Below are 40,720 nucleotides of genomic sequence, written 5' to 3' on the forward strand. Positions count from 1 at the left end.
CGGCTGCCCATCACCAACGGCTGGCGCGAGCAGGCGTAGGACGGGGAAGGGCCCCGGCCCCCCACCGGGATCGGCCGGGGCCCCTGCGGCCCCGGCGGGCCCCCCGGGGGCGGCCCCGGCCCCTGCGCATGCCCATGCCCCCTGCCCGCGCCCAAAAGTGCGGGGGTGCGGAGTGCCTGGGCGGGAAGACGGTCACCCGTGGCTTTCTGCCCGTCGGGCAGCCAGGAGGAGGAGCAGGAATGTTGGTGAAGGGCCTGAAGGGTTTCCGGGGATTCATACTGCGCGGGAACGTGGTCGACCTGGCGGTCGGCATCGTGATCGGAGCGGCATTCACCGCCGTGGTCAACGGCTTCGTGAAGGCGTTCCTCACCCCGCTGGTCGGCTTGGCCGCCGGCGTACGGGGCAATTTCACCGCCCGGACCTTCAAGGTCGCGGGGACGGACTTCCCCTACGGCGGCTTCATCGACGCGGCCATCAGCTTCACCCTGGTCGCCGCCGCCCTGTACTTCCTCGTGGTGCTCCCCGTGAACAAGCTCCACGAACGGTTCGCGCCCCACCAGGACGTCCAGGCCGACAAGAAGGACTGCCCCGCCTGCCTGAGCCCCATCCCCGTCCGCGCACGACGCTGCGCGCACTGCACGGAGGAGCTCACCCCCGGCCCGGAAGCGCCCCAGTACCCCCATGAAGCGGCCGCCCCTGCGCGCGAGCGGGCGTAAGGCCGGTTGTTGCGGCCCGCTCAGGGGGCCGTCGGCAGCACGGGCGGTCCGGCTGGGCCGAGGTCCGCTCCACAGGGCTGACCGACGATCAGGGTCGCACCCCTGCCGGCTGCTCCGCCGGTACCCGGCGCGTCGGCACACCCGTCCCCGGCTGTTCGGCGACGTGGCTGCACGTGCTGCCGCCGCGGATCATCGGGATGCCCATCCGGCGCAGGAGGTCGCGGGCGGGGCGCGCGGCCGGCGTGCTGCGCCATGTCAGTCCCGGATGGCGGGAGCGGAGGTGGGACAGGGCCCTGGTGCCCAGGCCGGCGGAGCGGAAGCGGTCCTCGATCTCGACGCTGGTGATCACGGCTTCGGCGCAGCCACGGCAGATCCGGTAGCGGACCTGCCCCACGACCTTGCGGATGTGCACGAGGAGCAGGCACGACTCGTCGTTCCCGGTTGCGCGCGGATGGTGGGAGGACAGGAAGTCGATGTCGCGGTAGGCGAGGATCTTCCGGCGCAGGCGATCGGCGAGACGTACCCGGCGCGCGTGTCTGCTTCCCTCGGGCCGCGGGGGCCGCTCGGATGCCGCGGGGGCAGCGGTGGTGGGGGTGCTCGCGGGACGCGCGTGTTGTCCGGGCATGGACCTCGTGTGCCCGGCCGACGGCCCGTCATGCCGCCCGTTCTGATGTGCGGTTGCGTACCGCTGCGCGCCGCCCCGCGTCCTCGGCGCGGCAGGTCCGACGGGACGCGCTACGGGTACAGGGGCGCGATGTTCTTCCAGTACCGGTCCAGTTCGGCGTCGGTGTCCCCGAAGCCGGGGTCGTCCCCCGGTTCGAGCAGGGCCGCGTGCAGTTCGGCGACGCGCAGGTGTCCGGCGCGTACGGGGTCCGGAGCGGGAGCCGTACGCCGCCAGGGTGCACGGGCCGCGCTGGCGCCGTGTCCGGAGCGGCGGCGCGCCCGGGTGGTCCACCAGCGGGCTGCGAGAACGGCGGCAACGGTTGCCGCCGTGCCGGCCAGAGCGTGCGCTGAGGGGTGGGCGGGCACCGCTGCCTCCAGGAAGAGCCGGGGTCACAACTCGGGCCGGGCGGTGCCGGCCCCTGAGGGCCGGCACCGTCGCGTTCTAGCCGGGCCAGGTGCCCGTCACCCGTCGGGTGGCCACGGCACCCGAGCGGTCGACGGTGGCCTTCACCACGGCGAAGATCGCTCCCTGGATGGCCGCGGCGAGCAGGATCTGCCGCCAGGGCCGGTCCTCGTCCGTGGCGTTGGGGGCGTCGCCTTCACCCTCGACGACCTTCCAGGCCTGCTTGAACGCGGCGCCCGCGATCATGCCGCTGACGGCGCCGAGGACCAGGCCGACGGGCTTGTAGGCGATCTTGGCGGCCTTCACCGGCGGTGCCCCCGGCCACGGCGGATCAGCAGGAAGACGACCAGGACGGCCGCGGCAGCGACGAGCGGCTTGCGGTTGGCCCGGGCGAGTACCGCCGCCTGTCCGGCCTTGTCGCGGACCGACTCCGGGGTGTTCTCCGCGGCGTACTGCCCGGCCTGGGAAGCGGCCTCCTTCACCTGCGCCGCCGCCTGGGCCGTCTTCTCCAGGACGGGATCGGGCGTCTTGTCCTTCACCAGCTGGGCGGCCTGCCCGGCCTTCTCCCGGATCTGGTCGCTGACCAGCGAGGCCTTCTCGGCGGCCTGTTCCCTCACCGCGGCCGCCTTGTCCTTCGCCTGGGCCTTGACGTCCGTCTTGGCCGCCAGTGCCTCGACGGTCTGGCCGAGCTCTTCGCGGGTGCGCTCGACCTGGTCGCGCAGCTCCCCGGTGGAGGGGGGCTGAGGCGTCGGGGTACCGAGGGTCTCGTGGGCGTCGTGGGCGTCGTGGGGGTCGTTGGTCATCGCTGTGCCTTCTCCTTGATCTCGGCCAGGTCGGCCTTGAGGCTGTCGATGGTCTGCTCGGGCGCGGGAGTACCGGCCTTGGCGACCTGCTTCTTTCCGGAACGCGCCAGGACCGCGGAGCCGACGGCCAGTACCGCCGTCATGATGAGGGCAGAGGCCCATACCGGCAGGAGCAACGCGAGAGCGGCGACGCAGGTTGCTGCGAACGCCTGGGCTGCCAGGATGCCCGTGAGACCCGCGGCGCCGTACAGCCCGCCGCCCTTCCCGTAGCGCCTTCCCTTGTCGGCCATCTCCGCCCGCGCCAGCTGCATCTCCTCGCGGACCAGCTCGGAGATCTGGCGAGAAGCGCGCGAGACGAGTTCGCTCACCGAGCCGTCTGCGTCGGAGGCCTGTGGCGCGGGTGTGCTCATGAAGAGATCCACCTTCCGGATCGAGATGCGCGTGTCTCCCTCGGCGCGCTGCTACCCCGCAATCGCGCCGCCACCCGCCCGACGTGGCACGGTCCGCGCGCCTTGTCGTGGAGCTCGCACTCCACGGACACCGACCGGTCCGAGGCACTGCCGACCACGCCCTGTCCCCGGTGCGGAACAGCGTGCCGGTGTCGGGGAGTTCCAGGACCCGGGCCGGGATTAAGGGAGGGAAGGGGGATGCTCGCGGCCGGGCCGGCCCGCTACCCGTGGTCTTCGGCGCGTGGAGCCGCGGTGGTGGCGCTGTCCTGGGCTTCTTGTGCGCGTCGGGTGATGAGGCGGCGGAAGCCGTCCAGGGCGTACCGCTCTCCGGTGGCGGATCCGCGGCCGCGGATGCCGGCGACATCGGCCATCAGCTGCTGGGGCTGGGGCTGCCAGCCCACGACCATGACCCGCAGTCCCAGGCACTGCGCCCGCCGGTGCAGGTCGAGAAGGTGAAGGAGCCCCGCCGGGTCCATGGAGGCGACGCCGTGGAGGTCGACCATGAGGGTCCGGTCCTCGGCGGTGACGCGGTCGAGAGCCCGCTGGAGGACGGTGTCCGCATCATGGTCGAGGTGCCCGTCCGCGCTGAGCAGCACCGAGGTGCCGCAGGTCTGGATGTCCAGGGTGATCAAATGGGTTCTCCTCCGGCCGCCCACGGGCTTCCGGCGCCCGAGGGGTGCCCCATCCTGGCCTACCCGTCCGGCAGACAGGTGCCCGGCACGCGAGACCCCGACGACCTCCGTGTCCGAGCAGGGCGGGTCAACCCGGCAGGACGGGGACGTCGCGCCCGCCGCCGCAAGAGCGCCGGTCGCCTCGACGGACGACCTCACCGCGACCAGTGGCAGACGCCGGAACAGCGGAGCACCGACCCCTCGGGGGTGTCGTCCTCGGGACGCGACGCGGCGCTCCCGCCGGATACCGACGGGGCAGCAGGTCGTCATGTACGCCCGTATGTGTAGTTTCGTGCGGTTTCTTCCGGGGAAGCGAATGCCCATGGGTGACTACGACACTTCGATCATCGTGGCCGTCTCTCCGGCCAGGCTCTTCAGCTACCTCGCCGACGTGCAGAACCTTCCTGCCTACATGCCGCACCTGACGTCCGCCAAGCCCCACGGCGGCGACCGGGTCACCGTCACCGCTCACATCGAACCGCCCGGCCAACCCGAGCAGGACGTCAAGAGCGAGGCCTGGATCCACGTACGCGAAGAGGGCACCTCCCTGGAATGGGGCGCACCGGGACCGCACGACTACCGCGGCCGGCTCCACGTCGCCGCGGGGGACGACGCGAACCACTCCCGGCTCTCCGTGGAGCTGCACACCGAGCGCATCGAAGGCGAGCAGGTCATCGACGGCCTCGAAGAAGCACTGGATGGCATCAAATCCGCCGTCGAGGCAGCGGAAGCCGGGCGGTAGCCCGCTGCGCCGACCGGCATCCCGCCCGTTTCAGCGTCAGGAAGCCACCCGATCCGCGCGCGGGCGAGACGCCCCGTTGGCGGCGGCCCCCACCGCGCGGGAGCGGCTCCGGCCGCTGCATCCTTCGAAATGCTTCCAAGATCTCGGCATCGGCGGCCTCCGAACTGGTGTCACCAGGAAAGCGGAGGGGAATATTCCCTGCAGGCCAGGGTCGTGCGCACGGTGCCCCGCCGCGCCGTCCGGCCCGTGCGCTCGCGGGCAGCCGCTGGAAGCCGCCCCCGAGCAGGCCCGACGGGCGAGGAGAAGGACCATGACCGGGAGAATGACCGTGTACCACGTCTCGCCGTCCGGCGACCGGGCGGCCGCCGCGGGCGTGAAGTGGCAGGTCGAGGGCAGAGAAGGCCGTCGGCTGCTGCACGAACCGCACCGCACCCAGAAGGGCGCGATCGACGCAGCCCGCCGACACGCCAAGGAGCACGAGCCCGCGCAGATCATCGTCCACGCCCGCGACGGTCACGTCCGCACCGCGTACACCTACGGAGAGGCCCCTGCGACATCCCCCGACGAGCGCGGGCGCAAAGCAGGGGAACCCGGAGGCCTCCACTGAAGCCTCCCCCGCGGCCCTTCCCCACCCGACGCCCACGACGGAGCGCACCGCTCCGCGTCGGCGGCCTGCCGGCGGGCGCACCGTTCAGGAAGCGGGGCGCAGAGAGCGCAGACGGTCGGCGACGTCGAAGACGTTCAGGCGCAGGGCGCGGATGTCGTTGATGAGGTCGCGCCAGGGGTCGAAGGCGTCGTCCACGGTCTCGCCGGAGGCACGGACGTAGGCGATGGCGACGCCGTATCCGAAGTACTCGTTGCGAGCCGGCAGGGGGCGGAGGAGGACGATCTGCTCCAGGAGCGCTGCTGCCCGCCAGTACGCGTCCGGCTCGCTGGCGGCCAGAGCGGGGGTGTTCACGCGGTGGCGGGCGACGGCGGCGACCAGGCCCGAGTAGTCCTGGATCTCCAGGTCTTTGCCGAGGAGTTCTTCCTGCCGGTCCAGTAGCCACCGGATGTCGATGTGCAGTTCCAAGGGTCAGGCCGCCCGGCGCGCGCTCGCGGGAAGACCGCCGTACTCGGCGTCGAAGGCGTCGGCGATGCCCGGCCGGCCGACGGCTTCGCGGAAAGCGGCGGTGGCGCGGCCGAGGGCGAGCTGGTTCTCCTCCTCGATGGCGAGTTCGGCCAGGTACGCACGGACGCTCTTGCCGTGAGCGGCCGCGAGGACGGCGAGGCGGTCCCGGGTTTCGGAGTCGATCTTCACGGTCGTATCTGCCATGCCTCGAGTATGCACCCGTGAATACCTTTTTGAATACCCGGTGACGCCCGGGATCCGGACAGCACGGCGCGTGCCGTCGGCGGGCGGGGGGCTCGGCTCGGCCGAGCAGGGTCTTCAGCACTCCGACGCTCCGGCGCTCCGGCGCTCCGGCCGGAATGATCTGCCTATCATCAGGGCGCATTCATGCCGCCGGAGCCCTTAGGGAGCCAAGTCGGCGGCTGCACAGGCAACATGAGGGGGAAACAGAACCATGTGGCACGAAGGAAAGCGCCGAATATCCGTCGGCGTCGCGGCGTGCGCCGCCGCCCTGGTCGTGGGCGGGGTCCAGTTCCAGGCCAGCGCGTACGGCGCCGAGGTCACGGCAGCAGCGACGGCGACGCCCACCGCGAAGGCGCCCGCGCCCGTCGCCGCGTTCCACGAGGGGGACCACGGGTCCTCCCACAGCGACGGCAACGTCTTCGTGGACGGTGTCATGACGCTCGACGGTCCCCCGGCCGCGGAGCGGACGGAGAAGTCCGAGAACACCGCACCGGTCGATCCCGCCCCGCAGCCGCCCTCGGGCGAGGGGTGGAAGTCCGGTGGGCCCGGCAAGTGGGTGGCCACCGGCTACACGGTCAAGTTCTACGACCAGAAGTCCGCGGACTGGCTGGGCGGTTACGTCAAGGCGTCGGCCGCCGACCTCCAGCGGATCACCAACCTCCCGGTGAAGGTCGACACCGAGCCGGTCGGCTGGGACTACGTCCGCCCCAAGGGCGAGGTCGTCCTCGGCCTCCTGCACCGCCCGTGCAAGGTGCCCCCCGCCGGCAGCAACGAGCCGTGGACGATCGTCCGGGACGGCAGCGGCACACCGGGCTGGAGCTGCGGTTTCTACAGCTCCTCCCTGCCCGAGACCGCCACCAGCGGCCACGCCTACATCAACGACGAGTTCTTCACCGCCGACGGCAAGGCCACGGCCGGCATGACCGAGGCGGGCCTGCGCAACCACATCGCCCACGAACTCGGCCACACCTTCGGCTTCACCCACGCCGACCGCAGTGCGACGCGCGGCGACTGCGTCACGGGCACCGACGCCGGCCAGTCCCCGGTGATGTGCTCCGTCGTGACCGCGTACACGGACAAGCGCGCCGGGACGTACGTGCAGCAGTTCGACGCCCAGGGCATGCGGGTGCTCGCGGCCAACACGGGCCTGAAGCCGCCGCCGCAGGGCCGGGTCGGCGGCGTGGGCGGTACGTGCCTGGACGCCAAGAGCGGCAAGTCCGCCAACGGCACCGCGCTCCAGCTCTGGACGTGCAACGGCAGTGCCGCGCAGTCCTGGGTGCTCGGCGCCGACGGCACCTTCCGCGCGTTCGGCAAGTGCCTGGACAACGCAGGCAACGAGAACGTCAACGGCAACAAGGTCCAGCTCTACGACTGCAACGGCACCGCCGCCCAGAAGTGGTCCGTGAACGCCAAGGGCCAGATCGTGCACGTCGCCTCCGGCAAGGTCCTGGACGCCGCGAACGGCTCCTCGGCCAAGGGCACGGTCGTCCAGCTCTACACCGCCAACACGGGCAAGGGACAGCTCTGGACGGTCCCGAAGTAGCTCAGCCCGCAGGGAGGAAGCGCGCGGCCCCGGCCTGCCGGACCGGCACGAGGTGTCGCGCGTCTCCCCCGCCGGCCGTTTGCCGCACACCGACGGGGAACACGGGCCGTGAGGTGATCGATGGTGCCCAGACGGGGCGGGTGGGACGAGGTACGGCTGAAGGTCCGAGCGGCCGGTGCCGAAAGGGCCGGTTTCGTGCGGCGGGCCGCCAGGGGGCCGGGAGCCGAGCGGGACGATCTGGTCCTCGGGGCGAAGTCCGTGGTGGCGGCGATGGTCGCCTGGGTACTGGCGCGCTACCTGTTGCCGCCGACCGTGTCGACGTTCGCGCCGTTCACCGCCCTGGTGGCCCTGCAGGCGACGGTGTACCGGTCGGTGCGCGGCTGCGTCCAGTACCTGCTGGCCATGGCGGTGGGAGCCGCGCTCGCCGCGTCGCTGGCCGCGGTGGCGGGGATCCACGGCTGGACGTTCGGCCTGCTCACCCTGCTCGCGCTCTGGCTCGGCAGGATCCGGCGGTTCGGGGACCAGGGGACGCAGGTCGCCATCATCGGCTTCTTCGCGTTCTCCTCCGGGCAGGGGCGCATCGACTACATCGGGCACCTCGCCGCATCGGTCGTCATCGGCGCGCTGTGCGGGCTCGCCGCCCATCTCGTCCTCGCGCCCGCCCGCCACGTCCGTCACCGGCAGCAAGACGTCGCCGACCTCTACACCAGGATGAGCCGGCGCCTCACCGGCCTGGCCGAGATCTTCGGGGAAGACGACCCCGACGGCGAGCGGGTCCGGCAGTGGGGACGGGACTGGCGCAAGCTCGCAGCAGCCTGCGACCGCGTCGAGCGCACCATCGGGACCGAGATCGAGAACAGCCGACTCCACCCCCGCCCCGGCATCGCCAGCGCGGACTCCGCCCTGCCGCGGGCCCGCGACGCCCTCACCGTCGCCCAGCGCACCCTGGACCACCTCCGCTCCCTGACGCGCTCGCTCGACTACGCCCTGGACAGCGGAGAGATCAAGAACCTGCCGGACTCCTTCAGGACCGGCTTCGGCAGTCTGCTGCGCTCGACGGCCACAGCGATGCAGGAGATCGGCCAGACCTCCGGCACCGATTCCGGTCGCCTCTCGGACCTGCTCGACGACGCCGCAGCGAAGCTCGGCGCCGTGCAGCGGCAGCAACAGGAGGCCGCCGAAGCCTCACCGGAGGCGCGCTCGCTGCACGGCTCCCTCCTCACGGACGCCGGCCGCCTCCTCGCCGACCTCCGCTCGAGCCGCCAGCTCCTCGCCCCGAAAACCGTGCCGCATCCGGCGGCGTACGGGCCCTGACAGCGGCGTCCGTACGCACCGGTCCGCGCCCGCGGGGCCCGAGGCAGTGCCCTCTCCCGTTTCGGGCTGCGGCCGATGGCGGCGGATCACAGGTCGAGCATGGCCGTCCGCAAGCCGGTCAGGATGCGGGTCAGGAGACGCGAGACCTGCATCTGACTGATCCCGAGTTCGGCGCCGATCTCGGACTGCGACAGCTCCCGCCCGAACCGGAGGTACAGGATTTCGCGGTCCCGTTCGGGGAGGCGCTCCAGCAGGGGACCGAGGGCGTGGAGGTTCTCGAAGAGATCGATGGCCCGGGTGGTCTCCTCCGAGATCGGCTGACGGCCCAGGGCCTGCGCCGTGACGTTGTCCTCCTCCCCCGGCGCGGGCGGTTCGAGGGTCTCGGTCGAATAGCCGTTGGCCGCGACGAGCCCTTCGATCACCTCGTCCTCCTCCAGGTTCAGGTGGCCGGCCAACTCCCTGACCGTGGGGGCGCGGCCCAGCGTGGCGGCCATCGTGTCGCGCGCCTTCGCGAGCTCGACGCGCAGCTCCTGGAGCCGGCGGGGGACGCGGACCGCCCAGGTGGTGTCCCGGAAGTGCCGCTTCATCTCCCCGGTGATGTAGGGCAGGGCCAGAGAGGAGAACTCGACGCCGCGCTCGGGGTCGAACCGGTCGATCGCCTTGATCAGGCCGATGGTCCCGGCCTGGACGACGTCCTCCAGCTCCGTACCGGCGCCCGCGGGGGTTCCGGTCCTGCTGCGGAACGCCCTGCTGGCGAACTGGACCAGGGTCATGTTCATCTCGATGAGCGTGTTGCGGACGTACTGGTACTGCGGCGTGCCTTCGGAGAGGCCCGCCAGCCGCGCCAGAAACACCTTCGAGAGCTCTTTCGCCTCGAGCGGCGACACGCGCTGGGGGTTCTCGATGACCGGCAATGCGGCGTCGCCGTCCCGAAACCCCTGGTGGGATCCGCTCCCGAGCGGTGTGTACCGGGCGGGGGGTCCGGCTGCTGTGGTGGCCGTGGCGGCACAACCGGGCACGGTGGTTCCCTTCCTTCGGCTGCATGGCTGGAAACCAGAGCCTTCCCCCGCAGACCGGCCGGCGGCCGGGCCGCCCGCCCCCTCGTGCCGGGACTTCCGGGCCCGCGACGACGGACCAGCGGCCCTTGCGCCCGCCCTCGGAAGCGGTCCCGGCGGCCGCGGGCACCGGGCGGTGGGGCTCGCGACGGCAGGCCGAGGGCGCAGGGGCGCGCCCTGAGCACGGCTCTGCGTTCCGCCCGCGCCGCCCGGCTCCACCGCAGGACACGCAGTCCGCCCGCGCCGCACGCGCGGGCCGGGGCGCGGTGGTCGCGTTACGTTGTCGGCATGACGACGGAACCTGGCTCCCGACCGACGGACTCCGACGACGTGCGCGCGGCGCGGCTGGCCATCGAGGCATTCCTCGCGCGTACCGCCGGGGCGGACAGCGGGAGCACCGCCCGCCCGGCAGGTCGGGGATCCGGGACCGGGCAGCAGGATCGGCACACGACCGGGCGTGTCGCGGACCGGGTGGCGGAGCAGGTCGCCCGCGAGGCCTGGGACGCCGTGCAGGACGCCACCCCGCCGGCGCCGGACCCGGAGGCCGACAGCGGCCCGGCGCAGGCGCACCGCCCCTCCCCCGAGCTCGCCGAGAGGCACCGCCGGGCCGTCTCCATCGCACGCGGACTCCTGGAGCTCGGCTACCCCCTCGACGAGGTACTGCGACCCGGCCCGGACATGGCAGCCGGTTAGGCCGGTCCGGCGCGGCTACGGGGTGAAGCAGCTCGTGTCCCGGGACGGCAGGACGCCGTCGATCAGGTAACGGTTCACGGCACGGTCGACGCACGTGTTCCGCGGGGCGAAAAGTCCCGCGTAGACGGTGTGGTGGAAGGCACCGCGGAGCGTGACCAGCCGGGATCCTGCGAGGGCCCGGTGCGCATGCCGTTGGCCCTCGTAGGTGGCCGCCGGATCGCCGTCCGCGCCGACCATCAGGACCGGCACGTCATTGCGGACCCGGGTGGGCGGCTCGGCCGGAGCGGCCGGCCAGAACGAGCAGGGAGTGAGGTTGTAGATCAAGGAGCCGAACACGGGCTCGTCCGCTCGGTGGGCCCGGATGGCGCGATAGTAGGTCTCGGGGTCGCGGGAGGCCTCCCGATCCGCGCACAGTACCGCCGTCTGCACGGCGGCGGTTCCGCCGGCGTCAGGGGAGTTCAGGCCGGTCAGGACTGCTTCGAGAAGAGGCGTCGGGGAGACGTCGAGGCCGCGTGCGGCGTCGACGAGCACACGCACCATCGCGGCGAAGTCGCCGTACGTCGTCTCGTCGTCCCCGGCCGAGACGCTCCACAGCACCTGGGGCAGCGTCCGGCTGTCCACCTGATGGCCGCCGACCCGCAGCGGGCCCCGGTCGACGGTCGACCCGATGCCGCGTACCGAGGCCAGCACGTCCGCAGCCGTGGCGCCCAGCCGGTACCGGTCGTGCCGGCGGGCCGCCCAGACCGCCCAGTTCTCCAGGGCGGCGGCCATGGCCGGCCCCTGGGTGTTCGTCAGGTCGGGCCCGAAGCGGTCGGGGTCCAGAGCGCTGTCGAGGACTGCGCGGTCCACACGGCGGGGGAACATCTGGAGGTACACCTGTCCCAGATAGGAGCCGTACGAGGAGCCGACGTAGGACAGCCGCTGTTCTCCGAGCAGGGCCCGCACCGTGTCCATGTCCCGTGCCGTGTTCCGGGTGGAGGCGTGCGGCAGTACCTCGCGGTGGCGGGCGCAGTTCGAGGCCAGGTCCCGGGAGAGCGCCGCACTGCGCTCGAACCCCTCCCGGTCCGGCCCGGCGGCACCGGGGCCGGGCAGGGACCACTGGCAGTCCAGGGGGGTGCTCCGCCCGACGAAGCGGGGGTCCATCCCGATCACGTCGTAGCGGGCACCGACCGTGGGCTCGGCCTGCCGGAACTTGAGCGCGAGGTACAGGGCGGGCACGCCGGGGCCGCCGGGGTTGTAGAACAGAACCCCCCGCCGCTGTCCCGGTCCGGTGGCCTTCAGCCGTGACAGCGCCACTTTGACGGTGGGGCCGCCCGGACGGTCGTAGTCCAGCGGCACCGTGACCTCGGCGCACTGGGCGCCGGCCTCGTCCAGTTCCGCGCCTTCCACGTCCGCCGACGAAGTCTGGCAGCGCTGCCATGTGACGCTCTGGCGCAGTAAGGAGGCGGGCGCGACCTCCCCCGACAGGCCGCCCACCCCGCTACCGGCAGCGGGTTGCGCCCCCAGCACGGCGAGGCTCGCCCACGCCACCAGTCCGGCCCCGACCCTGGCCCCCACACGTCCACGCACCCTGGACTCCCCTCCTCCGCCGCCCACCACGGCGTGCCGCGGCACGCCGTCGAAGCTATGCGGGGGCCGGGTGCGAAAGCGTCATCCTGTGGTCTGATCACCGCGCCGGCCGCCGCCGAGTCCCCTTGCGTACGCTCCGCCGCGAATGACGAGCCGTCAGGTCTACGCCGCGATGCGGCAGGTCCGGCGCTCCGACCTGCCCGACACCGCCTCGGCGCCCCGGCGCCCCCGGCTGCCACACCTGAGCTCAGGGAGTCGCGGGCATGGCGGTGCGGGGGCCGTGCCAGTCCAGGCACAGCACGGTCGCGTCGTCTCTCGGCGGCAGGCCGTCGTAGGCGTCGGTGACCGCACCGACCAGAGCGCGCACGACCTCACGGGGATGCTCGCCCGCGGTGTTGTGGAGGAGGCCGGGCAGGCCGACCGTTTCGGCCTCCCGGTCCTGCATGCCGTCGGTGTGGAGGAGGAGGCGGTCGCCGGGCTGGAGGTCGAGGTCCTGGACCTGATAGATGCCCTGGTGGTGGCCGAAGCCGAAGGGCATGTCCACGGCCAGGGCGAGTTCGGTGACCGTGCCGTCGCGCAGTCGCAGCGGCTTGGGGTGGCCGGCGTTGACGAGACGGGCGCCGCTTCCGTCGAGGGCGATGCGCAGCATTTGCCCGGTGACGAAGGTGCGGTGGCCGTGGTCGAGGAGGGCCTGGTGGCTCTGGCGGGCCTGTTCGGCGAGGTCTTCTCCGGCTCGGCGGGCGCCGCGGGACGCGTTGACCAGGAGGGTCGCCATCAGCGAGGCGTGGACGTCGTGGCCCATGGCGTCGGTAATGGACAGGTGCAGGGTGTCGTGGTCGAGGCTGTAGTCGTAGGTGTCGCCGGCGATGGTGGCCGCCGGGACCAGCGCTCCGGCGAGGGTGAACTGCGGGGCTTCGCACGCGGCGGCGGACGGCAGGAGCTGGCGCTGGATCTCGGCGGCGACGCTGACGGTGGTGGTGCGGTTGCCCCAGTGGTAGAGGTCGGTGAACCGGCGGTCGGTGACGATGATGTACGCCAGCGCGTGCGCGGCGTCCTCCACCTGCACGAGGACGTCGTCGGTGACGTCGGTGAGGAACAGCTCCAGGACACCGATGGTGTCGCCGCGGTTCGTCACCGGGGCCAGGACCCGCTGCCCGTCATCGCCGGTAGGAGCCCGCACCAGGTGCTGCGTGCGCAGGACCTCGTCGTAGATGCTGCTGTCGACGAGGGGGATCCGCTCGGCGCGATCGTCCGGATGCGCGCCCTCCGTGTCGTGGACGCGCAGCATGCGCCGGCCCACGATGTCGATGAACAGGAACGATACGTATCGGGCACCGAACCGGTCCCGCAGGTTCCGCGCGACGATGTTGAGGGAGTCCACCGGCGCAGCCGCCTCCGCCGCGGCCAGCACATCAGCCAGCCCGAACCGATCGTCCGCCACCGCAGCCTCCACAAGATCCACACCTCACGAGCCGACCCCGCAAGTGTCCCAGTCCTCCCCGGGCCGGACTGAGCCCCGTGCGACTCCTCCACGGGACGCGACGCAGACAGCGCTGGCGCAGGCGACCCGCCGCGGGGCCCGTTCGTCCAGGGGTCCAGCAGTACCCTTTCCGCTGCCCGCAGGACCACGGGCGCGCCGTACGGCGGAGGGCCGCCACCCGCGCGGGGTGACGTCCCTCAGACCTGTCGGCCCGTCTACGGGCTGTGCTGCGGACCCGGGGGCTGCGGTCATGACCATGAGCCGCTGGTCGGGGTCGGTGGCGCGGGAGAGGATCTCCCCGTCGAGCGGGAGGTCTGAGGGTCAGGCGGACACCAGGAGCGAGGTGACCGTGTTGATGGTCAGCGACGACGTGGGTGCGCCCGGTGCGGCGGCCAGACCGAGGGTCGGGAACCGGGTGAAGAGGGCTGAGAGAGCGGTGCGGAGCTGGAGACGGGCCAGCGGGGCGCCCAGGCAGAAGTGCGGGCCGCGGCCGAAGGCAAGGTGGGGGCCGACGCCGCCCCTGAGGCGGAAGACGCCGCCGCCCTCGCGGGAGGGGTCACGGTTCGCCGCCGAGTAGCAGAGCAGCAGCGCGTCTCCCCCTCTGATGTGCTGTCCGCCCAAGGTCACGTCCTGGCGGGGGAAGGCGAAGGGCAGGGCGAAGACGCCGGCGTCATAGCGCAGGGCTTCTTCGACCACCTCGTCCCAGGCTACCGTCCCCTCCAGGGCGCGGTCCCGCTCGTGCGGGTGCTCCAGCAGAGCGCGCACCGCGTTGACGAGGGCGGCCACCGTCGTGTCGAAGCCGGCCGCGAGGAAGAGCCAGAGGGTGTCCCGGGCCTCTTGGCGGCTGAGTCCGTCGCCGGTGTCGGCCGGCTCCTTGAGCGCTGCGACCAGTCCGTCCTCCTCCCCGGGCGCGGGCGGGCGTTCCAGAAGGTGGTCGAGGTAGGCGCGGATCTCGGCGCTCAGCTGCTGTGACTCCTGGGGGGTGAGGGCCGCGCGGGACAGTGCGCGGAAGACCAGGGAGGTGGCCCGGGGCCGTTCCTCTTCTGGGACGGCGAGCAGCGAGCACAGGACGTCGAGGGCGAGCGGCAGGGCGAACTCCGCGCGCAGGTCGACCGGCCGGCCGGCCGGGTCGATTCCGTCGAGGAGCCGTGCGACGGCGTCGGTCACCTTGGGGACGAGCATCTTGACGCGGCGCGGCGCGAACGCGCCGGCCGCCACCCGTCGCAGCCGGCTGTGGTCCGCACCGTCCGCCGTCAGCATCCACTGCCGGCTGAGGTGGTCGGTCATCGGCCAGTCCGCGGGGATCTCGCCGTCCCGCAGCGCCCGCCAGTGCCGCGGGGAGCGGGCGTAGAGGGGCTGGGTGAGGACCGCCTCCAGTTCGGCGTAGCCGACGATCGCCCAGCAGTCCACTCCGCCGGGCCAGCGGGCCGGGACGACGCTGCCGTGGGCGTGCAGGAGGCCCGCCTGTTCCCGGAGGTCCATGTGCGGGTCGAGGGTGATGCGTTCCAGCCCGATGGGATGCCTCCGACAAGGGTGAGGGTGAGGGTGAGGGTGAGGGTGAGGTGTGCGCGGGGGGATGGCGGGGGTCAGGGGATCAGGACCGCTTTGACGACCTCGCCGCTCGACACGTCCCGTTCCGCTTGCTCGATCTCGTCGAGGCGGTAGCGGCGGATCAGCCGGTCGAAGGGGAAGCGGCCCTGCTGCCACAGGGCGATCAGGTGCGGTACGAACAGCTGGGGTACGGCGTCGCCCTCGATGATGCCCTTGATCGTGCGGCCGGCCGCGATGAGCAGCGGGTCCACGGTCAGGTCGCCCTGCTGGACGCCGACCAGGCCGCACGATCCGTGGCTGTGCAGCGAGCGGACGAGCGCGGTGATGACCGGTGGCAGGCCGGTCGTGTCCACGGCGTGGTCGGCGCCGCCGCCGGTGATCTCCCCGATCTCCTCGGCGAGGGTGTGGGAGTGTCCGTCGAGGGTGTGGGTCGCACCGAGTTCCTCGGCCAGCTTGCGCCGGGCGGGCAGGACGTCGACGGCGACGATGACGGTGGCGCCGACGGTGCGGGCGGCCATCACCGCCGCCAGGCCGACCGCGCCGACCCCGGCCACCACGACGCTGGAGCCGGCGCGTACGCCGAGGGAGTTGATGACGGTGCCCGCCCCGGTCTGGAAGCCGCAGCCGAGCGGCCCCAGGAGCTCCAGCGGCAGTTCCCGGGACACCGGGACGAGGGCGCGTACGGGGACCACGGCGTGCGTGGCGAAGGAGGACTGCCCGAACCAGTGCGCGGACACCTCCCCGCCCCGGCCGTCGCGGGCCACGCCCGTACCGTCCGCGCGCCGGCCGGTGAGATTGCGGGAGAAGAAGGTCGTGCAGGCGGCCGGACGGGCGGCCAGGCAGGCTCGGCAGGCGCCGCAGGAGTCGAAGGACATGACCACGTGATCGCCCGCGGACACCGGGTGGGCTCCCGGACCGGTCGCCAGGACGGTGCCGGCCCCCTCGTGGCCGGCGATGAGCGGCAGGGCGACGCCGAGCCGGTCGGTGCGCGGCAGGAGGTCGGTGTGACAGAAGCCGGTTCCCGCGACCTGGACCAGGGCCTCGCCGGGGCCGGGCCCGTCCAGCGTCACGTCCTCGACGCGGAAGGGCATCGTACGGGAGCGCAGCACCGCGGCCCGGGCCGGTACCGGCTGCCTGCGGGCGGCCGTCACAGCTTGGCCCTCGTGCCATCCCGGAAGTCGTCCGCCCACACGTCTCCGTACAGCCAGTTCCCGGGGGCGTCCGGGTCCGGACTGGTGTAGAACTCGCGGTGCGCGCGCAGGACGTCTGCCATCGGCAGGCCGGCGTCTTCGTCCCGCAGGCCCATGTGGGCGGCTGCGAGGCGGATGTTGGCGTCGGGGGTGCCCATGCCGCGCTGGAACGCGGCGAACTCCGGGAGTCGCACGATGCCGTCGTCGTCGCGGTCCACGGCCGCCCACACGGATTCGCCCACGGGCCTGAAGTACCTGTCGTAGTCGGCCATTCCGCCGGCCAGGGCCTTGGCCATGGCCTCGCGCCATTCGTCGGGGGTGACCTGGTGGTCGGGAGCCCAGCCGGTGACGGAGGTCATGTGGTCGCAGAAGGCCTGGGAGGCGGCGTGCACGGCGCGGGCTTTCGGGCTGCCGAGCGGTTCGTGGACGTAGATGAGGATGCGGGTGAAGAGGATCGACACGTCGGCGAGTTCGATCAGGGCGTCCTGGTCGCGGTCGGCGTGCGCGAAGCACACGTCGACCTTCCGCTCGATCAGCCGGGAGGCGAGGTCATGAGGAGTGGGCATGAAGGTTTCTTTCCGGGGAGGGCGAGAAGCCGGGCAGCGGGGCGGGGACCGGTCGGCGGGTCAGAGCCGAGGGGGCGGTGAGCGCGCTCACCAGGGGGACGAGGGTGTGCCGGTCCGCGAGAGTCCAGTCCCTGCTGCGGGCGAGCGCGCGCAGGGCGTCCTCCGGCTCGAAGGCGACCGGATGTCCGACTGCCCCGAGCAGTACCCGGTCGGAGGCGCTGTTGCCGACGGCCAGGGCTGCGCGCGGGTCGGCGCCGAGCCGGCCGGCCAGTGCCCGCAGCAGCTCGGCCTTGGCCTCGGGGACGGCCGGCAAGGTCAGGAACCGCCGCGTGTAGGCGCCGTCGGCGCCGGTCGCGAGGCGCATGCCGACGCCGTGGGCGATGCCCAGCTCTGCGGCCAGCCGGTCGACCATCTCCTGGGGGCTGCCGGACAGCAGTACCACCGTGAAGCCGTTGCGCCGCAGGTTCTCCACCAGAGGGACGGTGGACTCCAGCAGCCGGTGGCGCACCCGACGCCAGGCCGCGTGGGACGCGCGTACGGCGTCGTCGTGCCGTACGCCTTCCACGGCGCGGGCGTACGCGTCGCTCGCGCGGCCGGTCGTGTCGCGGAACCGGGCGCCCGCGTCGCGGTGCTCGCTCATGGTCGCGCGCACGTGCCGGACGGCGTCGGTGCCGACCAGGCCGGACGAGGACAGTTCGTCGAGGAGGGAGAAGCCGAGGGTCCCCTCGTAGAGGGTGCCGTCGACATCGAGTGCCGCTAAGTTCATGGAACCTTCCGGTGGCCCGCCCCCGCGAGGTGAGGCGCTGGGTCCTGCCGGGGGCGGGGGCACGTCAGGGCCGGCGGGCGGGGGCTCGGCCCGGGCGCCCGCCGGCACCTGTCGTCAGCTCATCAGGCGGTCTGGAAGTCGGCGCCGAAGAGCCAGTTGCCGTTCGTGTCGATGTCGGTGCTGGTGTAGAAGTCGCGGAACGCGATCGTCAGCTCGTCCACGGACAGCGAACCGTCGCCGTCGAGGTCGAGCTTCTCGAAGCCGATGCGGGCGTTCTCCGGGCTGGTACCGAAGGCGAGCTGGACGGCGCTGAACTCCCTCGCCGTGACCTGGCCGTCGTCGTCGCGGTCGCAGAGCTTCCAGATGGCCGTCGCCACGGGGCGGCTGGCCGCGTCGAACGAGGACGTCGAGCCGACGAGCCGGCGCATTCCGACCCGGTACTCCTGCGGGTCGATCTTGCCGTCCTTGTTCGTGTCGAGCTCCGAGACCATCCCCTGCCACCAGTTCTGACAGACGCGCAGCATCTCGGCGGCCTTCGGGGAATCGAAGGGCTCGTCCACGGCTGCGATCACCCGGGCGGCGAAGGTGAGGATGTCGGCGGCGTCCACCACGCCGTCCTTGTTCTGGTCCGCGTGCCCGAAGCACATGTCGAACTTTCGGTCGAGAAGAGGGCTCTGCGGGGCGATCGTCATATCGAATGTCCTCTGCATCACGAACCGCGCCGTCCTTGCTGACGGCTACTGGATCAAGGTCTGGCGAAGTGAGCGTAGGGACCAGACGGGCCCGCCAAACTGCCTGGACCAGGGCATTCATTCCAATGAGTGAGATGGATATCATCGGGCAAAGGGTCAGCGGACAACCGTGATTCTGACCGGATTTAGACCACTGCCGATGCGGCATCCCGATCACCGACGTGATGCCCCAAGGGCCCTGACAAGACCCGTCGCCCTGCCACACGACATCGGCCCCATAGGTGCTGACTGATTCCCACCAGCCGCACCACCGGCCACATGCGCCCCACTCGCACACGAATTCCACACAAGCGCCGTCACCGCCCGCAACCGACCGCAGCAGCGGCCGACAGACAGACACCTGAGGGAGCGTAAATTCCGACCCTAGGACGACAGGGCTGTGTCAGACCCGAGTTGGAAGCACTTCGGCAATTGCGTATGGCCACCTCGCGCGCCACGAGACGGGGTTCCGTTCGTTGGCTGCGTACCGAGCGTGTGGTCCAGCCGGTAGCTCTGGTTTCGGTCCACGCTCCCCTGCACGCCGCCAGTCGCACAGGAACCGAGACCCGGTGTTCGAGCTGGTCAGCGCCTTGAAGTACCGTGCGCTGACTTCAGGGGAGAAGGAACTGATGACTATCGCACGAGCTCGGAGTTGGGCAGCAGCTGGAGTGCTACTTGTTGGGGTCGCCGGATGCGGACTGAACTCGGCAAAGACGACCGGGGGCGGGACGGAGCCGAAGATCATGGCTCATGAGGCGGCTCTCAACGCCGCCCAGCGCCAGCAGGTCGAGCGGTACTGGATGGGCCAGGGAATCGCCGGGATGGCGATGGCCGACCGGTCCGATGACTTCGTGCAGCCGGAATGGGCCAAGGGCGGTGTCATTGCCCGCAGCGTCGGCCGGATCTATGTCACGGGCGGGCAGGACGCAGCCTGCACGGCAACGGTCGTGGGCACGAACACGGTCGTGACCGCTGCCCATTGCGTGCGCACCAGCCTGCCCGGAGGATCCTCGCAGACCGCGACATGGGACAAGAACCTGTACTTCGTTCCCGGCTACCGGGACGGACAGAGCCCCCACGGCGGATTCACCGTACGCAGGGTGCACATGGCCGAGGACTGGCAAGCCGACGGCAACGACGTCGCGATGCTGGAGATGAACCCCGCTGCAGATGGAAGGAGCGTCTCGGCGGTGGTCGGAGCCCAGAAGATCGCCTTCGGTGCGAAACCAGTAAGCCCGACCCACCAGTTCGGGTACCCCTACACGAGCCGGGTGCTCCATTGCGAAGGCCCCGGCACGCAGCCGGGGGACGCGCCACAATTCTTCCGGATTCCCTGCCTCATGGGCGTCGGATCCAGTGGGGGCCCGTACATCGTCGACCTCGATCCGGCGGGCATGGGGACCGTGGTCGCCGTGAACGTCAGCAGCGACGCCGCCTATAGCTACGGCACTGCCCTCGGGCCCGTCGCCAGCAGGCTCTTCGCCCAGTCCGAACGCCCCTGAAAGCAAGACTCGACCGACGACCTCGGACGCTGGCCGGCACGGCTGACACGGCAAGCCCGCAAATGGGCGCATCTCTCCGCCGAACAGCAGCACCGGCTTACGGCGTTCGCGTGACGCCCGCTCAGACGATGCCTCCCGCCACCACCGGCGCTGGTACGGCGAACGGATCGGGCAAGGCGCAGCAGGCGTTCGAGCGGGGCGTGGAGGCGCTCGCGCAGTACGTCGCGCGGGAGGGCAGCCTCCCGGCGCGCCCCGTGGTCTAGGTACCGCCCGACGGCGCCGAGCACCGCACGGGGATCTGGTACGGGAATCAGCAGGCCCGCCGCGACCGGCTCGACGCCGAGCAGCGCGCAGCACTCACCGAACGCAGCGTCGAATGGGTGTAGGGCTGGGGGGCGCGCCTCGTCATACCGATCGGTGCTCAAGTGCACAGGGAGTCCGTCGCGAACGGCAGTGCCCGATCGGCATCCCTGCCAGCGCCACAGCCACTGCCCGGATCACGATCGACCAGCGACAGTCGCGACTCCGGTACTGCCACCACGACCCGCCCGGGCGGCTGGCACATCCGCGCAGATCGTCACCGCGAGCCCGTGGCCGCCCCGAACCGACGTCCGCTCGCGCCCGGCGGCCTCACCTTCTCAGACCCGGGCCGCCATATCTGAGCGATACCACCACGGCTTGCGCCGCGTCCAGGACCAGCTCACCACCTGGCCCCACCGCCCGGTGTGCCGACGCCTCCACCTGGACCGTGGTCGTGGCCGGCCCGGCTCACGCCTCGGATACCGTGTTCCTCTACGGGGTGCCACAACGGATGTGACGCCCGCCACAGAAGGTAGCCAGCGTATGAGTTCAAAGCGCAGCAAGACTCCAGCCCTGCCCGTACTTGACGACGCATACCGACTCTCGTCGGTCAAGGACGCAGAAGAGTCCACCCGTGACTTGGCCGCGCGGCTGGCCACCACCGAGCTGCGCCGCGCTTCCCACCCGGGCCGGGTCACCTGGGACCCCACCGATCCGGCCGAGCCCGTACCGGCCCCGCCGAGCGTGGTCGACGGTGACGGGGACCTGTGGCTGCGGGACCGGGGCACTGGCACCTGGACCATGCCCGAGTTCAACCCGAAGGAGTTCCCGGCCCGCTGTGGCGAGGTTCTGACGTGGAACCAGCTTGCCGGCGAGTTCGGCCCGCTGACCGCACTGGCCGACGACCGCCGCATCGGCGGCGGCCGGCGCTGACCGCGCGGCCTTCCGGGATGACAGCGCTCCTGAAGCGCCCGTTACGGGTAGCCGGGCGCTCCAGCTGACCACCGAGCTCGACGATGGCGGCGATCAGGTGAGCGTGGTGGGTGGCGTGCGACGGCCCCGAGCAGCGTGGGGCGGGCCTTGCGCCGCCCGATGCCTTGTCCGCCTCGTCGGGCGCGCAGTAGGTGCGGCGGCCGCCCGCACGTACCGGCCACGGTCCGTGATCAGGAGCGAGCCCTGAACCGCTTCCTTCGGACTATCCGACCGTTGGTTGATGTGCGTCGTTGGCTGACGCCCAGTGGGCGCGGATCGGGCCGTGGCTGCCGGAGCGGACGCCGAAGCGGGGTGGACGGTGGCGGGATCACCGGCAGGTGATCGACGCGATCGCGTTCAAGTACCGGGCCGGACCGGAACACCGTGGATGGACCTGCCCGAGCACTTCGGGCCGTGGAAGGGCGCCCACAACCGGCTGCGGACATGAGCCGCGGACGGGACCTGGGAGAAGGTCTTCACCACCCTGCTCGCCCAGGCCGACGCCGAAGGCGACCTCGACTGGGTCGTCGCAGTCGACTCCACCATCGTCCGCGCCCACCAGCACGCCGCCGGGGCCCGTCAAAGGGGGCCCCGCACGGCGAGCCCGCCGACCATGCCCTCGGACGGTCCCGCGACGGACTGACCACGAAGATCCATCTGGCCGCCGACAACCGCTGCCGGCCTCTGGCCTTCCTCATCACACCCGGCCAGGCCGGTGACGCACCCGCGTTCCCGAAGGTCATGGCCCACTTACGGGTTCTGCGTACGGGTTCCGCGGCCGGTCGGCAGGCCGAGAGAGCGACCGGACGTGGTCCTGGCCGACAAGGCCTACTCCTCCCGCGCGATCCGCTCCCACCTGCGGCGCCGCGGAATCCGGGCGGCGATCCCGCAGCCCGCAAGCAGCGGAACACCGTCGAGCGCGCCCAGACCCGCGCCGCAGCGATCGCGCTGTGCCGCCGCGGAAACCGAGCGGTGGGCGTCACGACATCCTTATCCCATGCCCAGGTACGGTGTGGCCCGGGTGGACCTATTTGACGAGGCAGAAGTCTGGGTGCTGCAGCCAGGCCCTGAGGAACTGCAGATCGCCGACATGCCGGATCCAGCGGTCGCCGCCGCCCGTGTCGTAGGAGACTTCCCTGACGGTGCCAGGAAGCGATGCCACCAGCGCCCGTGCTCGAGCCAGGTCCGCGGCTTCTTCCGCCCGGCCGCCAGGGGTGAACCCAAGGACGCCGTCGAAGTCGATCACCGCGTGGAGTCGTTGGGCGAAGGCAAGGGTGAGGTGACCGAGCAGCATGTGGTTCAACTGTCCCGAACAGCCGGCGGCGAGTACGAGGCCCTGAACTGGCGGCCGCGAGAAAGCAGAGTAGTCCTCGTCGTCTGCCGGAATGCAGTCGTCCTCTGAGAGGAAGGCCATGCCTGCCTCGGCCGTATCGAGGGCGTGTAGACCGAGGACTGCAGGCTCTTGGACTCGGAAGGCCAAGTCTCCGTCAGCCTCGGCTTCGACCGGATCGCAGAACGTCTCCAGCCACGGGATCACATCGGCTCGTATCTCTTCGAAGCTGCGGTGCTCGAAGAGCCACAGCCCCAGCGCCGGCCCCACCATGATGCCCCCCGAATGCGCAGCCCAGTGCCGTGTGGACCTGGTTCTACCAGGTCCACAGAGAGACATCCGATCGTTTTCAGGACACGGACCTGCTGGTCAGGCTGCGTTGTCGCGTTCGATGGCGACGAGCCAGCCCCGACGTTGCGGCAAGGCAGGGTGAGCCCTGCGAGCTGGAAACGGAGTCGCAGGTCATCGGAGTGCCGGTAACAGGTGAGGCTGCAGTTACAGAGCCCGACGTTGTGGCATCCCTTCACACTTACCACCCTTACCTGGGTACACCCGTCGGCCAGCCCGGAAGGTCCCGGACCAACAGGCCCGCGCGCAGCTGCTGCTCCGCAAGCTGGCCGAGGGCCGAGAGGTGGCGTCGGTACTCACCTTCACATATAGGTGGTCCGCGCTCGCCACGCCGCGGGCCCGCCGGCCGCAGGGTCCGTCGGTGCCCGGGTGACGGGCGAAGCAGCCCACGCGGTGGCTGTCCAGCCGGCCTTGCTGCCACTGCCGTGGTCGGGCTGGGTTCGCGGGCGGCCGCCCTGCGGGCGGCGGTCCGGCCCCCGCTTCACGACCTCGATCATGCTCCGAATACAACACAACCCCACGAAGGCTTTGTGGGCCTGTCGTCCGTGACCAAGATCTGTCTCGCCCACGCGGCGTCCACAGCAGCAGCGACCTTCGCGCTCTTGGGTGCCACCATCCCCGTGCCTGCACTTGCCGAGGGTTCCGCCCTGGCCCCGCCGGTGACGACAGGAGCTCTCTTCAACGACCCCACCAAGGGTATCGAGCGGCAGCAAGCGATACCCAATTACCTGATCCGGCTCATCGAGGGCGCTGCGGAGGACTCTGAGATCAGGATCTCCGCATACTTGTTCTACACCAAGGCGGTATCAACCGCTCTGGTAAAGGCGCATGAGCGCGGCGTCCACGTCCAGGTGGTCTTGGACAACACGTCCGATATGAATAATTCCCTGCCTGATGCGTACGACGAACTCGTCACGGGCCTTGCGCGGAAGACAGCCGTCTCGGGCGACTCCTGGGTACGGCTGTGCGCCGAAAACCAGGCGTGCCTGGCCAAACGCCCTGAGCAGTGGAAGAACTCGACGTGGCATGGTGTCAACCACAACAAATTCCTTCTGTTCTCCGAGACGACCGGCACTTCCACCACCACGGTGCGAGACGTCGTCGTGCAGTCTTCCGGCAACCTGAGTTCGAACGACTATCAAAAATACTGGAACGACGCCCTTACGGTCGTGAACAACACCACCTTGTACCGGGGCTACAGCGGCTACTTCCAGAAGCAGGCCGCCGCATCGATCGACTCTGCCCAGCACGTCACCGACGTGCTGATGGACACGCAAGCCAGCCGCGCCAAGGCGTACTTCTTCCCCCGCGCGCACTCGGGTCCCGAGGACGGCCCGGACGATGTCATCGTGAACATCCTCAAGACGGTGGACAACGCCGTCGTCGGGCAGACCCTGCCCTGCCGCGGAAACGACTACAAGGAGGACGGCACCGGCTACGGCACCAAGGACGGAGGCACAGTGATCCGCATCGCCATGGGCGACATCACCCGGACCAAGGTCGTGGAGGAGCTCATCCGGCTGGACAAGGCAGGGTGCCACGTCGATTACGCCCGGCCGGGTGAGAGCTACCCTGGCCGGGCGTGAACCGTCGCCGTCAGAACCGGCGGATAACCCGCAGCGAGTCGGTGTACAGATCACCCTTGATGTTTTGGGCAGGAACCGACCGCTTGCCGTTGAGGATCGACTTCGCTCCGAGATCCGCCAGGGTCGGCCCGTTCGGCGTCCTGCGGCTGGAGGCGAAGCGCAGGCCGCCGTGCTGATCCTGCCCGACGTAGATGCCGGTGTGATCGATTACCCCGTCGGTGGTCTCGAGGTCGTTGGGGTCGGCGTCGGTGGCGTCGAAGAAGACCACATCACCGACGCGCAGCGAGGCGAGCGACGGCGGCGCACCGGTGGCCTTCGCCACCACCACGCCGGGGCCGGAGGCAGACTGGTTCTTCGAGGTGCGGGGCAGGTTGCGACCGTCGAAGTTCTTGGAGACGACCATAGGGATCCCCAGGTGATGGCCATAGACCATCCGCACGAAGCCCGAGCAGTCGAGGTGGCCCTTGAACAACTCCGGATTCGTCACCACTTTGGGTTCGCCGGGGAAGGTCCAGTCGAGCCCCATGAAGTCGTGGAAGTCGGCGCCGATGAAGCGTAGCCCGGCGGCGTTCTTCTCGCTGTACCCGGACGTGCCGAGCACCTTGGCATCCTGGAGTGCGGGGTCGGTCACGGCGGGGGCGAAGGGCCGGAACATCGATGCGTACGCGAGGGCGTCGGGGGAGGTGTCACCCGCCCATGCGCGGATCTGCTGCTCCAGGGCAGGGGTCCAGGTGCCGTCGAAAGGCGCGGTCAGTACCCGCACCCAGGTGTCGTGGCTGATCACCGGCGGGTCTGTCCACTCGGCCGAGATCACGTCGAAGGTGTAGACGCGGGCCTCCGGGAGCGGCGCTGTGGCACCGGCGGAGGCCCACGCCCGGACCCCGAGGGTGCCGGAGTTGAAGACCTTGGACGGGTCCTTCTCCGGGTCGCGCAGGTTGTGGTCCCAGGTCTCCGGCTCCTTCTCGCCGTGCTTCCAGGCGCGGGCACGCAGTACGTCACCCGTCTTCTGCACCCGGACCCACCAGTGGTCGAAGGCGGCGAAGCTGGTGCCGACCCTGACGGCCGGACCCAACGTGCTCGTGACGTCGGCGAGTTCCTTCTCCAATACGAGCTGGACCTCGCGGGCGGGGGTGATGTCCAGCCGGGCTCGGTAGTGGTTGTTGACGTCCGTGGCCGCGAAGGTCAGGGCGAGCGAGACGGGTGCGTCGGCGGGCACCTTGTCGAAGGAGAAGCGGGCGCGTGCGTCGACGTCCCCCACGGCCTTGTCGGAGAGCAGCGCGTGGCGACTGGCGTTGGCGGTGAGCGTGATGGCGGCCCGACCGTCTTTCAGGGCGTAGTCCGCGTCGTCGCCGTTGTGGGTCGACCACTTACCGCCGGCGGGGGATGAGCCCCAGCCTTTCTCGCCGGTCGGCAGGGTCCGGGAGAAGGTGTCGGAGAACGGCTTCTTCTGCTCGGTGAACCAGCGCTTCGGTCCGCGCAACGTGACCGTCTTCGCGCCGGTGGTGAGGGTGGCGAGCACCCCCTGCCGGTCGAACACTTCCAGGAGCGCAGGGGGGCCGGCGAGCGTACGGGTGGTCAGCGCGCCGGCCGGGTGAGCGCCGAAGTGCCACGGGTCGCTCGGGTCGAGCACCATCGGGCGCTGCCCGCCGAGCGCCGCCGGCAAGGTAGTCGCCGTGGCGGTCGGGGCGGGCGTGGTGGTCGTCGCGGCCGGTGTGGCCGCGACGGCGGACGAGGCGAACGGCAGCGAGCTGGCCGCCGCCACCCCCGCGAGGGCGGCGAGAGCCGATCTGCGGCTCGGATTGGACATGGATGCGGACATGCGAGTACCCCCCGTGACACAACAAATGATCAGACGAGGGGGACGCTACCGGTGCCTTTCGCGGCGCCTTTGGTCAGGCCCGGGAAAGGGCCGCTCCGCTTCCTTCCGCGGAAACTCCTGACATCCCCTCCGGCACGGGGAACGCCCGGCGCTGCTGGTAGCTGCCGCCTCTTGAGTCTGATCCGCACCGTCGTGTTCTGGCGCGATGGCAACCTGCTCACCGTGGACACCGACCTCACCGGACACGAACTGTTCGCCGTGGACGACAGCCGAGCAGTCATTGGACGCGCGCTCCTGCTGAGCGAAGGCAGCGTCGTCGTCTCCCTGGACGACGAGGTCCTCGTCTGGACCGTAACGCTCGGGCACATCCCGCGGCAACACCAACGACTGCAGCCGGTTCACTGCCGTGACGGAAGCGATTTGAGCGCCCCAGATCGGACCTGGGCGACCCCGCACCCGGCCCGAAAACGTCCTGGGCGACAAGGGCTACAGCTCGATGGCAATCCGCGCCTGGCTACGCCGTCGGGGCATACCACACACGATTCCCGAGCGGACCGACCAGGTCGGCAACCGAGCCCGGCGAGGCATCCTCGGTGGCCGCCCGCCGGCCTTCGACCGCGAGGTCCACACACACCGCAACGTCGTGGAACGGTGCTTCAACCGCCTGCCGGAGCGGAGGGCGGTGTCGTCAGGGAGCGCAGAGCCGCATCCACGAGACGCCCGACCGTGGTGGAGGCGGGGGGCCGCCGTCCGTCCAGCCGGTGTCGGCCGGGAGACGGGCCAGGTCCGCGCCGAGGGGTGCGGTACCGCCCCGGTCGCGGATCCGGTCCGTGGGGGCCGCGAGCAGGGGCCACTGCCAGGAGCCGAACCAGCAGGCCCGCCTGCGTCTCGGGCAGCACAGCCGGGGCGAGGGACCCTGCGAACGGCCCTCGCTCTACCCGGCGTCGAGCGCGGATGCAATGCTGTCAAGGATGCCGGCGAATTCCTCAACAGGGACCTCGACCACGAAGACCGCACCAACATCTTCGGGGTGGTTGAGCAGGTGTTCCTCACGCCAGAACTCCAGCGTGATCACCAGGCGGTCCCCTTCGCGGAACAGGCAAGCCGAAACGTTGTCGGTGGTGGGTCCCCACAGCAGGGCCCGATACCGGCTGCGCAGCGTGTAGTCCGCCTCGGGCTCGTCGTCTCCCGCGCTCTGCACGAAAAGCCTGTGTGTGGCTTCGGCGGACATGTCAGCGAACGGCAGGCGAGAGCCTTCGCCGGACCGCAGCCAGGCGGCGGAGTCCAGCACATCGCGGCGGAACTGGGGGGCGTAAGCCACGTTGTCGTCGCAGGTCAGCCACCTCCCGACTGCCCAGAGGTCGACCCGGCACAACGGGCCTGACTTACCGACCTCGGCCGCGAACCTGAACTTGTCTCCCAGAAGCGCGTTCACGCTGGTGACCGTCGCAGGTTCAGACCCTCATGAACAATCGAATTCTACGTGGGGCAACAGCCCACGTGCTTCGGGCAGAAATCGAACGGCCTCTGACCCTGGTGACTCCCGAAGTGGTGAACATTTGCTGTCGGTTCGTGGACAAAGCCAGCCGGCCCACGCCGGAGCTGCTCCAAGGCCTTCGCGCGGTCGCCGAGGCCCAGGTCCCGGGGTACGGGCCAGGCCCTCGGTCAGCGGGCCCCGGGAACGCTTCGCGTCCACGCTGGCGGGACACGCCGGCGCCCACGGATCGGCGGCCACCCTCACCGGCGCAGCAGGAGCGGACTCGGCAGTAGGCGCGGCAGCGGGGGCGGGCACACGGGCGTCAGCCAGAGCAGGCGCGGGCGCAGAGGCCGTGCCGGGCGCGGGAACGGGGACCCGGGCGGCCGGAGCGTGCGCAGGTGCCGCCGCCGCGGCGGCCGCGGTGATGACGGCGGCGACGGCCTGGTCGACGCCCGCTCCGGCGGCGGGCGCGTCCAGGGGGATCCGGGCGACGTCGACACCGCGGGCGTGCAACCGGCCCATCGCGGCGTCATACCCATCCCGGCCGCGTGCGCGTTCACAAGAATCGCGGGACACACGCCTCCGCTCGCGCGGAGGGGACCAGCACCGTCGGTCCGCGGACTGGGTCGAGGACGGGGACTCATCGGGGGATGCGGCCGAGAAGCGGTCTGGCTGGGAGGCCGTGATCACCCCACGGCTGCGGCACCCGGGCTGCGTCATCGTCCACGGGAGCGGGGAGCGGCGCCCGGCCGCGGTCCGGCGGACCTGACGCCACCCGACGGCAGGGCGGATCTGCGGCAGCAGCGCGGCCGCGCAGTACAGCGGGACTTGACCACTCCCCCGAACGCCCGCCCCGTAGTCGACCGACCACATGGTGCGCCGGGGCTGGCTGCCCCGCGGTGGGCATGGCCGCCGATGGCTGGCTGGCCTGCCCCAGGCTTATTGCCGGGAATCGGCAGTGTGCGGCTTGGGTGTTCTGCCTGTTGCCCCCGTTACCTGCCTGATTCTGCTGGTGGATGCTGTGATCACCCCGGAATCGAGGGTGAAATGCGCACGCCACGAAGCTGCGGGGTGGATAGAGGCGTCCATTCGCGCACATGGCGCCCGAGAGTTCGAAATACGGGGGAGAAAAATGGCTGAGGCAGCGTGGAAGTCGGGGCTGCGGGCGGGGGTCTGGATGCTGCTCGCCTTGCTGGTGGCCGGTCTCGGGTTGATGGTGGCCGGCCAGGTTCGAGGGGCGCTGGAGCGGGAGCGGGAGTTCCGGGCTGCGCCGGACTGCGTTTCCGTGCCGGCCGAGGCGTCGGCCTGCCTGTGGGAGCAGGACTTCACCGTCCGCGAAACCGCACTGCACCGCGGCAAGAGGAGCAAGGCGCCGGAGGCGAAGCTGATGGCGCCCGGCGGCGCGCCGTGGCGCGTGACGTTCCGCACCACTGATCCGGTGGAGTCGGAGATGGAGCCGGAGGACAAGGTCGTCGGCCTGGTCTGGCACGGGAAGGTCATCGAGGTCCGGGACACCGACGGACGGCGGCAGCCGACGTCCGACGGGCCCGTGGGACGGTCGGAGGACCGGCTCGCCGGGGCGATCGGCTGCCTGTCGTTCGGTGCGGTGGCCTTCATCGGCGGCCTGTGGGGGCTCCTCGGCCGCCGCAGCCGACGGCAGGTGCTGGCCGCAGCCGCCGTGCGGTGGCACGGCCTCGCGATAGGCGCCGCAGCCATCGTGGCCCTCTGGGCGCAGGCGGCCGCAGGCTGGCCGATGTGGTCGATCCCCGTGGGCTGGGGCGTGCTGACGCTGCTCCTGCTGGGCTCCGCGGTGGGCTTTGTCGTCGCCGCACTCCGCGGCACCATCAAATGACCAAAGGATGAGCACCCGGCACCGGGAGCAGCAGGAGCGGCGGCTCGCGCCGGGGTGAGGCGCGCTGCCTTGATGAGGTGACCTCGAACAGGGTTCGGGCCCAGGTGAATTCTGCACGTCCCACGAACACGGGCCGGGAGGACGCCCGCCGGAGCGGGGCGCTGGGGGGCTGCCGGCGGCGCCTGCGCCGCTGACGGCACCGCCAGTCTGGAAATTGTTGCCGGCGCACTGCCCGGTCCCCACGACTGAGGCGCAGTTCAGGACGCTCTCCACATGTGCGTCGAGGAGGGGCGCACACCCATGCCGGAGCGGGCCGGAACCGACTTCAACGGCCCTCCGGCCGCACATACCCAGTCCGTCCACGCCCGCAAGCCCGCCCGCGTCGTCCGGGGTCGGGAGCCTTCGCCGTCACCGGGTGAGCCCCGCGCCCCTGCCCGGTGCGGCCTGCTGCCGGTGGGCGGGGACGGCGGCTTCCGTCAGGCCAGCTGCCGGGGGCCCGGCGGGTGGGGGTGGTGGTGGAGCGGGCCGCCGCCCGGGAAACCCGGACGCGGGCGGTGCCGGGGCGGAGAGCGGTGTCGGCATGGAGGCGGGCCAGATGCGCGCCGAGGCGTGCGGGGCCGCCCTGGTCGCGGATCCGGTCCATGCGGGCCGCGAAGAGCGGCCACCGGCGGGCGCCGACCAGGAGACCCACCTGCGACTCGGGCAGCACATCCTTCACGACGCCGACGACCGCGGCGTGCGCCGGCCGGTTCACGCCAAGCTGCTCCAAGACCTTCGCCCGGTCGCCGAGCTCCAGGTCCCGGGGCACGTTCAACCTGCCCACCGCCTCCGGCTCCGCCTCGGCGGCCGGCCGGGTCCGTATTCCCCAGCGGGCAAGAGAGGGGCCGGCAGCGCCCAGCGCCGCTGCAGAGCCGGCCGGAAGAACCAGGCACGTACCTCAACCTGGCCAGTAGCCCCAGGACCTTTGGGTGTGCTGGGGTGCCCGTGATCGCTTGGGACATGATCAGGAGGGGGTCGGTCTTCCTGAGGCGTCTCCAGCAGATCAGGCTGCAGGCTTACACCATCGCGAACGGCCGAATCCTCATACCGGTCACGGCCGGCCGGGACGCTGCAGCAAGCGTGGAGACGGGTACGCCGCCGAGGCGTTCGCGACGGCACTGGCCCGGTTCGCCGACGCGCTGCGCCGAGCCGGTGGTGCTCTGCATCCGACCGCCGGCACCCGTTCGACGAGTCCCGGCCGAGGTGGGGTTCATCGAGGTGGAGGGGTTCGCCGAGTACGGAGCAGAGCAGCGGTTCGGCGTACGCCCCGCTGCCGCGACGTCCGGCTGAGCCGCCCCGCCTCCCCTCGCCGGGGGAAGCCGCCGACGTCACGCGGTCGGCTGCGGGCTCCCGTGTGACAGGCCCGAGCGCCGCAGGGCGCGCAGCATGGCCGACAGGTCTCTGGGCTCGCCGCCCGAACCACGGACGAGGGTCTCCAACAGCTCGGGCGTCAGCTCGTACCGCTCGGCGCGGCGCACCAGCTCCGCGCGGCCCTCCCCGAGGACGGCCTCGCCGTCGAGCTCCCGCAGCAGCTCGTCCTCGTTGACGAAGCGGCTCAACCCGCAGTCGAGTCCGTCGTCATCGAGGTCCGCCGGGTACGGAGCCCGTGCCCAGGACCCGTTCTCGGACCAGTACACGCACCCCAGCTCGTTCCCCGCGATCAGCTCACGGAGCTCGTCGTGAGGGAGCCAGTCCGGAGCCCCGGCCAGCATGTCGACCGGCGGCTCGTGCCACTTGACCCCGCTGGACTCATCCTCACCGAAGAGCACGAACCGGCCACCGCCCAGCGGCTTCAGCGTCCACCAGGTACAGCCGCAGTCGTCCAGGTGCAGCCCACTGTCGTCGATCCAGCAGCCCGTACGGTGGACCGGCGGCTTCTGCTCCGCCTCGGTCGTCGCCTTCAACACGGCGACCGCGCTCCACCGGGCCCACAGGACCTCCGGCACGGGCAGATCCTGCGGCAGTCCGGGCCGGTGCACTGTCATTCCATCCCCCACGGTGGCGCGATCACGTTACCCAACGCACCCTATTCTTGTCGGGCCGTGCCGCGAACTCCTCGATGAGACGACGGGTGACTCTCGGAGCTATGAGGGCATCTCCGGCGGCGATGACCCTGACCCCGGCGAGGATGGTCTTCAGGCACCGGAAGCCGAGCTGCCATGCGGAAGCCGCCTTCCGAACGCGGTCCGGCGCTCAACCAGTTCGTCGGGGCGGTAGTCGGCCATGACGCTGCACTCCCGGGTGCCGGAATGCCGCACGACGTTGGTGACCGCCTCCTGGACGATGCGGAACGCTGCCAGATCGACATCGGAGGGCAGGTCTCGACGTTCCCCCCGCCACCGGACGTCGACCCGGACCCCGGCGGCCGCGGTCTTCCCGACCAGCTGACCGATGGCGGCCAGACCAGGGAGCGGGTCCAGCGGTGCTGACTCCAAGTCACTCCGGTGCAACGCGCCGAGCATCCGCCGCAGGCCGGCGAGAGTCTCCCCGCTGGTGGCCTCGATGGCATCCAGCGCGTTCCGCGTCTCGGCGGGCTGGGTGTCCATGACCGGGCTGCCCACGCCGGGGTGGATGGCGATGATGCCGGTGTTGTGGGCGACCAAGTCGTTTAGCGCCCGGGCGATCCGCAGCCGCTCGGCCGTGACCGCCTGCTGCGTGGCCTGGGCACGAACCGTGTCCGCGAGTGCCCGGTTCCGATGGATCGTGTTGCCGATCAGCCAGGCAATAACGACGGTCGACGCGAGGGCGGCCGGCACGGAGAGGTTGAAGAAGTACCCGCGTCCCAGCCGCCAGACCGTATACGCGGCCAGCAGGCCGCCCGGGAGCACGGCCGCGAAGACCGAGACCCGCCGTGAGCGGGTCGCCGCGTTGTAGCCCATGGCCGTCCCGGCCTACAGGAAGAGCACGACTGGCGTCGCCCGCACCGGCATCCTGAGCGAGAACACGGTGCCCGCGAGCGCGATGGCCAGGGGCGTCCAGCGGCGTGCGGAACAGCAGCAGCGCGCCCAGGGTAGTGACGACGGCGGCGACCAGCAGCGGTGCGTCCTGGCCAGGCGAAAGGCCTGTTTTGCCTGGTCACCGAGCTCGTCCGCCCGGGTACCGACGTGCGAACTCCTGGGCTGTCATCGCCTCTCGCGTTGCTACCAGCCGTTCGATCGTTGTCCGAAACCAGGTCCGGGCGATGTCAGCCGCTTCAAGCGCCTCGGTCACTGAGGTGGGCACCTGACCCCCATCGAAGCCACGGCTCCCGGCTATCACCGCGATCGTGTCGGATGCTCTTTGCAGTGCAGTCACTGAGTAATGCATGGACCTTCCTCCAACGTGTTGGAGGACCGGGGCATAAATGGAATCGAAAGATTCAGATCGATGGTCGTGGCAGGTCTCCACGAACTCCTTGATATCCACCTGCTCACCAGCAACGGCCATGGCGACGGTCAGGTTCAGGTAGTCGAACCACCGTCGGGTCTTCAGCCGGCCTAACGTCAGAGCCGTGACCTGCGTGGTGTACAGCTCATCCTCGCGTGCCAGTTCCTGCCATTGGCGCTCCTTCTTCTTTAAGACGAGAGGTCCGTAGACCGCAGCGGTTGCTCCGACTACGGCTCCGCTTGCTGCACCTATCAGCCCCATCAGGGCGCTACCATCCGGCATGGAAACGACCATGGCAGCAGGAACGCCTGTTGGACAGAGGGCCCGCGCGGCGGGCCGAGCCCCATAGCAGGCGGTCTGCGCGCGAGGGTCACCGATTCGACACGTTCACCCCCATCGGCCCCTGGATCGTGACCGCGGACGAGATACCGGCCCCGGACTCCCTCGACCTCCGCTGCGACGTGGGCGGCGCCACTCGCCAGCAGACCAACACGGCGCACCTCATATACGGCATCCGCGACTTGCTCGCCTACACCTCCTCCGTCATGACCCTCCACCCCGGCGACGTGATCGCCGCGGGCACCCCCGCCGGGTCGGCCCGCTGAGCCACGGAGACCGCGTGGCGGTGAGATCGAGCGGGTCGGCCGCCTAGAGGTCGGCGTCGACGGGTCCCGTGCCACTCCGTACGAGGAACGTCCCGGCCACAGGGACCACTGACCAATCGGGGTCACACGCACGAGGTGGTGCCGGCGCGGCGCTCGTGGCCCCCCTCGACGAGGTACTGCGGTCTGGGCCGGACGCGGCAGCAGGTTAGGCCGTCCCCTTCGGATGTTGCCGGAACCGGGCGTACGGGAGCTGGTCTGAGGCCCTGATGTGCTTCGGAGTCAGCGAGCCGATCGGATGCGCCGACGCGGATGTTTTCTGTCCCCGTTTGGCAGCTATGGTCCGGCGTTCGGTGGGCAGCAGCGGGGGGAGGGCGTTCCCCGAGTTCGCCCTCCGCCGACGGACCGTCGGCGGTTCCCACGAGGAAGAGGCTGTTCATGTCGCAGGTCGAAGAGTCCATCGAGGTCGACGTCCCCGTACGTACCGCCTACAACCAGTGGACGCAGTTCGAGACGTTCCCCCACTTCATGGACGGCGTCGAGAAGATCACCCAGGTGAACGACACCCTGACCCACTGGGAGACCAAGGTCGCCGGTGTGGAGCGCGAGTTCGACGCCGAGATCACCGAGCAGATCCCCGACGAGCGCGTGGCCTGGACCACCGTCGGCGGCGAGGCGAAGCAGGCCGGCGTCGTCACCTTCCACCACCTGGCCGACAACAAGACCAAGGTCATGCTCCAGCTCGACTACGACCCGGAGGGATTCACGGAGAACGTCGGCGACAAGCTCGGCTTCGTCAAGCGACGGGTCACCGGCGACCTCAAGCGATTCAAGGAGTACATCGAAGCCCGCGGCGCCGAAACCGGCTCCTGGCGCGGCGAGGTCTGAGACCTCGGCACCCCACGCAGCCGCCGGGGATCAGCGGTTGCCGAGCGAGCCGGACCAGCCGCCCAGCGCACGCGCGGCAGGGGTCGCCCCCACAAGGGCGGCCCCGCTGCGCGGGCGGCGCGTTCACGGCGGGTCGTCTCCTGCGTCGAGGGCGGCCAGCCCCTCCGTCCAGCGGGTCCGGCGCTCTTCGGCACTCTGCTCCCACCAGGGGACCCCGCGTTCCCCCAGCGCTACCTTCGCCACCTGTACCCGGTCCCGGGCAGCGCGCTCGGCCTCCGGGTCGTCGGCGCGGAGGGCTGCGCCGACCGCGCGGCGGGCCGCCATCAGGTGGACGCGCAGCCGGGCCGAGGCGTCTTCGTCGATGTCGGGGTCCGTGGCACGCCATCGGCGGCCGTCGATGACTACGTGATGCCCGTCGGGGGTGGTGGCCGGTTTGGGTTTCGAGGTCACGGCCAGCGGCTGCCCATCGTCGGCCCCCGTCAACCCTCCCGGCGCCGACCGGCCGGGCTCCCAGCGGTTCCCGCTCCCGGCCGGACGAGACGGGCGCGGGGAGGCTGGGAACAGCGGCGTTCCCGGTGACGTCCCGTGGGCCTTCGGGCATGATCTACGGAAGGGGCGGCGCGACCGGCGGTGAGCGCGCCTCCGCGGACGTACTGACTGGGGGGGGGTCACGGGGTGGAGTGGGGAACGCTCGTCGCCACGTTGGGCGGCGGTCTGATCGCGATATCGGGGACGGTCCTGGCCGACCGGCTCCGCACCCGCCAGGAGCACCGGCGAAGCCTTCAGGAGCGTCGCCGGGACGTCTACACGGAGTTCATCGCGGCGGCGGGCGCGGCTCACACCGAACTGCGCCGCCTCGCGCAGAACGCTTCGGGGACGGCCGACTTGGAGGAAGCGAGCCGCCTGGCCCTGACGGACGCCCGGATCTACGAGGTGCGCGAGCGCCTGTTCCTCGACGCCAGCCCGCGGATCGCGGGCACGGGCCAGACCATGTTCGAACGCCTCCGTGCGCTGCGGCGTGCGGTCGCGGCGGGCGCCGGCATCTCGACCCCCGCGTTCCACGACATCTACCACCCTTACCTCGACGCCGTCTGGGCCTACCGGGAGGCCGTCCGCGACGAGTTGGAGGGGCACGCCCTCGCCCCGACCGACTTCGGCTGGGCCGCGTGGGACGGCCGCGAACGCTGCCCCCGCTGCGGGACGCGGGAAGCGGAGTCGGCAGCCGGATAGCACCACCCCCGCCGCACGGCCGGGATCCCGTGCCCGCCGCGCGGTTGTCGCGCCCCGGATCATGCGCCGGGGCGTAGTTCGGGGCGCGTCGGCCGGGTCCGTGCGCGGGGCTCCCTCCCGCGCCTGCCGGGATGCCGTCGGCGACAGCGCGCGTACGCCGCGCGTTCCCCCGCGGGACCCGGGCCGCCGCGGCAGGGCTCCGGCGGCGGCATCCGCATGCACCGCGGCGATGGGGCCGGGCACACCAGGTCCGCGCACCCCAAACCGCGGAGGCAAACTCCGTGTGCGGTGAAATCACTACATCTGGGTAATACGGTCCCGCACCGCCGGAGGGAAATGCCCGGACCGCTACCTTTCTCAAGGAATCCCGAGAAACCCGTACAGATTTCCTATTTGTTCGAATGATGCACCCGTGCGTCGCACGGCATTTCCCGATCATTGCCCTCCCGTGAAGGAGACCCCGCCAATGACCGTCGAAACCAGGCCCGAAGCACCCGTCGAACCACCTCCGCAGTCCAGCCTCGGCACCGCCGCCGCCCGAAACCTCGCCACCACCACCAAGTCCGCCCCCCAGATGCAGGAGATCAGCTCCCGCTGGCTGCTGCGGGTGCTCCCGTGGGTGGAGACCAAGGGCGGCACCTACCGGGTGAACCGCAGGGTCAGCTACACCGTCGGCGACGGGCGCGTCGAGTTCGTCCAGGACGGCGGCAGGGTCCGGGTCATCCCGCGCGAGCTCGGTGAACTGGCCCTGCTCAAGGGGTTCGACGAGCCCGAGGTCCTCACCGCGCTCGCCGGCCGTTGCGTCCAGCGCGACTTCGGCGCCGGCGAGGTGCTGGCCGAGCGCGGCGCCGCCGCGGAACGGCTCCACCTGCTCGCCCACGGCCGCGTCAGCCAGACCTCCGTGGGCAAGTACGGGGACGAGGTGACCATCGCGGTGCTGGCCGACGGCGACCAGTTCGGCGAGGACGCCCTGCTGGACGCCGACAGCACGTGGGACCGTACGGTCACCGCCGAAACCGCCGGCACGCTGCTCACCCTCTCCCGCGCCGACTTCCAGTCCGTACTGGACTCCTCACCGGCCCTCCAGGCCCATGTCCGGCGGTTCCGCGCACTGCCGTTGCAGCGGCAGAACAAGCACGGCGAGGCCGAGATCGCGATGTCGGCCGGCCATACCGGCGAAGCAGAACTGCCCGGCACCTACGTCGACTACGAACTGAACCCCCGCGAGTACGAACTCTCCATCGCGCAGACCGTGCTGCGCGTCCACTCGCGCGTGGCCGACCTGTACAACGACCCGATGAACCAGACCGAGGAGCAGCTCAGGCTCACCATCGAGGCGCTGCGCGAGCGCCAGGAGCACGAGCTCATCAACAACCGCGAGTTCGGGCTGCTCCACAACGTGTCCTTCAAGCAGCGCCTCCAGACGCACTCCGGGCCGCCGACTCCCGACGACCTCGACGAGTTGCTGTGCCGTCGGCGCGGTTCCAAGTTCTTCCTCGCCCACCCCCGGACGATCGCGGCCATGGGGCGCGAGTTCAACTCCCGCGGGCTCTACCCGGACCACGTCGACCTCGGCGGACAGCAGGTCCCGGCCTGGCGCGGGGTTCCCATCCTGCCCTGCGGCAAGATCCCCATCACGAAGGAGAACACGAGCTCGATCCTGTGCATGCGTACCGGTGAGGACAACCAGGGCGTCATCGGCCTGCGCCAGACCGGCCTGCCGGAGGAGTACGAGCCGGGCCTGTCCGTGCGCTTCATGGGCCTCGACGAGCGGTCGATCATCTCCTACCTCGTCACGACCTACTTCTCCGCCGCCGTGCTGGTGCCCGACGCGCTCGGCGTGCTGGAGAACGTACAGATCGCGCGCAGGCGCGACTAGGCCGTCGATGAACCCGCCCCCCTCACCCAGGAGTTATGGATGCCTGACGCCGGGCCCTCCCCCCTGCAATCGAGCCTGCCGGCCGCCGCGGCGCAGTTCGGCGCGCACGTCCTCGCGGGTGCCCGCTCCCACACGGTTCCCGGCCTGCCCCCGGTCCCCGGCCCGGCCCTCGGTCCCGTCGTCGACGCGCCCGCCGTCGCACGGTCCGTCGACGTGCACGTCGACGTGCCGGTCGAGGTTCCCGCGGAGGCGGGGCGGGCCGCGCCGCCGGACGGGCCCGTCTCCGCCCTGGAGCGGGTCCTGCGCGGACCGACCGGTGTCGGCACGGCGGGCCTGTACCTGACCCGCCGCCCGCAATCAGAACCGGAACCGGCGCCCGCCGCCGCGCCGGCGTCCGCGAGCGGCACACCGATCCCCGGCCTCTACCACCACCCGGTTCCGGAGCCCGACCCGGCGCGGGTGGAAGAGGTCAGCCGCAGGATCAAGGCCTGGGCGCTGGACGAGGTCCGGCTCTACCCCGAGGACTGGGAAGGGGAGTTCGACGGCTTCCAGGTCGGCCGCTACATGGTGGCCTGCCACCCGGACGCCCCCACCATCGAGCACCTGATGCTCGCCACCCGGCTGATGGTCGCCGAGAACGCCGTCGACGACTGCTACTGCGAGGACCACGGCGGCTCGCCCATCGGCCTCGGCGGACGGCTCCTGCTGGCCCACACCGCCCTCGACCCCCTCCACACCACACAGGAGTACCGGCCACCGTGGGAGCAGTCGCTCCACGCGGACGCCCCCCGGCGCGCCTACCGCTCCGCCATGGAGTACTTCCTCGGGCAGTCGACGCCCTCGCAGGCCGACCGCTTCCGGCACGACATGGCCCGCCTGCACCTGGGCTACCTCGCCGAGGCGGCCTGGGCCCAGACGGAGCACATGCCCGAGGTGTGGGAGTACCTGGCGATGCGGCAGTTCAACAACTTCCGCCCCTGCCCCACCATCACCGACACCGTGGGCGGCTACGAACTCCCGGCGGACCTCCAGGCGCAGCCCGCCATGCAGCGCGTCATCGCGCTCGCCGGCAACGCCACCACCATCGTCAACGACCTGTACTCCTACACCAAGGAACTCGACAGCCCGGGCCTCCACCTGAACCTGCCCGTGGTGATCGCCGACCGGGAGGACCGCCCGGTGCGCGAGGCGTACCTGAAGGCGATCGAGGTCCACAACGAGCTCATGCACACGTTCGAAGCCGAGGCCGCCGATCTGGCCGGCGCCTGCCCCGTCCCGAGCGTGCTGCGCTTCCTGCGCGGAGTGGCCGCGTGGGTCGACGGCAACCACTACTGGCACCAGACCAACACCTACCGCTACAGCCTGCCCGACTTCTGGTAAAGGATGGGACTTCCATGACCGGTACCGACCTCACGCCCACCCCCGCCGCGACGGCCGCCTCCGCCCGTCCCCCGGTGTCCATCCCCTCCCCCGCGACGGCCTACCAAGGGGACATCGCCCGCTACTGGGATCACGAGGCCAGGCCCGTGAACCTGCGCCTCGGCGACGTCGACGGCCTCTACCACCACCACTACGGCATCGGCGACGTCGACCACGCCTCTCTCGGCAGCCCCCACGACAGCGCCTACGAGAAGAAACTGATCGCCGAGCTCCACCGCCTCGAATCGGCGCAGGCCGAACTCCTCCTGGACCACCTCGGACCCGTCGGCCGGGACGACACCCTCGTGGACGCCGGCTGCGGGCGCGGCGGTTCGATGGTCATGGCCCACCAGCGCTTCGGGTGCAAGGTCGAGGGCGTCACCCTGTCGGCCAAGCAGGCGGACTTCGGCAACCAGCGCGCCCGCGAGCTCGGAATCCAGGACCATGTCCGCGCGCGCGTCTGCAACATGCTCGGCATGCCCTTCGAGACCGGGCAGGCCGCGGCCTCGTGGAACAACGAGTCGAGCATGTACGTCGACCTGCACGACCTCTTCGCCGAGCACGCGCGCGTCCTCGAGGTCGGCGGGCGCTACGTGACCATCACCGGCTGCTGGAACCCCCGCTACGGGCAGCCCTCGAAGTGGGTCTCCCAGATCAACGCGCACTTCGAGTGCAACATCCACTCGCGCCGGGAGTACCTGCGCGCGATGGTCGACAACCGGCTCGTACCGCAGGCCGTCATCGACCTGACCCCCGCGACCCTGCCCTACTGGGAACTGCGGGCCACGTCGTCGCTGGTCACCGGTATCGAGGAAGCGTTCATCAACTCGTACAAGGACGGCTCCTTCCAGTACCTGCTGATCGCCTCCGACCGCGTCTGACGGCGCTCCTCCTAGCGCCGTGGCCGAGCGGCGCCACCCCTGGCCCGCCTGGCGTCAGTCCGAGGTCCGGCGCAGGACCAGGGTGACGAAGCCCCACGTGTCCCGGTAGGCGCGCAGCCATTCGGTACGGCGTTCCGTCGCCGTCCGGAGGACCTGCGCGCTGTCCGGGTCGGCCGGGTGGTCCAGCGCCCACGCGGCCAGTGACCCCCAGCAGGCCCATTCGTAGTCGTCCCGTTCGCGGCGGGTGCTGACGTGCCCGTGCACGGGGGTCCACCCGTCGGCGACGACGCGGTCCACGGTGTCCGGGAGGTCGGCGAAGTCGCCGAGCATCTCCACGGCATCCGGTGACGGCTCGTGCTCCCAGAAGCCCTCGCCGATCAGGACGCGGCCGCCGGGGGCCAGGTGTTCGCGCGCTGCCGCGAGCGTGGGCAGGAGGCCGCCGAAGGCGTGCGCCGCCCCGACGCTGAGGACGAGGTCGAACGGGTGCGGGGAGCGGAAGGCGGCGGCCTCCCGGTGATGCAGGGCCAGGCGCCCTCCGACGTCCGCCCGCGTCGCGCCCTCGCGCGCCCGGCCGAGGGAGTCCTCGGAGATGTCCACGCCCTCGGCCCGCAGGCGCGGGTACGCGTTCAGGGCGCGCAGGAGCCATTCCGCGGTGCCGCACCCCAGGTCCAGCACCCGTGCGTCGCCGTGGGGGACGCCGTGCTCCAGCAGGCTCCGTACGGATTCGTCGTCGAGCGGGGCCTTGATCGGGTGGCCGGCGTGGGCGAGCGCGGAGATCTGTTCTCGGTTCACCGGCGCAGCCTGCCAGCGCCCGGGGGTGGCGCGCACGCCGTTTTCCCTCCTCCCGGTCCTGGGGGGGGGGGGGGGGGGGGGGGGGGGGGGGGGGGGGGGGGCCCGCGGGCCGGGGGGGGGCGGGGGCGCCCTCCGCGACCGCCACCGCGTCGGCGTCGCCCGTGACCTGCCAGGTCCAC

General features: G+C 71.2%; 42 protein-coding genes and 2 pseudogenes. 19 read left to right on the plus strand and 25 right to left on the minus strand.

The features are described 5' to 3' along the window. Positions 1 to 239: 239 nt before the first annotated feature. A complete protein-coding gene (gene mscL, locus ACZ6S8_RS19135; RefSeq protein ID WP_469457181.1) occupies positions 240 to 716 on the plus strand; it encodes a large conductance mechanosensitive channel protein MscL in 477 nt (158 codons plus the stop codon). 88 nt (positions 717 to 804) lie between these two features. Here mscL and ACZ6S8_RS19140 read toward each other — a convergent pair whose 3' ends face one another. The 6 genes from ACZ6S8_RS19140 to ACZ6S8_RS19165 all read right to left on the minus strand — a co-directional run bounded on the left by ACZ6S8_RS19140 (position 805) and on the right by ACZ6S8_RS19165 (position 3,666). Next, positions 805 to 1,341, minus strand: a complete 537-nt coding sequence (locus tag ACZ6S8_RS19140) for a GNAT family protein (protein WP_469457183.1) — start codon at positions 1,339 to 1,341, stop codon at positions 805 to 807. 110 nt (positions 1,342 to 1,451) lie between these two features. Beyond that, positions 1,452 to 1,745, minus strand: coding sequence for a hypothetical protein (locus ACZ6S8_RS19145; protein WP_469457185.1), 294 nt, complete (start codon positions 1,743 to 1,745; stop codon positions 1,452 to 1,454). A gap of 76 nt (positions 1,746 to 1,821) precedes the next feature. Beyond that, positions 1,822 to 2,088 (minus strand): DUF4235 domain-containing protein, encoded by a 267-nt coding sequence (locus tag ACZ6S8_RS19150; protein ID WP_469457187.1) that lies wholly within the window; start codon positions 2,086 to 2,088, stop codon positions 1,822 to 1,824. Continuing rightward, positions 2,085 to 2,585, minus strand: coding sequence for a DUF3618 domain-containing protein (locus ACZ6S8_RS19155; protein WP_469457189.1), 501 nt, complete (start codon positions 2,583 to 2,585; stop codon positions 2,085 to 2,087). The genes ACZ6S8_RS19150 and ACZ6S8_RS19155 overlap by 4 nt, the downstream gene beginning before the upstream one ends. Further along, complete coding sequence (locus ACZ6S8_RS19160) at positions 2,582 to 2,995, minus strand: phage holin family protein (RefSeq protein WP_469457191.1); 414 nt, start codon at positions 2,993 to 2,995, stop codon at positions 2,582 to 2,584. Before ACZ6S8_RS19160 ends, ACZ6S8_RS19155 begins: the two co-directional genes overlap by 4 nt. A 260-nt stretch (positions 2,996 to 3,255) precedes the next feature. Continuing rightward, positions 3,256 to 3,666, minus strand: coding sequence for an STAS domain-containing protein (locus ACZ6S8_RS19165; RefSeq protein WP_469457193.1), 411 nt, complete (start codon positions 3,664 to 3,666; stop codon positions 3,256 to 3,258). A 361-nt stretch (positions 3,667 to 4,027) separates the two neighbouring features. Here ACZ6S8_RS19165 and ACZ6S8_RS19170 point away from each other — a divergent pair, with 361 nt between their 5' ends. Continuing rightward, on the plus strand, positions 4,028 to 4,447 hold the full coding sequence (locus ACZ6S8_RS19170) for an SRPBCC family protein (RefSeq protein ID WP_469457195.1): 420 nt from the start codon (positions 4,028 to 4,030) through the stop codon (positions 4,445 to 4,447). A gap of 310 nt (positions 4,448 to 4,757) precedes the next feature. Continuing rightward, the gene (locus tag ACZ6S8_RS19175) at positions 4,758 to 5,054 is read left to right on the plus strand and encodes a DUF2188 domain-containing protein (RefSeq protein WP_469457197.1); all 297 of its coding nucleotides are present in this window, start codon (positions 4,758 to 4,760) and stop codon (positions 5,052 to 5,054) included. Positions 5,055 to 5,138: 84 nt separating this feature from the next. Here the strand turns inward: ACZ6S8_RS19175 and ACZ6S8_RS19180 are convergent, their stop codons facing one another. Both ACZ6S8_RS19180 and ACZ6S8_RS19185 read right to left on the minus strand, forming a co-directional pair. After that, positions 5,139 to 5,519 (minus strand): toxin Doc, encoded by a 381-nt coding sequence (locus ACZ6S8_RS19180; RefSeq protein WP_469457198.1) that lies wholly within the window; start codon positions 5,517 to 5,519, stop codon positions 5,139 to 5,141. A 3-nt stretch (positions 5,520 to 5,522) separates the two neighbouring features. Continuing rightward, a complete protein-coding gene (locus tag ACZ6S8_RS19185; RefSeq protein ID WP_469457200.1) occupies positions 5,523 to 5,762 on the minus strand; it encodes an antitoxin MazE7 in 240 nt (79 codons plus the stop codon). Positions 5,763 to 6,012: 250 nt separating this feature from the next. On the opposite strand from ACZ6S8_RS19185, the gene ACZ6S8_RS19190 reads away from it, so the two are divergent. Then, positions 6,013 to 7,344 (plus strand): ricin-type beta-trefoil lectin domain protein, encoded by a 1,332-nt coding sequence (locus tag ACZ6S8_RS19190; RefSeq protein ID WP_469457203.1) that lies wholly within the window; start codon positions 6,013 to 6,015, stop codon positions 7,342 to 7,344. 120 nt (positions 7,345 to 7,464) lie between these two features. Beyond that, positions 7,465 to 8,658, plus strand: a complete 1,194-nt coding sequence (locus ACZ6S8_RS19195; RefSeq protein WP_469457205.1) for an aromatic acid exporter family protein — start codon at positions 7,465 to 7,467, stop codon at positions 8,656 to 8,658. A gap of 86 nt (positions 8,659 to 8,744) precedes the next feature. Here the strand turns inward: ACZ6S8_RS19195 and ACZ6S8_RS19200 are convergent, their stop codons facing one another. After that, on the minus strand, positions 8,745 to 9,545 hold the full coding sequence (locus tag ACZ6S8_RS19200; protein WP_469457207.1) for a SigB/SigF/SigG family RNA polymerase sigma factor: 801 nt from the start codon (positions 9,543 to 9,545) through the stop codon (positions 8,745 to 8,747). Between the two features lie 456 nt (positions 9,546 to 10,001). Here ACZ6S8_RS19200 and ACZ6S8_RS19205 point away from each other — a divergent pair, with 456 nt between their 5' ends. Then, on the plus strand, positions 10,002 to 10,406 hold the full coding sequence (locus tag ACZ6S8_RS19205) for a hypothetical protein (RefSeq protein ID WP_469457209.1): 405 nt from the start codon (positions 10,002 to 10,004) through the stop codon (positions 10,404 to 10,406). A 15-nt stretch (positions 10,407 to 10,421) separates the two neighbouring features. Here the strand turns inward: ACZ6S8_RS19205 and ACZ6S8_RS19210 are convergent, their stop codons facing one another. From ACZ6S8_RS19210 to ACZ6S8_RS19240, 7 genes are all read right to left on the minus strand, one after another. Continuing rightward, on the minus strand, positions 10,422 to 11,975 hold the full coding sequence (locus tag ACZ6S8_RS19210) for an alpha/beta fold hydrolase (protein WP_469457211.1): 1,554 nt from the start codon (positions 11,973 to 11,975) through the stop codon (positions 10,422 to 10,424). A 247-nt stretch (positions 11,976 to 12,222) separates the two neighbouring features. After that, complete coding sequence (locus ACZ6S8_RS19215; RefSeq protein ID WP_469457213.1) at positions 12,223 to 13,416, minus strand: PP2C family protein-serine/threonine phosphatase; 1,194 nt, start codon at positions 13,414 to 13,416, stop codon at positions 12,223 to 12,225. Positions 13,417 to 13,776: 360 nt separating this feature from the next. After that, a complete protein-coding gene (locus ACZ6S8_RS19220; RefSeq protein ID WP_469457215.1) occupies positions 13,777 to 14,937 on the minus strand; it encodes a cytochrome P450 in 1,161 nt (386 codons plus the stop codon). A gap of 104 nt (positions 14,938 to 15,041) precedes the next feature. Beyond that, positions 15,042 to 16,097: an NAD(P)-dependent alcohol dehydrogenase gene (locus ACZ6S8_RS19225; RefSeq protein WP_469457455.1), complete on the minus strand. Its 1,056-nt coding sequence runs from the start codon at positions 16,095 to 16,097 to the stop codon at positions 15,042 to 15,044. Between the two features lie 56 nt (positions 16,098 to 16,153). Continuing rightward, a complete protein-coding gene (locus ACZ6S8_RS19230; RefSeq protein WP_469457217.1) occupies positions 16,154 to 16,762 on the minus strand; it encodes an EF-hand domain-containing protein in 609 nt (202 codons plus the stop codon). After that, a complete protein-coding gene (locus tag ACZ6S8_RS19235; RefSeq protein WP_469457219.1) occupies positions 16,746 to 17,528 on the minus strand; it encodes an HAD family hydrolase in 783 nt (260 codons plus the stop codon). Before ACZ6S8_RS19235 ends, ACZ6S8_RS19230 begins: the two co-directional genes overlap by 17 nt. A gap of 122 nt (positions 17,529 to 17,650) precedes the next feature. Next, positions 17,651 to 18,220, minus strand: coding sequence for an EF-hand domain-containing protein (locus ACZ6S8_RS19240; RefSeq protein WP_469457221.1), 570 nt, complete (start codon positions 18,218 to 18,220; stop codon positions 17,651 to 17,653). A gap of 608 nt (positions 18,221 to 18,828) precedes the next feature. On the opposite strand from ACZ6S8_RS19240, the gene ACZ6S8_RS19245 reads away from it, so the two are divergent. The 4 genes and pseudogenes from ACZ6S8_RS19245 to ACZ6S8_RS19260 form a co-directional block, all read left to right on the plus strand. After that, positions 18,829 to 19,761 carry a trypsin-like serine peptidase gene (locus ACZ6S8_RS19245; protein ID WP_469457223.1) on the plus strand — a complete coding sequence of 311 codons (933 nt, stop codon included), beginning with the start codon at positions 18,829 to 18,831 and terminating at the stop codon, positions 19,759 to 19,761. A 110-nt stretch (positions 19,762 to 19,871) separates the two neighbouring features. Next, positions 19,872 to 20,024 carry a hypothetical protein gene (locus ACZ6S8_RS19250; RefSeq protein WP_469457225.1) on the plus strand — a complete coding sequence of 51 codons (153 nt, stop codon included), beginning with the start codon at positions 19,872 to 19,874 and terminating at the stop codon, positions 20,022 to 20,024. A 580-nt stretch (positions 20,025 to 20,604) separates the two neighbouring features. After that, entirely contained in the window at positions 20,605 to 20,994 is a 390-nt protein-coding gene (locus tag ACZ6S8_RS19255) for a hypothetical protein (RefSeq protein ID WP_469457227.1), read from the plus strand. A 290-nt stretch (positions 20,995 to 21,284) separates the two neighbouring features. Further along, positions 21,285 to 21,925, plus strand: a pseudogene (locus ACZ6S8_RS19260) (IS5 family transposase); the annotation flags it as partial. Positions 21,926 to 22,060: 135 nt separating this feature from the next. On the opposite strand, the gene ACZ6S8_RS19265 reads toward ACZ6S8_RS19260, so the two are convergent. After that, positions 22,061 to 22,636, minus strand: a complete 576-nt coding sequence (locus ACZ6S8_RS19265; protein WP_469457457.1) for a DUF6368 family protein — start codon at positions 22,634 to 22,636, stop codon at positions 22,061 to 22,063. 620 nt (positions 22,637 to 23,256) lie between these two features. Between ACZ6S8_RS19265 and ACZ6S8_RS19270 the strand changes: the two genes are divergently transcribed. Further along, positions 23,257 to 24,297, plus strand: a complete 1,041-nt coding sequence (locus tag ACZ6S8_RS19270; protein WP_469457229.1) for a phospholipase D-like domain-containing protein — start codon at positions 23,257 to 23,259, stop codon at positions 24,295 to 24,297. A 10-nt stretch (positions 24,298 to 24,307) separates the two neighbouring features. Here ACZ6S8_RS19270 and ACZ6S8_RS19275 read toward each other — a convergent pair whose 3' ends face one another. Both ACZ6S8_RS19275 and ACZ6S8_RS19280 read right to left on the minus strand, forming a co-directional pair. After that, complete coding sequence (locus ACZ6S8_RS19275) at positions 24,308 to 26,116, minus strand: C40 family peptidase (RefSeq protein ID WP_469457231.1); 1,809 nt, start codon at positions 26,114 to 26,116, stop codon at positions 24,308 to 24,310. 934 nt (positions 26,117 to 27,050) lie between these two features. Beyond that, positions 27,051 to 27,551 carry a hypothetical protein gene (locus tag ACZ6S8_RS19280; RefSeq protein ID WP_469457233.1) on the minus strand — a complete coding sequence of 167 codons (501 nt, stop codon included), beginning with the start codon at positions 27,549 to 27,551 and terminating at the stop codon, positions 27,051 to 27,053. Between the two features lie 1,174 nt (positions 27,552 to 28,725). On the opposite strand from ACZ6S8_RS19280, the gene ACZ6S8_RS19285 reads away from it, so the two are divergent. Together ACZ6S8_RS19285 and ACZ6S8_RS19290 are read left to right on the plus strand one after the other, a co-directional pair. Next, entirely contained in the window at positions 28,726 to 29,445 is a 720-nt protein-coding gene (locus ACZ6S8_RS19285) for a hypothetical protein (RefSeq protein WP_469457235.1), read from the plus strand. 978 nt (positions 29,446 to 30,423) lie between these two features. Beyond that, the gene (locus tag ACZ6S8_RS19290; protein ID WP_469457237.1) at positions 30,424 to 30,774 is read left to right on the plus strand and encodes a hypothetical protein; all 351 of its coding nucleotides are present in this window, start codon (positions 30,424 to 30,426) and stop codon (positions 30,772 to 30,774) included. A gap of 38 nt (positions 30,775 to 30,812) precedes the next feature. On the opposite strand, the gene ACZ6S8_RS19295 is transcribed toward ACZ6S8_RS19290, so the two are convergent. The 4 genes and pseudogenes from ACZ6S8_RS19295 to ACZ6S8_RS19310 form a co-directional block, all read right to left on the minus strand. Next, positions 30,813 to 31,469, minus strand: a complete 657-nt coding sequence (locus ACZ6S8_RS19295) for a hypothetical protein (protein ID WP_469457239.1) — start codon at positions 31,467 to 31,469, stop codon at positions 30,813 to 30,815. A gap of 52 nt (positions 31,470 to 31,521) precedes the next feature. Further along, a pseudogene (locus ACZ6S8_RS19300) lies at positions 31,522 to 31,623 on the minus strand (DNA-binding response regulator); the annotation flags it as partial. Continuing rightward, positions 31,620 to 32,363 (minus strand): sensor histidine kinase, encoded by a 744-nt coding sequence (locus tag ACZ6S8_RS19305; protein ID WP_469457241.1) that lies wholly within the window; start codon positions 32,361 to 32,363, stop codon positions 31,620 to 31,622. The gene ACZ6S8_RS19305 and the pseudogene ACZ6S8_RS19300, both read right to left, overlap by 4 nt. Before the next feature lie 196 nt (positions 32,364 to 32,559). Further along, entirely contained in the window at positions 32,560 to 33,132 is a 573-nt protein-coding gene (locus tag ACZ6S8_RS19310; protein WP_469457243.1) for a hypothetical protein, read from the minus strand. A gap of 128 nt (positions 33,133 to 33,260) precedes the next feature. On the opposite strand from ACZ6S8_RS19310, the gene ACZ6S8_RS19315 reads away from it, so the two are divergent. After that, positions 33,261 to 33,455, plus strand: a complete 195-nt coding sequence (locus tag ACZ6S8_RS19315) for a fumarylacetoacetate hydrolase family protein (protein ID WP_469457244.1) — start codon at positions 33,261 to 33,263, stop codon at positions 33,453 to 33,455. Between the two features lie 435 nt (positions 33,456 to 33,890). Further along, the gene (locus ACZ6S8_RS19320) at positions 33,891 to 34,340 is read left to right on the plus strand and encodes an SRPBCC family protein (protein ID WP_469457246.1); all 450 of its coding nucleotides are present in this window, start codon (positions 33,891 to 33,893) and stop codon (positions 34,338 to 34,340) included. Between the two features lie 123 nt (positions 34,341 to 34,463). Here ACZ6S8_RS19320 and ACZ6S8_RS19325 read toward each other — a convergent pair whose 3' ends face one another. After that, positions 34,464 to 34,790: a hypothetical protein gene (locus ACZ6S8_RS19325; RefSeq protein WP_469457248.1), complete on the minus strand. Its 327-nt coding sequence runs from the start codon at positions 34,788 to 34,790 to the stop codon at positions 34,464 to 34,466. Between the two features lie 225 nt (positions 34,791 to 35,015). On the opposite strand from ACZ6S8_RS19325, the gene ACZ6S8_RS19330 reads away from it, so the two are divergent. The 4 genes from ACZ6S8_RS19330 to ACZ6S8_RS19345 all read left to right on the plus strand — a co-directional run bounded on the left by ACZ6S8_RS19330 (position 35,016) and on the right by ACZ6S8_RS19345 (position 39,749). Next, positions 35,016 to 35,570, plus strand: a complete 555-nt coding sequence (locus tag ACZ6S8_RS19330) for a CchlQ (RefSeq protein WP_469457250.1) — start codon at positions 35,016 to 35,018, stop codon at positions 35,568 to 35,570. Positions 35,571 to 36,036: 466 nt separating this feature from the next. Continuing rightward, positions 36,037 to 37,449, plus strand: coding sequence for a family 2B encapsulin nanocompartment shell protein (locus tag ACZ6S8_RS19335; protein ID WP_469457252.1), 1,413 nt, complete (start codon positions 36,037 to 36,039; stop codon positions 37,447 to 37,449). 39 nt (positions 37,450 to 37,488) lie between these two features. Next, the gene (locus tag ACZ6S8_RS19340; protein WP_469457254.1) at positions 37,489 to 38,829 is read left to right on the plus strand and encodes a family 2 encapsulin nanocompartment cargo protein terpene cyclase; all 1,341 of its coding nucleotides are present in this window, start codon (positions 37,489 to 37,491) and stop codon (positions 38,827 to 38,829) included. 14 nt (positions 38,830 to 38,843) lie between these two features. After that, positions 38,844 to 39,749, plus strand: coding sequence for a geranyl diphosphate 2-C-methyltransferase (locus ACZ6S8_RS19345; RefSeq protein WP_469457256.1), 906 nt, complete (start codon positions 38,844 to 38,846; stop codon positions 39,747 to 39,749). Positions 39,750 to 39,803: 54 nt separating this feature from the next. On the opposite strand, the gene ACZ6S8_RS19350 is transcribed toward ACZ6S8_RS19345, so the two are convergent. Continuing rightward, positions 39,804 to 40,541 (minus strand): SAM-dependent methyltransferase, encoded by a 738-nt coding sequence (locus tag ACZ6S8_RS19350; RefSeq protein WP_469457258.1) that lies wholly within the window; start codon positions 40,539 to 40,541, stop codon positions 39,804 to 39,806. Between the last annotated feature and the right edge of the window lie 179 nt (positions 40,542 to 40,720).

It is taken from the genome of Streptomyces sp. NPDC048461 (genome assembly GCF_055587105.1).

Excerpts from the sequence above, each read along its gene's own strand:
- mscL (WP_469457181.1), top strand. The coding sequence starts at position 240 with ATGTTGGTGAAGGGCCTGAAGGGTTTCCGGGGATTCATACTGCGCGGG.
- ACZ6S8_RS19140 (WP_469457183.1), bottom strand. The coding sequence starts at position 1,341 with ATGCCCGGACAACACGCGCGTCCCGCGAGCACCCCCACCACCGCTGCC.
- ACZ6S8_RS19155 (WP_469457189.1), bottom strand. The coding sequence starts at position 2,585 with ATGACCAACGACCCCCACGACGCCCACGACGCCCACGAGACCCTCGGT.
- ACZ6S8_RS19160 (WP_469457191.1), bottom strand. The coding sequence starts at position 2,995 with ATGAGCACACCCGCGCCACAGGCCTCCGACGCAGACGGCTCGGTGAGC.
- ACZ6S8_RS19170 (WP_469457195.1), top strand. The coding sequence starts at position 4,028 with ATGGGTGACTACGACACTTCGATCATCGTGGCCGTCTCTCCGGCCAGG.
- ACZ6S8_RS19175 (WP_469457197.1), top strand. The coding sequence starts at position 4,758 with ATGACCGGGAGAATGACCGTGTACCACGTCTCGCCGTCCGGCGACCGG.
- ACZ6S8_RS19185 (WP_469457200.1), bottom strand. The coding sequence starts at position 5,762 with ATGGCAGATACGACCGTGAAGATCGACTCCGAAACCCGGGACCGCCTC.
- ACZ6S8_RS19190 (WP_469457203.1), top strand. The coding sequence starts at position 6,013 with ATGTGGCACGAAGGAAAGCGCCGAATATCCGTCGGCGTCGCGGCGTGC.
- ACZ6S8_RS19195 (WP_469457205.1), top strand. The coding sequence starts at position 7,465 with ATGGTGCCCAGACGGGGCGGGTGGGACGAGGTACGGCTGAAGGTCCGA.
- ACZ6S8_RS19205 (WP_469457209.1), top strand. The coding sequence starts at position 10,002 with ATGACGACGGAACCTGGCTCCCGACCGACGGACTCCGACGACGTGCGC.
- ACZ6S8_RS19220 (WP_469457215.1), bottom strand. The coding sequence starts at position 14,937 with ATGGACCTCCGGGAACAGGCGGGCCTCCTGCACGCCCACGGCAGCGTC.
- ACZ6S8_RS19225 (WP_469457455.1), bottom strand. The coding sequence starts at position 16,097 with ATGCCCTTCCGCGTCGAGGACGTGACGCTGGACGGGCCCGGCCCCGGC.
- ACZ6S8_RS19230 (WP_469457217.1), bottom strand. The coding sequence starts at position 16,762 with ATGCCCACTCCTCATGACCTCGCCTCCCGGCTGATCGAGCGGAAGGTC.
- ACZ6S8_RS19235 (WP_469457219.1), bottom strand. The coding sequence starts at position 17,528 with ATGAACTTAGCGGCACTCGATGTCGACGGCACCCTCTACGAGGGGACC.
- ACZ6S8_RS19240 (WP_469457221.1), bottom strand. The coding sequence starts at position 18,220 with ATGACGATCGCCCCGCAGAGCCCTCTTCTCGACCGAAAGTTCGACATG.
- ACZ6S8_RS19255 (WP_469457227.1), top strand. The coding sequence starts at position 20,605 with ATGAGTTCAAAGCGCAGCAAGACTCCAGCCCTGCCCGTACTTGACGAC.
- ACZ6S8_RS19265 (WP_469457457.1), bottom strand. The coding sequence starts at position 22,636 with ATGGTGGGGCCGGCGCTGGGGCTGTGGCTCTTCGAGCACCGCAGCTTC.
- ACZ6S8_RS19275 (WP_469457231.1), bottom strand. The coding sequence starts at position 26,116 with ATGTCCGCATCCATGTCCAATCCGAGCCGCAGATCGGCTCTCGCCGCC.
- ACZ6S8_RS19285 (WP_469457235.1), top strand. The coding sequence starts at position 28,726 with ATGGCTGAGGCAGCGTGGAAGTCGGGGCTGCGGGCGGGGGTCTGGATG.
- ACZ6S8_RS19295 (WP_469457239.1), bottom strand. The coding sequence starts at position 31,469 with ATGACAGTGCACCGGCCCGGACTGCCGCAGGATCTGCCCGTGCCGGAG.
- ACZ6S8_RS19305 (WP_469457241.1), bottom strand. The coding sequence starts at position 32,363 with ATGGGCTACAACGCGGCGACCCGCTCACGGCGGGTCTCGGTCTTCGCG.
- ACZ6S8_RS19310 (WP_469457243.1), bottom strand. The coding sequence starts at position 33,132 with ATGCCGGATGGTAGCGCCCTGATGGGGCTGATAGGTGCAGCAAGCGGA.
- ACZ6S8_RS19320 (WP_469457246.1), top strand. The coding sequence starts at position 33,891 with ATGTCGCAGGTCGAAGAGTCCATCGAGGTCGACGTCCCCGTACGTACC.
- ACZ6S8_RS19335 (WP_469457252.1), top strand. The coding sequence starts at position 36,037 with ATGACCGTCGAAACCAGGCCCGAAGCACCCGTCGAACCACCTCCGCAG.
- ACZ6S8_RS19340 (WP_469457254.1), top strand. The coding sequence starts at position 37,489 with ATGCCTGACGCCGGGCCCTCCCCCCTGCAATCGAGCCTGCCGGCCGCC.
- ACZ6S8_RS19345 (WP_469457256.1), top strand. The coding sequence starts at position 38,844 with ATGACCGGTACCGACCTCACGCCCACCCCCGCCGCGACGGCCGCCTCC.